Origin of the sequence: Arabiibacter massiliensis, from assembly GCF_902386925.1 — a bacterium.
GTDB lineage: Bacteria > Actinomycetota > Coriobacteriia > Coriobacteriales > Eggerthellaceae > Arabiibacter > Arabiibacter massiliensis.
The window spans coordinates 3135438-3193108 of record NZ_LR698996.1 but is presented as its reverse complement, the minus strand read 5'-3'; the positions used below and the strand labels follow the sequence as shown (position 1 = coordinate 3193108).

45 protein-coding genes (2 of these 45 cut by a window edge) are annotated in these 57671 nt (G+C 66.1%); 11 read left to right on the top strand and 34 right to left on the bottom strand.

The annotated features are described in order from the left end of the window. A protein-coding gene (locus FX134_RS13655; protein ID WP_080803120.1) for an ABC transporter substrate-binding protein crosses the window boundary here: on the bottom strand, positions 1-907 show its 5' portion. 719 nt of this gene lie to the left of the window's left edge; only the first 907 of its 1626 coding nucleotides appear in the window; the start codon lies at positions 905-907; its stop codon lies beyond the left edge, outside the window. A gap of 510 nt (positions 908-1417) precedes the next feature. Between FX134_RS13655 and FX134_RS13650 the strand changes: the two genes are divergently transcribed. The 3 genes from FX134_RS13650 to FX134_RS13640 are packed head-to-tail and all read left to right on the top strand — an operon-like array spanning position 1418 to position 5263. Continuing rightward, complete coding sequence (locus FX134_RS13650) at positions 1418-2374, top strand: ABC transporter permease (protein WP_080803117.1); 957 nt, start codon at positions 1418-1420, stop codon at positions 2372-2374. A 1-nt stretch (position 2375) separates the two neighbouring features. Beyond that, positions 2376-4400: a dipeptide/oligopeptide/nickel ABC transporter permease/ATP-binding protein gene (locus FX134_RS13645; RefSeq protein WP_080803114.1), complete on the top strand. Its 2025-nt coding sequence runs from the start codon at positions 2376-2378 to the stop codon at positions 4398-4400. Beyond that, the gene (locus FX134_RS13640) at positions 4397-5263 is read left to right on the top strand and encodes an ABC transporter ATP-binding protein (RefSeq protein WP_080803111.1); all 867 of its coding nucleotides are present in this window, start codon (positions 4397-4399) and stop codon (positions 5261-5263) included. The genes FX134_RS13645 and FX134_RS13640 overlap by 4 nt, the downstream gene beginning before the upstream one ends. Positions 5264-5347: 84 nt before the next feature. Here the strand turns inward: FX134_RS13640 and FX134_RS15065 are convergent, their stop codons facing one another. Continuing rightward, the gene (locus tag FX134_RS15065; RefSeq protein WP_407641855.1) at positions 5348-5551 is read right to left on the bottom strand and encodes a helix-turn-helix domain-containing protein; all 204 of its coding nucleotides are present in this window, start codon (positions 5549-5551) and stop codon (positions 5348-5350) included. Between the two features lie 110 nt (positions 5552-5661). On the opposite strand from FX134_RS15065, the gene FX134_RS13630 reads away from it, so the two are divergent. The 4 genes from FX134_RS13630 (at position 5662) to FX134_RS13615 (ending at position 10261) form a co-directional block, all read left to right on the top strand. Continuing rightward, positions 5662-6504 carry a hypothetical protein gene (locus FX134_RS13630; RefSeq protein ID WP_143412209.1) on the top strand — a complete coding sequence of 281 codons (843 nt, stop codon included), beginning with the start codon at positions 5662-5664 and terminating at the stop codon, positions 6502-6504. A 170-nt stretch (positions 6505-6674) separates the two neighbouring features. Continuing rightward, complete coding sequence (locus FX134_RS13625) at positions 6675-7658, top strand: dihydrodipicolinate synthase family protein (RefSeq protein WP_080803105.1); 984 nt, start codon at positions 6675-6677, stop codon at positions 7656-7658. Between the two features lie 10 nt (positions 7659-7668). Next, positions 7669-8883 carry an AGE family epimerase/isomerase gene (locus tag FX134_RS13620; protein ID WP_080803102.1) on the top strand — a complete coding sequence of 405 codons (1215 nt, stop codon included), beginning with the start codon at positions 7669-7671 and terminating at the stop codon, positions 8881-8883. A 4-nt stretch (positions 8884-8887) separates the two neighbouring features. Continuing rightward, positions 8888-10261, top strand: coding sequence for an ROK family protein (locus tag FX134_RS13615; protein WP_080803099.1), 1374 nt, complete (start codon positions 8888-8890; stop codon positions 10259-10261). 178 nt (positions 10262-10439) lie between these two features. On the opposite strand, the gene FX134_RS13610 is transcribed toward FX134_RS13615, so the two are convergent. The 4 genes from FX134_RS13610 to nagA all read right to left on the bottom strand — a co-directional run bounded on the left by FX134_RS13610 (position 10440) and on the right by nagA (position 17569). Beyond that, on the bottom strand, positions 10440-11579 hold the full coding sequence (locus tag FX134_RS13610) for a GGDEF domain-containing protein (RefSeq protein WP_080803096.1): 1140 nt from the start codon (positions 11577-11579) through the stop codon (positions 10440-10442). Between the two features lie 132 nt (positions 11580-11711). Continuing rightward, positions 11712-14903, bottom strand: a complete 3192-nt coding sequence (locus FX134_RS13605; protein WP_080803094.1) for an InlB B-repeat-containing protein — start codon at positions 14901-14903, stop codon at positions 11712-11714. A gap of 345 nt (positions 14904-15248) precedes the next feature. Continuing rightward, complete coding sequence (locus FX134_RS14650) at positions 15249-16436, bottom strand: helix-turn-helix domain-containing protein (protein ID WP_172623497.1); 1188 nt, start codon at positions 16434-16436, stop codon at positions 15249-15251. Between the two features lie 2 nt (positions 16437-16438). Then, positions 16439-17569, bottom strand: coding sequence for an N-acetylglucosamine-6-phosphate deacetylase (gene nagA / locus FX134_RS13595; RefSeq protein WP_080803091.1), 1131 nt, complete (start codon positions 17567-17569; stop codon positions 16439-16441). A 429-nt stretch (positions 17570-17998) separates the two neighbouring features. Here nagA and FX134_RS13590 point away from each other — a divergent pair, with 429 nt between their 5' ends. Both FX134_RS13590 and FX134_RS13585 read left to right on the top strand, forming a co-directional pair. Next, the gene (locus tag FX134_RS13590; RefSeq protein WP_080803088.1) at positions 17999-19390 is read left to right on the top strand and encodes a response regulator transcription factor; all 1392 of its coding nucleotides are present in this window, start codon (positions 17999-18001) and stop codon (positions 19388-19390) included. A gap of 138 nt (positions 19391-19528) precedes the next feature. Beyond that, a complete protein-coding gene (locus FX134_RS13585) occupies positions 19529-21784 on the top strand; it encodes an oxidoreductase (protein ID WP_080803085.1) in 2256 nt (751 codons plus the stop codon). Between the two features lie 342 nt (positions 21785-22126). Here the strand turns inward: FX134_RS13585 and FX134_RS13580 are convergent, their stop codons facing one another. The 23 genes from FX134_RS13580 to rplB form a co-directional block, all read right to left on the bottom strand. After that, the gene (locus FX134_RS13580; RefSeq protein WP_080803082.1) at positions 22127-23623 is read right to left on the bottom strand and encodes a YfcC family protein; all 1497 of its coding nucleotides are present in this window, start codon (positions 23621-23623) and stop codon (positions 22127-22129) included. Positions 23624-23801: 178 nt separating this feature from the next. After that, positions 23802-24539 carry a glucosamine-6-phosphate deaminase gene (gene nagB / locus FX134_RS13575; RefSeq protein ID WP_080803080.1) on the bottom strand — a complete coding sequence of 246 codons (738 nt, stop codon included), beginning with the start codon at positions 24537-24539 and terminating at the stop codon, positions 23802-23804. Positions 24540-24568: 29 nt separating this feature from the next. Further along, positions 24569-26701, bottom strand: a complete 2133-nt coding sequence (locus FX134_RS13570; RefSeq protein ID WP_232050964.1) for a cytochrome C oxidase Cbb3 — start codon at positions 26699-26701, stop codon at positions 24569-24571. A 136-nt stretch (positions 26702-26837) separates the two neighbouring features. Beyond that, entirely contained in the window at positions 26838-27464 is a 627-nt protein-coding gene (locus FX134_RS13565) for an adenylate kinase (RefSeq protein ID WP_080803073.1), read from the bottom strand. Positions 27465-27868: 404 nt separating this feature from the next. After that, positions 27869-36157: an InlB B-repeat-containing protein gene (locus FX134_RS13560; protein ID WP_172623496.1), complete on the bottom strand. Its 8289-nt coding sequence runs from the start codon at positions 36155-36157 to the stop codon at positions 27869-27871. A 190-nt stretch (positions 36158-36347) separates the two neighbouring features. After that, positions 36348-37631: a preprotein translocase subunit SecY gene (secY, locus tag FX134_RS13555; RefSeq protein ID WP_080803066.1), complete on the bottom strand. Its 1284-nt coding sequence runs from the start codon at positions 37629-37631 to the stop codon at positions 36348-36350. Then, entirely contained in the window at positions 37625-38074 is a 450-nt protein-coding gene (gene rplO / locus FX134_RS13550; protein ID WP_080803063.1) for a 50S ribosomal protein L15, read from the bottom strand. Before rplO ends, secY begins: the two co-directional genes overlap by 7 nt. A gap of 145 nt (positions 38075-38219) precedes the next feature. Then, positions 38220-38411, bottom strand: coding sequence for a 50S ribosomal protein L30 (rpmD, locus tag FX134_RS13545; protein WP_080803060.1), 192 nt, complete (start codon positions 38409-38411; stop codon positions 38220-38222). Next, positions 38411-38941 (bottom strand): 30S ribosomal protein S5, encoded by a 531-nt coding sequence (gene rpsE / locus FX134_RS13540; protein ID WP_080803058.1) that lies wholly within the window; start codon positions 38939-38941, stop codon positions 38411-38413. Before rpsE ends, rpmD begins: the two co-directional genes overlap by 1 nt. Positions 38942-38956: 15 nt before the next feature. After that, positions 38957-39325: a 50S ribosomal protein L18 gene (rplR, locus tag FX134_RS13535; RefSeq protein WP_080803055.1), complete on the bottom strand. Its 369-nt coding sequence runs from the start codon at positions 39323-39325 to the stop codon at positions 38957-38959. 37 nt (positions 39326-39362) lie between these two features. Beyond that, positions 39363-39902: a 50S ribosomal protein L6 gene (rplF, locus tag FX134_RS13530; RefSeq protein ID WP_080803052.1), complete on the bottom strand. Its 540-nt coding sequence runs from the start codon at positions 39900-39902 to the stop codon at positions 39363-39365. A 16-nt stretch (positions 39903-39918) separates the two neighbouring features. Then, on the bottom strand, positions 39919-40317 hold the full coding sequence (rpsH, locus tag FX134_RS13525) for a 30S ribosomal protein S8 (RefSeq protein WP_080803049.1): 399 nt from the start codon (positions 40315-40317) through the stop codon (positions 39919-39921). 106 nt (positions 40318-40423) lie between these two features. After that, positions 40424-40609, bottom strand: coding sequence for a type Z 30S ribosomal protein S14 (locus FX134_RS13520; protein WP_041239446.1), 186 nt, complete (start codon positions 40607-40609; stop codon positions 40424-40426). A gap of 111 nt (positions 40610-40720) precedes the next feature. After that, a complete protein-coding gene (rplE, locus tag FX134_RS13515; protein ID WP_080803046.1) occupies positions 40721-41278 on the bottom strand; it encodes a 50S ribosomal protein L5 in 558 nt (185 codons plus the stop codon). Positions 41279-41547: 269 nt separating this feature from the next. Continuing rightward, a complete protein-coding gene (rplX, locus tag FX134_RS13510) occupies positions 41548-41868 on the bottom strand; it encodes a 50S ribosomal protein L24 (protein ID WP_080803042.1) in 321 nt (106 codons plus the stop codon). Positions 41869-41881: 13 nt separating this feature from the next. Beyond that, on the bottom strand, positions 41882-42250 hold the full coding sequence (rplN, locus tag FX134_RS13505; protein WP_080803039.1) for a 50S ribosomal protein L14: 369 nt from the start codon (positions 42248-42250) through the stop codon (positions 41882-41884). Between the two features lie 50 nt (positions 42251-42300). Next, a complete protein-coding gene (rpsQ, locus tag FX134_RS13500) occupies positions 42301-42561 on the bottom strand; it encodes a 30S ribosomal protein S17 (RefSeq protein WP_080803037.1) in 261 nt (86 codons plus the stop codon). A gap of 30 nt (positions 42562-42591) precedes the next feature. Continuing rightward, on the bottom strand, positions 42592-42786 hold the full coding sequence (gene rpmC / locus FX134_RS13495; RefSeq protein WP_080803034.1) for a 50S ribosomal protein L29: 195 nt from the start codon (positions 42784-42786) through the stop codon (positions 42592-42594). Beyond that, positions 42787-43209: a 50S ribosomal protein L16 gene (gene rplP / locus FX134_RS13490; protein ID WP_080803031.1), complete on the bottom strand. Its 423-nt coding sequence runs from the start codon at positions 43207-43209 to the stop codon at positions 42787-42789. Next, the gene (rpsC, locus tag FX134_RS13485) at positions 43210-43923 is read right to left on the bottom strand and encodes a 30S ribosomal protein S3 (RefSeq protein ID WP_080803028.1); all 714 of its coding nucleotides are present in this window, start codon (positions 43921-43923) and stop codon (positions 43210-43212) included. A 5-nt stretch (positions 43924-43928) separates the two neighbouring features. Next, positions 43929-44270, bottom strand: coding sequence for a 50S ribosomal protein L22 (gene rplV / locus FX134_RS13480; RefSeq protein WP_080803025.1), 342 nt, complete (start codon positions 44268-44270; stop codon positions 43929-43931). A gap of 13 nt (positions 44271-44283) precedes the next feature. Further along, a complete protein-coding gene (gene rpsS, locus FX134_RS13475) occupies positions 44284-44559 on the bottom strand; it encodes a 30S ribosomal protein S19 (protein WP_080803022.1) in 276 nt (91 codons plus the stop codon). A 23-nt stretch (positions 44560-44582) separates the two neighbouring features. Next, positions 44583-45413 (bottom strand): 50S ribosomal protein L2, encoded by an 831-nt coding sequence (rplB, locus tag FX134_RS13470; RefSeq protein WP_080803019.1) that lies wholly within the window; start codon positions 45411-45413, stop codon positions 44583-44585. Positions 45414-45694: 281 nt separating this feature from the next. On the opposite strand from rplB, the gene FX134_RS13465 reads away from it, so the two are divergent. Beyond that, positions 45695-47743 carry a putative bifunctional diguanylate cyclase/phosphodiesterase gene (locus FX134_RS13465; RefSeq protein WP_172623495.1) on the top strand — a complete coding sequence of 683 codons (2049 nt, stop codon included), beginning with the start codon at positions 45695-45697 and terminating at the stop codon, positions 47741-47743. 16 nt (positions 47744-47759) lie between these two features. On the opposite strand, the gene FX134_RS13460 is transcribed toward FX134_RS13465, so the two are convergent. From FX134_RS13460 to FX134_RS13440, 5 genes are all read right to left on the bottom strand, one after another. Beyond that, positions 47760-49055 (bottom strand): trigger factor, encoded by a 1296-nt coding sequence (locus tag FX134_RS13460; protein ID WP_080803013.1) that lies wholly within the window; start codon positions 49053-49055, stop codon positions 47760-47762. A gap of 588 nt (positions 49056-49643) precedes the next feature. Beyond that, positions 49644-53174, bottom strand: a complete 3531-nt coding sequence (locus FX134_RS13455) for an ABC transporter permease (RefSeq protein ID WP_080803010.1) — start codon at positions 53172-53174, stop codon at positions 49644-49646. A gap of 10 nt (positions 53175-53184) precedes the next feature. After that, positions 53185-53886, bottom strand: coding sequence for an ABC transporter ATP-binding protein (locus FX134_RS13450; RefSeq protein ID WP_080803007.1), 702 nt, complete (start codon positions 53884-53886; stop codon positions 53185-53187). Positions 53887-54010: 124 nt separating this feature from the next. Next, positions 54011-54667: a cytochrome c-type protein Cgr1 gene (gene cgr1 / locus FX134_RS13445; RefSeq protein ID WP_080803004.1), complete on the bottom strand. Its 657-nt coding sequence runs from the start codon at positions 54665-54667 to the stop codon at positions 54011-54013. Beyond that, positions 54660-56393, bottom strand: a complete 1734-nt coding sequence (locus FX134_RS13440; RefSeq protein WP_080803001.1) for an FAD-binding protein — start codon at positions 56391-56393, stop codon at positions 54660-54662. The genes cgr1 and FX134_RS13440 overlap by 8 nt, the downstream gene beginning before the upstream one ends. Before the next feature lie 249 nt (positions 56394-56642). On the opposite strand from FX134_RS13440, the gene FX134_RS13435 reads away from it, so the two are divergent. After that, positions 56643-57671, top strand: partial view of a LuxR C-terminal-related transcriptional regulator gene (locus tag FX134_RS13435; RefSeq protein ID WP_172623494.1) — the 5' portion only. The gene runs 408 nt beyond the window's last position; 1029 of the gene's 1437 nt are visible here — the first part of the coding sequence; the start codon lies at positions 56643-56645; its stop codon lies off the right edge, out of view.

Sequence of the window (57671 nt, the reverse complement as noted above, 5' to 3'; positions counted from 1 at the left end):
GCGTGTTGAACATGAGGAACGCCTGGTTGAAGCCCTGCAGGTAGTCGACCGACGCGCCGGAGGCGATCAGCTGGTCGGCGTTGGCGTCGGGCACGCTCTCCATGACCTGGACCGAGGCCTCCTGCAGCGCGGTGGTGCGGGCCGTGGAGTCGAGCACGATGTTCCACTCCATGGAGTCGGCCGTGGGGGTCATCGAGCCGGCGTAGTTCGGGTTCGGCACGAACTTGATGGTGCCGCCGTCGTCGCCGTTGATGCTGTCGTACATCCAGGGGCCGGAGCCGATGGGCTTGGTCTTCAGCTGGTCGTCGGTGAGCGAGGCGGGGTACACCTTCACCACGGACAGACGGCCCTTGAGCAGGGCGTCGAAGGGGTACTTCAGCTTGATGGACACGGTCTTGTCATCCTTGGCGGACACGCCGTCGATGAACGACAGGAACGCGCCGCAGGTGGCGTCGGCCATGTTCACCTCGAAGGCGTTCACCACGTCGGCCGTGGTCACGTCCGAGCCGTCGGAGAACTTGGCGCCGTCGCGCAGCGCCACCTCGTACTCGGTGTCGGACACCTTCGTGGGCTCGCCGGCCGCGAGCGCGTTGTACGTCTTGTACGTGTGCAGGTCGAGGTCGTAGAGGCCCTCGAACACGTGCCACGTGGCCGCCAGCATGAGGGCGGAGCCGCCGTTCAGGCCGCGCGGGTCGACGTTCGTGCTCGTGTAGGCGCACGCGCCCGTCAGGGTGCCGCCCGACGCGGGGGCCGCGGTGGAGCCGCCCTCGGGAGCGGGAGTGGAGCCGCCCTCGGTGCTGCCCCCGCCGCCGCATCCGGCGAGCGTGAGGCCGGCCGCCGCAGCGGCCACGGCGCTGCCCGCCAAGAACGTACGACGGGTCAAAGCTGCTTTGTTCTGCTGTTCCATAGGTTTCCCTCCATTTCGGTTCCGGGGCGCGAGGGCCCCGAGGTATGTGCGTGTTTGAGCACGCGCACAACAGCGGTACCCATTATCGGGGAAAACCCGGAAAAAATAAAGAACCCTTGTGAAGTACTTAGCGATGATTGAGGCTCTAAGCGAACGCATGATCTGGAAAAACCGTGCTCGCATGCGTCGCAGGCCGCAAAAGAAACATATCGTCAACGAAATGCCAACGGCGGCGTACGCGCCGCAGACGTTGCGCGCGCCCCTCTGCGCGCCGGCGCCGCGGACACCGGTGCCGGCCGCAGCGCAGCCCGCGCGAAGCCCCCGGCCCCGAAATCGATTGCGGCCCGCAGGGCCAAACCGACCGACCCGCTAATTCCCGCCGATAATCTGCGCGTTCTCATATAGAATACAGAGTGGCTGCCCGTCTTGCCGTCCATGGGGACATGCGCGCCAAGACGGACAGCCGGCACTGTTGTCGACGAGAGCCTTGATAGCGGAAAGGGGGAACCGGTGAGCAACCTGTTACGCCTGATCGGCCGACGCCTCATAGCGCTGCCCATCATGATATTCGGTGTCACCATCCTCGTGTTCTTCATCATGTCGCTCTCCCCCATCGACCAAGCGTATTCGGTCCTGGGAGAGAACGCCACGGAAGAACAGGCCCAGCAGTACCGCGAGGAGCACGGTCTGAACGACCCCGTCCTCGTGCAGTACGGCAACTTCATGGTTGGGCTTGCCAAGGGAGACCTGGGGACGTACGGCGCCAACAGCGCCTCGGTGGCCGATCGCATCGGCGAAGCGCTGCCCGTCACGCTGCAGCTGACGTTCTTCGGACTCATCATAGGCGTGGTGGTGGCCGTCATCTTGGGCGTGATCTCGGCCCTGTACCGAGATCGATGGCCCGACCAGATCATCCGCGTGTTCTCCATCGCCTGCATCGCCACGCCCTCGTTCTGGCTCGCGGTGCTCATGATCCTCTTGTTCTCCTCCATGCTGCACGTGCTGCCCGCCTCCGGGCCCCTGCCGGCGTTCACCGACGACCCGAGCGGCTGGCTCCTTCGCATGGCCATGCCGGCGATCGCCCTGGGCGTGCCGGTGTCCGGCCAGCTCACGCGCGTGATCCGCACGTCCATGGTGGAGGAGCTCGACCGCGACTACGTGCGCACCGCGCTCGGCGCCGGCATCCCGAAGAGCGTCGTGGTGGCCCGCAACGTGCTGCGCAACGCGCTCATCACGCCGGTCACGGTGCTCGGCCTGCGCATCGGCTACCTCATCGGCGGCGCCGTGGTCATCGAGGTCATCTTCAACCTGCCCGGCATGGGCATGGCCATCCTCTCGGGCATCCAGTCCAGCTACACGATGCTCGTGCAGGGCGTCGTGCTGGTGGTGGCCGTCACGTTCATCATCATCAACATCATCGTGGATATGCTCTATATCCTGATCGATCCGCGCATCAGGACGGTGTGACATGGTCAAGCTACGAGAAAACACAACCGCGAAGCTCGAGAACCCCGGCAAGGTGCACTTCCGCCGCTGGAAAGCCATGTCCATCGGCTCGCGCATCTCCCTCATCGTGCTCATCCTGGTGGTGATGATCGCGGTGCTCGCCAACGTCATCGCGCCGCACGACCCCTACCAGATCTTCACGGCGCGCCAGGCGCCTGACGCGCAGTTCCTGTTCGGCACCGACGACAAGGGCCGCGACGTGCTCTCGCGCATGATGTACGGCGCGCGCTACTCGCTCGTCATCGGCCTGGGCGCCACGGCGTTCGCGCTTATCACCGGCTCCATCATCGGCGCCATCGCCGCGGTGTCGCGCAAGTGGGTGTCGGAAGTCATCATGCGCATCCTGGACGTCGTCATGTCCTTCCCCGGCATCGCCCTGGCCGCCACGTTCGTGCTGGTGTTCGGCAACTCGGTGCCCTCGCTCATCTTCGCCATCGGCTTCCTGTACATCCCGCAGATCGCCCGCATCGTGCGCGCGAACGTGGTGAGCGAGTACAACCAGGACTACGTGCGCGCCGTCGTCGTCTCCGGCGCCCGCGCCCCGTGGATCCTGTGGAAGCACGTCATCCGCAACTGCATCGCGCCGGTCATGGTGTTCACCATCGTGCTGGTGGCCGACGCCATCGTGTTCGAAGCGTCGCTGTCCTTCATCTCCGCCGGCATCCCCGAGCCTACGCCCACCTGGGGCAACATCCTCTCGGACGCCCGCGGCGGCGTGCTTTCCGGCCGCTGGTGGCAGGCGCTGTTCCCGGGCCTGGCCATCATGATCACGGTGCTGTGCCTGAACATCCTGTCCGAGGGCATCACCGACGCCATGGCCGCCGCCCCGAAGGCCCCGGTCAAGGCCGATGACGCCGCCGTGCGCGCCAACCGCGAGGCCGACCGCATGGTTGCCGACCCGACGCTGGCCTACGCCGCCCAGGCCGAGATGCTCGAGAAGCGCCTGTCCGATCTGCGCGCCATGGAGAACAAGCGCAACGACCGCTTCGAGGCGCGCACCGACGTGCCGCCCATCCTGGAGGTCAAGGACCTCTGCATCAAGTTCCCCCGCCACGGCGACGTGAACGTGGTCGACCACGTGAGCTTCGTCGTGCGCCCGCGCCAGACCATGGGCCTCGTGGGCGAGTCGGGCTGCGGCAAGTCCATCACGTCGCTCACCATCATGGGCCTGCTCGACCCGAAGGCCACGGTCGCCGGCGAGGTGCTCTACGACGGGCAGAACCTGCTGGATCTGAGCCAGAAGCAGCTCAACGACCTGCGCGGCCGCGAGATCGCCATGATCTACCAGGACGCGCTCTCCTCGCTCAACCCCTCCATGCTCATCAAGTCGCAGATGAAGCAGCTCACCAAGCGCGGCGGCACCCGCAGCGCCGAGGAGCTTCTGGAGCTGGTGGGCCTCGACCCGAAGCGCACGCTGGGATCCTACCCGCACGAGCTGTCGGGCGGCCAGCGCCAGCGCGTGCTCATCGCCATGGCGCTCACGCGCGACCCGAAGCTCATCATCGCCGACGAGCCCACCACGGCCCTCGACGTGACCGTGCAGAAGCAGGTCATCGACCTGTTGAACAAGCTGCAGAAGGAGCTGGGCTTCGCCATGGTGTTCGTGAGCCATGACCTGGCGCTGGTGGCCGAGGTGGCCAACTCCATCACGGTCATGTACGCCGGCCAGGTGGTGGAGCAGGGCCCGGTCACGGACATCCTGTGCCACCCGGTGCACGAGTACACGCGCGGCCTGCTGGGCTCGGTGCTGTCCATCGAGGCCGGCGGCGACCGCCTGCACCAGGTTCCCGGAAGCGTGCCCTCGCCGAAGGACTTCCCCGCCGGCGACCGCTTCACGCCGCGCTCGAGCCACCCCGACAAGGTGTCGCAGCTGCGCCCCGTGCTCAAGCGCGTGGCCGACTCCGACCACTATTACGCCGAGCTGCCTGACAGCGAGCTCAAGCGCCTCGGCATCAAGCCGTACGTTCCAGGAGGTGCCATCATATGAGCCAGAATGAAACGGTGAGGGAGGCGTCGGCCGGCACCGCCGTCGCGGCGGCCGGCGAGCCCACCCCCATCATCTTCCTCGACGATATCAGCGTGACGTTCAAGACGCGCACGGGATCGATCCTGCACCCCAACAAGGTGCAGGCGGTGCGCGGGCTCACCTTGAAGCTCATGCCGGGCGAGACGCTGGGCATCGTGGGCGAGTCCGGCTGCGGCAAGTCCACCACGGCCAACGTGATGTGCGGGCTGCAGGCCCCCACCACGGGCAAGGTGTACTTCAAGGGCCAGGACGTGACGAAGCGCACGGCCGACATGCGCCGCGTGATCGGGCGCGTGATCTCGGTGGTGTTCCAGGATCCGGCGACGGCCCTGAACGCCCGCATGAGCGTGCACGACCAGCTGCTCGACCCGCTCAAGGTGCACAAGGTGGGCGACAAGACCACCCGCGAGCAGCGCGTGCTCGAGCTCATCGAGATGGTGGGCCTGCCCGAGTCCGTGCTCGAGGCGCTGCCCGGGCAGCTCTCCGGCGGCCAGCGCCAGCGCGTGGCCATCGCCCGCGCGCTCTCGCTCAAGCCCGACGCCATCATCGCCGACGAGCCCACGAGCGCGCTCGACGTGTCGGTGCGCGCGCAGATTTTGAACCTGCTCATGGACCTGAAGCGCGACCTGGGGCTATCGATGGTGTTCATCAGCCACGACATCCAGACGGTGCGCTACATCTCCGACCGCATCATCGTGATGAACGCGGGCCAGGCGGTGGAGCGCGGCGCGTCCAAGGACGTGTTCGAGAGCCCGAAGGACGACTACACGCGGCTCCTCCTCGGCGCCGCCCCGTCGCTGCTCCATCCCGACCTGGGGAAGTAACTCATTGTTTAACACACAATCCACTGCAAAAAGCCACCGGTTTATTATCCGGTGGCTTTTTGCAGTAGGGATCTTCTAGCTAAACTAAAAAAGATCCTTGATCGAGACGCCGAGTCCATTTGCGATTTTGTACAAGGAATCAACTGTGGCATTAGCGCGACCATTTTCGACTGCACTAATATACGAGTAGTCCATTTCGATCATGAGTGCGAATTTTCGCACGGAAAGTCCTTGGGCAACACGCAACTTCTGAATGGTCGAGCCCAGCTCTACCCTGCTTTTTAACATTTCACATCTGATGGGACTTTCTTCCATAGGTGAAGCCTATGTGATACTATTTCTACTGTGTTGGGTTATAATCCAACAATTAGTAAGAGTATGCATATAAAGGAGGGGTAATGGCAGGAACAAAGCGTATGGCGATAATTGTTGCATTCGTAATTCTTTGTGGCTTGAGCGGATGCTCCACGGTATCAGATCAAAACAGCGTCAAATCGCCTTCGCCCGAAGCAAACGGAACTCAAAGTGAAAGCCAACCGACAGACTCCAACCGGCAAGCAGATTCAGACTACCTCACCTACAAACTCGATGAGCTTGGCAAGACCAAAGGCATGTTTTTTGTAGAGAGAGATGGAGTATGCACGACACTTTTGGGCTCCTACTCAATAAAGTTTAATGCGGACGATTGGACTTCCGCAGACGGTTCAATCATTGCAGATACCTTCACTACCATGTATTCAGGAGAGAGTGGAACCGAACACGCGCTACTGGTCAATCGCGACGAGGGCGATCGGCTGCTCACAACCAGTGAACCATCGTCGGAGGGATACGGCTTAGACCCTATCCGTGAAGCAGGTTATTGGCCAGGTTTTGAATTAAACGGCTACGAGATTGAAGAGATTGACGGACAGCCATCTTCTCCTTCGGATCATGGGATTACCGTATTCAACATGCATGCAGACGGACAAGTACTTGGTCCAAATAATTATTACCTATCAAACGTGTGGACCACCGCCGAAAAAAGCAGTTTTCAATTGGGATATTACGAAGACACTCTATGGGTTGAAAAAACTCTGAATATAGACACTTCCTATTATATTTCCGACAATGACGGCAATTGGATAAACATTCCTTTCGAGAAAACAAAGGACGGATATTTTATACTTGATATTTCCGACGTCCCGGCAGGATTGTATAACGCACATGGCTCTGAGAGCTATTACCTTCTTAATATAGTTTAAACCTCAAGCCAAATATAAAAATCGCAGTCAATCACTACTACCGCTCCCGATTCACTCTTTGACCGGGGGCGCTTTTTATGTGATGACCAGCGTGGTTTCGTTGACGTAGTAACCTGGTGATACTACCCTTTTACCGTTTGTACACAGACTTGAAAAGAGGCTGCATCCCCATGACAGATTCACCGTTTCGCGGCGTCATCCCCCCGGTCGTCATCCCGCTGACCGAGAAGCGCCAGCTCGACCTGGAGGCGCTCGAGCGCACCATCAACCGCATGATCGACGCCGGCGTCGACGGCCTGTTCTTCCTGGGCTCGTCGGGAGAGGTGGCCTTCCTCACCGACGCGCAGCGCTACCACGTGCTGCAGGAGGCCATCGCCATGGTGCACGGCCGCGTGCCGGTGATGGTGGGCATCATCGACATGGAGACGATGCGCGTCATCGACCAGGCCAAACGCGCCACCGGCTACGGCGTGGACGCGCTCGTGGCCACGGCTCCCTTCTACGCGCTCGGCGGCCCGAAGGAGGTGGAGCGCCACTTCCGCGCCATCCGCGAGAACACCGACCTGCCGCTGTTCGCCTACGACCTGCCGGCCTGCGTGCACACGAAGCTCGATCCCACGATGCTCGTGCGCCTTGGCGTCGACGGCGTGCTGCAGGGCGTGAAGGACTCCTCGGGCGACGACGTGAGCTTCCGCTGGCTCATGCTGCAGAACGAGGACGCGGGGCACCCGCTGCAGCTGCTCACCGGCCACGAGGTGGTGGTGGACGGCGCGTACCTGGGCGGCGCGGACGGCTCGGTGCCGGGGCTCGCGAACATCGACCCGGCCAGCTACGTGGAGCAGTGGCGCGCGGCGCAGGCCGGCGACTGGGCGCGCGTGAGCGAGATCCAGAACCACCTGGCCCGCCTCATGTTCGTGACGCGCGAGGTGAAGGCCACCGTGGGCTTCGGCGCGGGCGTGGGCGCGTTCAAGACGGCGCTGTGGCAGATGGGCGTGTTCAACACGAACCAGATGCGCGAGCCCGTGTGCGCGCTCGAGGGCGAGGACGTGGAGCACATCGTGACCGTGCTCAAGCGCGAGGGCCTTATGGACGCCGACGCGCCGATGCGCGAGTCGACGTGGGAGGCCTGCCCCATCGTCGGCTGCTCGAACTAAGGGGGCGCGCATGACCGACGACACCTTGCAGAAGCTCGTCTCCGCGCGCGACTGGTGCCGCGAGGAGCTTGACGCGTGCACGGCCTTCTGGCTCGAGCACGGCATGGACCGCGAGAACGGCGGCGTGTACACCTGCCTCGACCGCACGGGCGAGATCTACTCCACCGACAAGAGCGTATGGATGCAGGGCCGCTGCGCCTGGACGTTCTCGCACCTGTGCCGCCTGTACGGCGAGCGCCCGGAATGGATGGCGGCTGCGAAGAGCTGCCTGGACTTCTTGGAGGAGCACTGCGTGAACCGCGAGGCGGGCGGCCGTTTGTACTTCACGGTGACGGCGGAGGGCGCGCCCCTGCGCCAGAGGCGCTACTGCTTCTCCGAGGGCTTCTACGCCATCGCGAACGCCGAGTATTACGGGCTGACGGGCGAGACCGAGCACCTGGAGCGCGCCCGGCGGGCGTATGAGATGATCTACAACCTGAACAACGGCCTGATCGAGGACCCCACAGGCCTCGGGCCGAAGACCATCCCCGAGACGCGCGCGGGCCGGGCGCTGGGAGATCCGATGATCTTCCTCAACATCATCGGCATCATGCGCCGCGTCGATCCCGCGAACACGGAGGAGTACGACCGCCATGCGCGCGAGTGCACCGACCGCATCGTGAACGAGCACTACCGCCCGGAGCTGGGCTGCACGCTGGAGAGCGTGAATCAGGAGGGGCAGCCGGAGCTCTGGTACACGGCCGGGCGCGTGGTGAACCCGGGGCACGACATCGAGTGCAGCTGGTTCATGATGGACGAGGCCAACTACCGCGGCGATGCGGAGTTGCACGCCACCGCCCGCGAGATTTTCCGCCTGGCCATCGAGGCCGGCTGGGACAAGGAGTACGAGGGCCTGCTGTACTTTATCGACGCCGAGGGCAAGCCCACCGAGGCCTACGAGCACGACATGAAGCTGTGGTGGCCGCACAACGAGATCATGATCGCCGCGTCGAAGGCCTACCGCGACACGGGCGATGCGTACTTCCTGGACTGGCTGCTGCGCACGATCGACTACTGCAAGGAGCACTTCGCCGACCCCGAGTACGGCGAATGGTACGGCTATCTGCGTCGCGACGGCAAGCCCACCATGCCGCCCACGAAGGGCTCCACGTTCAAGGGCCCCTTCCACGTGCCCCGCGCCCTGTCCATGACCGAACGAGTTTTGACCGAGTTGATTGGAGACTGACGACATGAACTACCTGGGTATCGAGTACGACGTTAAGAACATGCCCGTGCTGGACGAGGGGTTCATCCCGTTCGGCGTGTGGATGAAGGCCTACCTTGAGGGCGCCACCCGTCCCATCGCCGTGGCGGTGGAGCGCGAGGACGGGCTCATCTCCGTGCGCGAGAGCGCGATCCGCGGCGGCGAGTTCGCCGAGGCCGATCTGCGCTACGTGGAGCGCCTGGTGAAGTTCGTGCTGTGGAGCACGGGCGGGTTCCGCGTGTACCTGCGCGGCTGCGACGACATCGCGGAGAAGCTGGCCCAGGCGTACTCTCCGCAAGGCGAGCGCGCGTTCGATTACGGCTTCTTCGACGACGTGTACGAGAAGCCGCTCGAGGTGATCGCCTGCACGGAGGCCGACTTCCCCGCCGCCAACGAGGCCGCGAAGAAGATCGGCGGCCACATGGAGGGCTGCCGCATCGGCTTCGACGCCGGCGGGTCGGACCGCAAGGTGTCGGCCGTCATCGACGGCGAGTCGGTGTACTCCGAGGAAGTGGTGTGGTTCCCCAAGGTCACGGAGGATCCGGAGTACCACTTCAACGAGATCGTGACCGCGTTCAAGACGGCCGCGTCCAAGATGCCGCGCGTGGATGCCATCGGCGTGTCGTCGGCCGGCACGTTCGTGGGCAACAGCCCCATGGTGGCGAGCCTGTTCATCAAGGTGCCGCGCGAGCGGCGCGACGAGGTGAAGAGCATCTACGACCGCGCGGGCAAGGAGATCGGCGACGTGCCCCTGGTGGTGGCCAACGACGGCGACGTGACCGCGCTCGCCGGCTTCATGAGCACGGGCGCGGGCGACATCCTCGGCATCGCGATGGGCACGTCCGAAGCCGTGGGCTACGTGAACGACGAGGGCAACGTGCTCGGGTGGATCAACGAGCTGGCCTTCGCGCCGGTGGACCTGTCGCCTGACGCCATGCAGGACGAGTGGTCGACCGACTACGGCGTGGGCTGCAAGTACTTCAGCCAGGACGCCGTGATCAAGCTCTCGCCGGCCGCCGGCATCGAGCTGGACCCCTCGCTCTCCCCCGCCGAGAAGCTCAAGGTGGTACAGGGCCTGGCCAACGAGGGGCATGAGGGCGCACTCGACATCTTCCGCTCCATCGGCGTGTATCTGGCGCATACGCTCGTGCTGTACAGCTCGTTCTACGAGATCAAGACGCTCTTGGTGCTGGGCCGCGTGGCCTCCGGCGTGGGCGGCGACCTGGTCATCAGCGAGTGCAACCGCGTGCTGGCCGAGGAGTACCCCGAGCTCGCCGCGCAGATCAACGTGACGCTGCCCGACGAGATGATGCGCCGCGTCGGCCAGTCCGTCGCCGCCGCCTCCCTCCCCGAAGCGTAAAATGGCATAAAAGGGGACAGTCCCCTTTTATGCCAAAAAGGCCCGCGTCACATGGCGCGGGCCTTTCAATGTCCCAAATGGGGACAGTCCCTATTTGGGACATGTACACTTTTGCTATTCAATTCTCCATCATTTTGTACACATTTGGAATGCAGCCGGCGTGAGCCGCGACGCTGCCTTACCTGCGTTGCGCGGCTTTCGCGCGGTAGAGATCCTTGTCGGCTTTGTGGAGGAAGTCCTGCAGCGTGAGGATGCCCTCGTCGAAGGCTGCGCCGCCTGCGCTCACGTGCAGCTCATAGGGCGCTTCGGCGGCCGCATCGAGGGCGGCGAGCTCCGCGTTCAGCCGATCTGCCAGCGCGCCCGCGTCGCACGGCTCCGCAGAATCCCTCACCACCACGAACTCGTCGCCGCCGTAGCGCGCCACGAAGTCCGAGCTCCCCGCGCAGCAGCGGCGCAGGGCGTCGGCCACGCGCACGAGCGCCCGGTCGCCCTCCACGTGACCGTGCACGTCGTTGATGCGCTTGAACGAGTCCACGTCGACGATGAACAGGCACAGCGTCTGCCCCGCGTCGCGGTGCTTCATGCGCTGCGCCACGTGGCGCGCCAGCTGGCCGCGGTTGTTCAGCTGCGTGAGCGGGTCGAGCGAGATCTTCTGCTCCTGCATATCCAGGTACACCCACAGAAGCGCCACGGCCACGCCCACGCAGGTGAGCGGCACGTTGGGCGCGAACGCCTGCAGCGTGATGAACAGAAGCGGCAGCACGGCGAAGTACGTGAGCGCCAGATACTGCGAGCGCATGGCGAAGTTCTGCTTCTTGAGCGCGTACATGAGCGCGTGCGCGGCCGTGAACAGGCCGTATCCGTACACGATGGAGAACTGCACGAAGTACAGGCTGCCGCGATGGTAGCCGCCCTCCGCGTCGATGAAGAGCGCCCATCCGGTCCAATACGAGGATGCCACCAGCGCAAACGACACCATGAGCGGGATTGCGCACAGCACGAGCCGTCCGCGCGAGGCCACGAGGCGCGAACCCTGCACGCGCTCGGAGTAGACGAACCAGCAATAGCTGCCAAGCGACGCCATGGCGTAGTACGCCGCGTTGATGAGGAAGCTGCCGAGGGGCGCCGTGCGCAGGGTGCCCACGCTCACGAGCATCCACAGCATGTCGAGCGCCGAGGCGAGGATGCTCGCCGCCAGCACGCCCGAGAACCAGAACTGCCGGCTGCGCAGGTCGTCGCCGCGCAGCGTCTTCACGAGGACGAGTGCCAGAATGAGCAGGCACAGCAGGTTCACTTCGATGTAGATCAGCGATTGCATGCCCTCCGCCCCCCCCCTTCGCCTGAATCGCCTCGTCGCGCCGTAAAGTATACTCTAACGGTTCGGTTTTGGAAGAGGAAGGGCCCCGATCGCATGCGGTCGGGGCCCTTCGAGCGGTCGGCGATGCGGAGGCTAGCCGCAGCGCGCCTTGCGCCTGGCTGCCAGTGTCGCCGTCGCGGCGAGGGCTGCAAGGGCGAGGAGCGCGAACGGGAGCGTGCTGTCGCCGGTGGGAGCGAGGGCCGAACCCGCTCCCGTTCCGGTCGCGCCGCCCGCTTCGCTGCCGGTCTGCGTGTCGGAGCCGGGTGTCTGCCCGGGGTCGGTCGCGGGCACAGCCTTCCAAGCGGCGGAGATCATGTACGATTTGCCCACATCCGACTCGGTCATGCGCCGGGCGAAGTCGTAGGGCTGGCCTCCCAGGGTCCAGCCCGCCAGCGTGTGCCCGTCGCGCGCGACGTTCGCCGGCTCGGTCACCACGTCGCCGGGAAGCACGTTCTGCTGCGGCGCATCGCCCGTGCCGCCGGCCAGGTCGAACGTCACCTTCGCGCCGTTCTTGTAAAGCGTCTTCTGGTAGGTCTTGCCCGGCTCGCGCACGTAGCTGTTCTGGTAGCGCGTGCCGTTCGCGATCACGCTCACCACCGCGGGAGCCGCCGCGGGAGCCGGCGCAGCCGCAGGGGCCGGCGCGGCCAAGGCAGCGGGCGTCGCGACGGCAGGGGCGGCCGCGAACAAGGCGCGCGCCGGCGTCGGCGCGGTGGCGCTTCGCAGCACGGGCGCGGGGTTTCCGGAAGTCGCCGGCAGGAAGACCGTCGTCGAGCCCTTCTCGTCGGTGCGCCCTCCCGTGAAGTCGTACGAGCCGCCTTCGATCGCGCCGCCGTCCAGCTCCAACGATTGCCCGGTGCCTTCCAGGACGAACGTGTTCGGGTACACCTTCTGGCCTTGGCCGTTCACCATCTGCGTGTCGGAAAGCGCCTCCCCACCCGCGAGGTTATAGGTTCCACCATTCACGATCACGCCGTTTGCCAGCCGGGTTCCGAACAGGTAGGCGGACTTCGCCGCCTCGGTCGACAAGTTTGCCTCGAGCGTGCCGCTTTCGAACTGGATGGGCCCGTTGAACCCCGCTCCTCCGAAGATCGCGTAGGTCGCATTGTGCGAGGCCTTCGACTTGTCCAAGCCGATCGTGCTGTTCTGGACCGAGATGCGCTGCCCGCCGAGGCTCATGTTCTGCTGCACCGGCGCGGCCGATCCTATGAGGGCGACCGCGTTCGTATGCCATCCGCTCAGCGGGGCGGACGCGATGCTCGCGTTCGATATTTTTATCGTGTTCGCCTGCCCGTACTCCCCGCCGCCGAGGGAGGTCGCGTTGACGCCCGGGGTCAGATGGTAGGTGCCGCCGTTGAGTGCGATGTCTCCCCCGTTGCCGAAGCGGAACTCGCCGTTCAAGATGACGGAGCCCCCGCCGCCGACGGCAGCCGCGCGCTCTCCTCCCTTGGCCTCGATGCTTACATTGCCTTCGAAGTGGATGTTTCCTCCTGCAAAGCCTCGTGAACCGCCGATGCCGGCCCCGCGCTCCCCTCCCTTGGCGACGATGCCGGCGTTGCCTCCAAAGAAGATGTTCCCTCCCGGATTGCCGGACGAGCCGCCGATACCGGCCGAGTAGACGTTGCCTTCGGCGTAGACCTGGGCGTTGTCCGAGACGCTGATGGAGTTCCTGGCTCCATCCCCGCTGCCGCCCTCGATGCTTGGACCCGATCCTATGGCAGTCGCGAATGCGCCGCCATAGGCGAAGACGCGAGCCTGCTCCTTGATGGCGATGCTGCCGGCGGCCGAGCCCAGCCCGCCGCCAAGCCCGGCACCTCCTTCTCCGCCCGTCGTCTTGACGTACGCGTGTCCGCCGATGGTTATCTCGCCGCCGTCGCGCACGCCCGCGGTCACGCCGGTGTCGGCGAAGGTGCTGCTGCCTATGCCCGCCGAATGTCGACCGCCTTGGATGTTCTCGAAGTGGGCGTTGCCGCCAATGTACACCCTGCCGCCCGACGCGGCCGCTCCGCCGCCGATAGCCGCGCCGAACACGCCGCCGACCACTTCGGGGAACGTTCCGCCGCCGATCTCGACGCGGGGCGCGTGGTAGGCCCCGCCGCCGATGGCCGCTCCGCGGAAACCGCCGTAGGCGGAGATGACGCCGTGCTTGATAGCGACGATTCCCCCGTCCTCGTCGGTCTTGGGCTGCGGCGCGCCGAACCGGTTGATGCACGCCCCGCTTCCGATGCCCGCGCCGCCGAAATACTCCGCTTGATTGCTGTAGGGGAAGAACAGGCTCTTCTGGCCTCCGCGCGCTATCAAGGTGACTTCGTCGGTGCTCTGCTGCGAGTCGCGCATGAAGCTCATCTTCCCGTTCGTCTGGCCGAACGCGCCCCCGATGCCCGCGGCGCCCTCGCCACCTTGAACGCTCACCGTTCCCCGACCGGAATCCATGAGGAACCGGGCCTCCGCGCCGTTCGGCACCTCGATGCCCGCATGATCGACGCCGCCCGTGAACGAGCAATCGCCGACGAAGCCGAATCGGGGCAACGCGCCCGGCTCGAGGGCCACGGGAGCGGCCGCGCGCTCGCTCAGGTCGATCTGCACCCCTTGCAGCGTGACGTTCGCCTCCACGTACGCCTTGACGACGATGCCGTCGGTCTTCGTCGTGGCTCCGGGTTGTTTCATGCGTATGGTAAGAGGCGTTGACGTGAGCACGGTGAGCGCGCGGATGCCCCCGTTTTGCTGAACGTCCTTCGGATACGTGTAATCGACGCCTTCCGTGCCGCCCTGCACGACGAAGGCGCGCCCATCGATCACGGGCCCTTGGTACTGCTCCGGCAGCACGGTGGCGGACTTTTCGGTGGAGAAGCCAGGGAGGCTCTGGTTTCCCACGAGGGCGAAATCGTAGCGGCCCTCTTCTCCCGATGGGTTGTCGGCCGTGCCTTCGACGGGATCCTTCCACCCGTCGGGCCTATCCAGCACCAGCAGATTCCCCGTGTCCACGCCCACGCCGTTCAAATCGTCGGCGATGCCCTGGAGCCATGCGTTCCTAACCCATGCGGCGGTGGCTTCTGCGCTGTAATCGACCGCGACCGCGTCGACTTCGCACGGGGCGTTTTCGATGATCTGGTACGCCGCGCTGTAATCGAAAGCGGCCGCCGGCGCAACGCCGCTCTCCGTCGCTGGATTGTCCGCGACGAGCGGATCGTCGGCGAAGGCCGCGGCGGGCAGCAACGGCGCGAAGGCGAGCGTCAGCGCCAGAAGCGCGCCGAGGACGGTCTTCGCAGGTCGGTCGAAAGCTTTCATGGCAATCCTTCCGAAAAATCTTATCTCCGACGCGGATCCTTCTTCCCTACCCGCGTCCCCTGAGCCGCGCGAGAGCGAGGGACGCGGCGGCGGCCGGCATCGTCATGCGCCGCCCCTCCCATCCGTCCGCGCCCTTCGCGAACGTGTTTTTCTGCTCAGCATATTATCCAGCATCGGGAGGTCTTACCCCCTACATGAAACGGAGGCAAATCATGTACTGTCTTGAGGAATTCTTCACGTGACCTATAAGCGTTTCATCAGGTGTTTCGATCACATGATTGCGAAAAGGAGCCCGTTGGCGAAACGAAACGGCCCTCCGCGCGGCCGCTGCGGCGGGACGGGGCGCTACCAGAGCATGTAGGCGTGCAGCTCTTCCTTCGTCTTGATGCCCAGCTTGCGGTACACGCTGGACAGGTACTTCCCCACGGTGTTGGACGACAGCCCCATGTGATCGGCGATCTGCTGGTAGCTCCATCCGCGATCGGCCAGCATGGCGGCGGTGAACTCCGTGGTGGTGAGGTCGTCGGCCACCGGGTGCCCGGTGTCGGGGTTGTGCACCTTCCTCCAGCCGCTGCTGAAGCGGTAGGTAATGGCGATGACGCGCTCGTAGTCCTCAGGGCTGCGGGTGCGCAGCTCGGCCTCGATCAGCCCCTGCAGCAGGCCGTGGTGCTCGCCGAACGCCTCGATCAGGTCGTCCGGCCCCGCTATCCCCCACGCTCGCCAGAAGTGCTCGCGGGCCTCTTCCGTCCGCTTCGCGTTCATGGCGCAGACGGCGGCCATCACGTGCAGGTAGACCGCCGGGATGGGGTACAGCCTGTCGCACCACGCCAGCGCGGTTTCGACGGACCCCAGCGCGCGCTCGTAGTCTTTCTCCAGGTAGGCTTGGTGGGCCAGGATGTAGCAGGCGTACTGCTTCAGGCCGTCGGGCAGGCAGCGCAGGCTGTCGCGCAGCGGCGGGATGTCCTGGTAGGGCAGGTGGAGCAGCACGCTCGCCATCGCGGCGGCGAAGACGCAGGCGGCTTTCGTGGAGCCCTCCATCTCCCGGCTCTTGAGGGGCTCGAGCGTCTCGCGGATGCCCTCAAAGGCAAACCGCGCCGAGTTGATGCGGCCCAGGCTCAGGTTGGCGAACCCGTACACGATGGCGGCGGTCAGCCTCTTCTTGAGGCCGCCGCGCCGCAGGTACGGCTCCGCGGCCTCCGCCGCCTCCTCCGCCCGGCCGCTGAAGTAGTAGAACTCCGCCCAGGCGAGGGGCTGGCTCGCCTCGGGGAGGCGCGCGATGAACTCCTCGCAGCGCCCCAGGGGGAAGGCGCTCGCGGTCAGCGGCATGAAGGGCTCCGCTTCGACGAGGGGCCGCAAGGCCTCCGCGCCCTCCGACGCCTCGGGCCTCTCCGCGTCGGCGGGGATGAGCCACGACCGACCCTCGCGCCGCGCCGTCGGCACCTGGCCCTCCCGGCACAGCTGCTGCACGCGGCGCGCTGTCATACCCCACTTCCGCGCCGCCTCCTTGGTTGAAAGGTAGGTCGCGTCCTCCATCGCTATTCCTGCAACACCTTGCCGCGCAGGACGACGGCGCGCACGTCGAGCGTCTCCTTGTCCAGCAGGACGGCGTCGGCCACCTTGCCGGGTTCGAGGCTGCCGCGCTCGGCGTCCAGGCCGAGGGCGCGGGCGGGGTTCGCGGAGGCGGCCTTCACGGCGCTCGCCAGCGGGATGCCCATGTCGCGCACGGCCACGGTCAGGCAGCGCATGAGGTCGCTCACCGAGCCCGCGAGCGCGCCGTTGTCGATGGTGGCCACAGGGCCGCGCACCGTGACGTCCTGGCCGCCCAGGTCGTAGGTGCCGTCCTTAAGGCCGGCGGCGCGCAGCGTGTCGCTGATGAGGATCATGCGGTCGTCGCCGAACAGCTGGAAGGCCAGGCGCACCATGGCGGGATGGATGTGCACGCCGTCGGCGATGATCTCGGCCGTCACCTCACCGTGCTCGACGGCGGCGGGGATGGGACCGGGCTTGCGGTGGTGCATGGGGTCCATGGCGTTGTACAGGTGCGTGAGCTGGCGCGCGCCCAGCTCGAAGGCGCGAGCGGCCGTGTCGTAGTCGGTGCAGGTGTGCGCGAGCGAGATGCGCACCTCGCTCGCCATCTCGCGGATGAACTCCTCGGCGCCCGGCTCCTCCGGCGCGATGTCCACGAGCTTGAACAGGCCGCCGGCGGCCTTTTGCAGGCGGCGGAACTCCTCGGCGGAGGGGTTGCGCACGTAGTCGGGGTTCTGCGCGCCCACCTTGCTCGGTGAGATGAAGGGGCCCTCCATGTTGATGCCCACGAGCGCCGCCTCGTTCGCGGCCGGCTCGTAGGCCGCCGCGGCCTGCGCCGCGCGCGTCAGGACGTCCTCGGGCAGCGTCATCGTGGCCGGACACATGGCCGTGACGCCGCGCGAGGCCTCGTAGGCGCCCATCTTGTGCAGACCGTCCAGGTCGCCGTCGCTGATGTCGGCGCCCGCGCTGCCGTGGAAGTGCAGGTCCACGAGGCCCGGAATCACATAGCAGCCGGCCGCATCGATCGCCTCGCCGCCCTCCACGCGCGCGGCTTCCTCCACGAAGCGGCCGTCCGCCGCGTACACATCGCGCTCGACGAACCCTTCGCCGTCGAACACGCTTCCGTTGACGATGCGCATAAGTCGCTCTCCTTCCGAACTGCCTCAAGCAGGTGATTTTCGCAGGGACATTATAGCGCCTCATCGGCTTTCTTTCGCCGACTGCTGCGGAAGGTTGGCGACGATTCGTCCCTTCTTCGCGAAATCGAGGGTCGAACTGCACGGAAATCGCCGCCCTGAAGCTCTGAAGGAGCCTGCGAGGCCCTTTAAAGCGACCCAGCATCACCACTTGATGCGTTTGCCCAGGTCGCGAAACGCAATGTTCGTCCACGCCGGCCCTGCGAGCTTCAGGGCGGCGATTTCCGTGCATCCGAGGAGCGAAATCCTTGAAGGACACCAGGTACACCGAGGCGCGCCCGCCGCAATCCGGCCCCTTGCCGTCAGCGGCATTTCGCCCTCGGTTGCGGTATCATCCTCGGTGACCATGCTTCGAAGGGGACGGGGAAGGCTGTGGGAGGAAAACGCAAAAGCTCGTATACCTGGACGTCGTTCGGATTCATCGTGCTCGTACTCGTATACCAGCGCGTCTACAGCTTCTACACCACCATCTCGATGGATTACCAGGTGATCATCGGCTTCGCCTCCGCCGCCGCCTGGATCGTGCTGCTCGCTCTCAGCCGACTCGGAAGAGAACGGCCCGGGCTCTACTTCATCTGCTCGCTTGCTTTGCTCGTGGCGGCGTTCGGCACGCAGGAGGCGTACGTGGTGCTGTTCGATCAGGGAGTGGAGAACGATGTCCTCCTACTGCTTTCTTCCGCGTTGTTCTCATGCGGGTTTGCTCTATACTGCCGGCTGTGGCTGCTTGTCTACCAGGGGAAGTCCCTGCAGAGCACACTCATCTACCTTTCTGGTTCCTCCGCCCTTTCAGCTGTCGTCGCCTGTCTGCCGCCGCTCGTGCTCGGGTCTTCCTCGGCGGGCGGCGCTACCGCGTTTGCCATTCGCCTTGCCGTGGTGGCCGCATCGTTTTGGTGCCTGAGGAAAGAGCTCCACGCGGGCGCTGCGGAAGAGGATGCGCTATCCGAGTCTGCGGCGGCGCCCGCACGCGAGGTCTGGAGCGCCGTCAAGCTGGTGGTCATCGCCGCGTTCGCCGCCCGCTTTGTACAGGGACTGCTCGTCATGAATGAAGTCGGCTACCGCGACTACGGCGCCTACGCGCTCCTCATCGCCTCGCCGCTCGTGTCCGCAGCCGTGATCGTGCTCGCCCGAAGGCTCGGCTCGCGCTCCGGTTTCATCTCGTCGCTCTATTGGGTGCTCGCCACCTGCTCGATCGTCGTGCTGCTCGTGGTGGCCGCCGTATCCGACAGCTCCATCAGCTTTCTCTGGGTGCTGCTGTTCGCCGTGTACGCCCAGATCGATGTGGCCTTCATGGGCATCCTCGCCTCGGTGCGCTCGGTGTTCGGCTCTTCGTTCATCGGCCTGACATGCGTCCTCTTTTGCGCGAAGGACTTCGTGTTCGCCCTCGGACGCATGATGCGCGATGCCGTCGACGTGCCCACCGGATGCCTGATCTGCGTCATCGTGCTGTTGGCCGTGACGGTGTTCGAGTTTGTGGTCTACCTGCTGCAAACCCTCAAGAACTCCCACGAAAGCGATGAGCCCTCCTCCATCCCCGCAGCCCTCTGCGCCTCTATCGCCGCCCGCTACGACCTCACCCCGCGTGAGAGCGAGGTGCTTTACGCGCTTTTGCAGGGCCGCAGCTACACGAACATCGGGCATCGGCTCTTCATCTCGAAGTCAACCGTGAAGACGCACGCGAACCACATCTACGCCAAGATGGGCGTGGGCACCCGCGACGAGCTTATCGACCTTCTCGAACCCCGTCCCGCTGAACTGGGACGATAACAATATCAACCTTTTGAGCGACCCTTCGCAGGAGCAAATCGAGCCATTGAGCAATGGCGGATCCCCTTCTTTCGTCCTACGGTGGCCCCAGGTGCCGCACGAGGTGCCGACAAGGAGAACGGAAGAAGGGAGATAGTCATGACCGCATCGAACGCAGGTTTGACGAGAAGGGGATTTCTCACCGGAGCCGCCGCAACCGCCGCGAGCGGGCTTCTGGCAGGAGGAATGCTGACTGGATGCGCCCCGCAGGAGAAGGCGCCCGTCGAGCAGGGAGGCGGCTCGAGCGCCGCGCCCGCAGCCGACGAGTCGATCGAGATCCGCCAAGCGCCGGCGAAGCTGAACCCCCAGGACGAGGGCTTCCGCGACAACACCACCGATTTCGCCACCCTGTTCTCGCCCGTGAAGATCGGGTCGCTCGAGCTTTCCAACCGCATGGTGAAATCGGCCGCCGGCTCCGACACGCAGAACAACGAGGAGGAGATCGTCGCCTACTACCGCAGCTTCGCGCAGGGCGGCATCGACCTGGTGTGGATGGAGGATTGCGCCGACAAGTACGAGCACTTCCCCAACGCGCGCGCCCGCTCCGTCGACGAGATCCCGTTCCAGCGCATCGCCGACGCCATCCACGAGGAGGGCGCCTACGTGGGCTACCAGATCTCGTGCATGGGCATCGCATTCAGCGGCACGCAGAAGGACGGGTCGGGCCAGTTCGCCTCGGCCGTGGCAGGCGACTTGACGCGCGAGGAGATCGACCTCGTCATCGCCGACACCGTGGCGGCCGCCAAGATGCTGAAGGAGCGGGGCTTCGATGCCGTGGAGATCAACGCGGCCGGCAACAACCTGGGGCAGTCGTTCTTCTCGCGCATGCGCAATCACCGCGACGACGAGTATGGCCCGCAGTCGTTCGAGAACCGCGCCCGCCTCGTCTGCGACATGATTGAAGGCATCAAGAAGGAGTGCGGCACCGATTTCGTCGTGCAGGTGCTCATCAACGGCATCGAGGAGAACGACCAGACGCTCGGCGACAGCTCGCTCATGACCACCGTCGAGGAGAACCTTGAGATCGCGAAGATGCTGGAAGCCGCCGGCGCGGACGCCCTGCACGTACGCCTCGGGCCGCTAGGAATGCACGTCTGCCAGTTCGCGTCGGATCTGTACTTCACCGGCTACGGCATCGACGGCACCACCGCCTACGGCACCCAGTTCGACTTCTCGCGTCATTGGGAAGGCAAGCTGATCAGCGACCATTCCGGCTGCGGCATGATGCTCGACGTGGCGCGCGAGTTCAAGGAGGCCGTGTCCATCCCCATCGGCACCGTCACGTATATGGACCCTGCGCACGCCCCCGATTACTTCGAGGCCGCGCTCGACGAGGGCAAGGTGGACTTCCTGCTGATGAACCGCCCGCTCACCGTGGATCCGCAGTATCCGGTCAAGCTCAAGGAAGGCCGCCTCGACGAGATCGCGCCGTGCACGCGCTGCCTGCACTGCCACTTCGACTACGGCGAGGACGGCAAGACCTACGAGCACTGCCGCGTCAACGCCTGCACGCAGCGCGCCTTCCGCGACGCCATGCCCGAAGGATTCGACCTCCCGCCTGCGAGCGGCTCGAAGAACGTCATGGTGATCGGCGGCGGCCCCGCCGGCATGGAGGCCGCCCGCATCGCGGCGCTGCGCGGACATGCGGTCACGCTGTACGAGAAGAGCGGCGCCGTGGGCGGGCTGCTCGACTTCGCGCACGCCGTGAAGGGCCCGCACGAGAACCTGGACGACCTGCGCGCCTACCTCGCGCGCCAGCTAGAGCTGACCGGTGTGAACGTGGTCACCGGCAAAGAGGTGGACGCGGCGTTCATTTCCGAGCAGAAGCCCGACGCGGTGGTGGTGGCCGTGGGTGGCCTGCGCGACACGCTCGGACTGACCGAGACGGCCGGCACGAAGGTGGTCGCGCTGCCCGACTTCCTCACCGCCGACATCGGCGACAAGGTGGCCATCGTCGGATCGAACGCGCAGGCGGTGGACACCGCGCTGTACCTGATGGCCCAGGGCAAGCACGTGACCATGATCACGCCCGATGCCATGGAGGCCTTCGACAAAGGCCAGTCGAACTGGGTGAAGACCTTCGTGAAGCCCGCCCTCCTCGCCCGCGGCATGCGCGTGTGGCCGCAGGCGAAGATTGCCTCGGTGGGCGACGGCGAGATCACGTTCACCGGCGAGACGGGCGCGGAGATTACCATCGCATGCGACACCGTCATCGAGGCCATGGACATGCTGCCGAACGCCTCGCTCGCCGACGGGTTGTCCGGCATCGAGGCGCACGTAGTGGGCGACGCCGCCAAGCCGTGGAACATCGCCGAAGCCATCGCCGCCGGCAACCTGGCGGGCCGCGCGCTCTGACGAATCAGGGAGGGGACCGCAAGACGTGACCCCCTCCCCCCGGGTTGCGCATGGGGCGGCATCTTTTACCAAGATGCCGCCCTGCTTTTCGCTCGAGGCAGTCCCGTGCGCCTCATTCGCCGATTTCTGGGCAAAAATTGCGGTAAAGGGACGCCGCAGGCTATCCCGAAAGGGCTTTCGGCACCTGAGCGCGAACCCTTGGAATTCGACTCCTCGCCGACCAGCGGAAACGCCGACGCTGCTTTCCAGACATGCGGCAAAGCGGAACTTTACCGCAAATTCTGCTCAAAAAACGGCGATTCCGTCGCACCGGCCCTTAGCGAAGGGCCGGTGCCGTCGTCCTTACAGCATCACCATGGCCGCGGTGAGCACGACCACGCTCGCTAGGCCGATGACGATGATGGGCTTCACGGCCCACTTCAGCCAGGTGCCGTACTCCACCTTGGCCATCATCAGGCCGGGCAGGAACGCCGCCGTGGGGCTGAACAGGTTCGCAAGGCCGTTCGCCGCTACGAAGATCATCACCATGACGTCGGGCGAGAACCCGAGCGACGTGGCGAGCGAGCCCATGATGGGCATGGAAAGCGTCGCCAGCGCCGAGGTGGACGTGATGATGAACGAGAGCCCCAGGAAGATGAGGTAGCACACCGGCGCGAACACGAAGGCGCTCGAGCCCGCGAGCAGATGCGAGGCGTTGTCGAGGATCATGACGTCGAGGTGCGTCGCGGCCATGAGGATGGAGATGGCGCGCGCGAGGCCCACGACCAGCGCCACGCCCACCATGTCGGCGGCGCCGTCGATCCACGCGTCCACGATCTGGCGCTCGGACATGCGCGCCACCACGCCGATGACGATGGACATGACGAGGAACCACACCGACGCGTCCTTGAAGTACCACTCGCCCAGAGGCGCGCCCGTCACCCATGCGCTCCACGGCAGCACCGTCCACGCCTCGGCGGCCTCGTCGTACACGCCGCCCAGCGTGAAGATATCCACGCCGAAGCTCTGCCACGGGATGAACCCGATGATCATGATCAAAAACGACAGGCCGAACAGCGCGAGCGCGACGGCCTGCGTGCGCGTCATGGCCGGCGTCGATTCGCCCTCCTGGGCCTTCTCGCCCTTCTGCGCCTCGGTGCCGAACGCCTGCTGCATGGCTTTCTGCTCCTGCAGCGACAGGATGGTGGAGCCCTTCTCCGCCTTCACCTTGCGCGCGTAGCGCATGACGAAGAACACCGCCAGCGCGTAGGAGGCCGCCAGAAGCACGAGGCCCAGCACGATGCTGACGCCCGGGTTGGCCTCGATGCCCACGCCCTTGAGCGTGTCGATGGCCACGCCGTTGGCGAACGGGTTCACCGTGGAGCCGAGGCAGCCCACGCCGGCGCCCAAGAGCACGGTGGCCACGGCCACCATCGTGTCGAAGCCGGCCGCCACCATGGTGAGCGAGAGCAGCGCGTAGAACGGCACGGCCTCCTCGCAGAAGCCGTACGAGCTGCCGAGCAGCGCGAAGATGGCCATGATGATGGGGATGAGCAGCAGCTCGTGGCCGTGCATCTTGCGCACGAGCGCCGTGATGCCGGCGTCGAGCGCGCCGATCTTCGTGACCATCCCCAAGCAGCCGCCGAGGATGAGCAGGAAGAACGAGATCTCGGCCGCATCGATCAGGCCCTCCACCGACGAATCGAGGATCTCGGGCAGCGTGGCGGCCGTCACCTGCGGCGTGATGAACGAGCACACCACGGTGGCCAAGCCCACGATGATGATGATGATGAACAGGATGCTGTAGGAGGACAGCGGCTCGCGCTGCTTCTTCTCCTTCTTGACCGCTTCGTCAGGCATTGGATCCCCCTTCTCCCAGGAAAAGGCCGCGCGGGATGAAAGATCCCCGGCCAGGAGAAAGTATAGAACAGGGCGCGCGGACACCGGAGCATGCAGCGCTCATTGAATCACCCGTTGAACCCCCAGTCGCCGGCCGCGCCGGCCCTCCCCCGGCGCGGCCGCTCCTTCGCGGCGCGCTTTACGCCAGGTCGCGGCAGAGCTCGCCGGCGGCAGGGTCCACGATGACGGTGGCGTTGGGATGGAACTGCAGGATGGAGGCCGGCACCTGCGGGGTGACCGGGCCGAAGAACGCCTTCTTCACGATGTCGGCCTTGTGGGCGCCCTCCACCACCACGAGCACGCTGCGTGCGGCCATGATGGTGCCGATGCCCATGGTGTAGGCCTGGCGCGGCACGTCCTCGACGCGGTCGAACAGGCGGCTGTTGGCCTGGATGGTGCTCTCGGTGAGGTCGACGCAGTGCGTGGCCGCAGGGAACGTGTCCTCCGGCTCGTTGAAGCCGATGTGGCCGTTCGGCCCGAGGCCCAGAAGCTGCAGGTCGATGCCGCCCGCACGCTCGATGGCCTCCTCGTAGGCCGCGCACACGGCGTCGGCATCCGGGTTGAACCCTTCGGGCACGTGCGTGCGCGCTTGGTCGATGTCAACGTGGTCGAACAGGTGCTTCTTCATGAAGTAACGGTAGCTCTGGTCGTGCTCGGGCGCGAGGCCGCGGTACTCGTCCAGGTTGAACGTGGTCACGTCGGCGAAGCTGATCTTGCCGGCCGCGCAGTCCTCCACGAGGCACGCGTACAGGCCGATGGGCGTCGTGCCCGTGGCCAGGCCCAGCACGCAGGACGGGTCGGCCTCAACCTGCATGGCGATGCGGTCGGCAGCCTTGCGGCTCATGTCCTCCGCGCTCTCGGCGATGATGAATTCCATGGGACCTCTCTTCTCTTTCGGCTTACAGTCTATGTCCAGAATTGGGCGGTCTCAAGGATGTCTTGATACGCCCAAGAGTACACGTCGGAGTACCAGCCCGTCTCGGGCACGAAGCACAGCAGCACGCTGTACAGCACCGAGACGGCCACCAGCGCGAGCAGCACCTTCATCAGCAGCGTCTGCGTCGTGGAGCCGGGAGCGAGGTTCTCGTTCACGACGAACGCGAGCAGCACCACGGCCGCCAGGAACATGAAGCTGAAGTCGGCGAAGTAGCGCTGCAGGATGCCCGCCATCTCCGCGTCGGCGAGCGCCACTATCACGCCGCCGATCAGCAGCACGATGATGACGCCGGCGATGGTGCGGGTGGAGCGCTGGCTGAACCGCAGCTTCAGGATGCGCTTGGCGAACGGGAGGATCCACAGCACCGGCAGGCACGCGAGGATGCCGCCGAACGTGGCCTCCTTGATGGTCTGCCCCATGTAGGTGGTGTCGAACGGCGCCGCCTGCAGAAAGGGGAACACGCCGGTGGCGCTCGGCGGCTGGAGGAAGTACGCGAACAGCGCCGGCGCGAGGCGGCCGACGTTCCAGCCGCGCTTGGTCATGTCGTTCACCGTGAGGTTGTAGTTGGCCCCGAAGTCGGTGACCGAGCCGAAGCGCGCCTTGTTGTACCACATGAGCCCCGCAGCCACCACGAGGTAGGGCGCGGCGAGGCAGGCGAACTCGCGCGCGCCGCGCGGCGTGAGCAGGCGGCGCTTCGTGATGTAGACCCGCCAGAACAGCGGGAACGCCAGAAGCGAGAGCACCAGCAGCTGCGGGCGGCACCCCGCCACGAGCGCCATGCAGAGCGATCCCGCCAGATACCACTTCTCCGGGCGCGACGACGCGCGGCCCTTCATCCAGAAGTACAGCCCCCACACCGAGAACGCGAGCCCGAGCGCGATGGGCAGCGAGTAGAACGTGGGGAACTTCAGCAGGTAGAGCACCCCGCAGCACATGACGAGCGGTATCTGCAGAAGCAGGTAGAGCCCCAGGCTCACGCGTTTGAAGTGGTAGCGCGCGAACCGGTCGAGCAGCGCCGAGCACCCCAGCACGAACGCGAGCACGGAGAGCAGCACGCCGATGGCCGTGGGGAAGTTCGCCCCCGTGAGCAGGAAGAACGGCAGGTAGAATAGCAGCACCGGCACCACGCCGAAGTACACGTAGTAGTGCCCGTCGTGGTAGGCCACGTCGAAGAGGTAGGCCTCCCCCGTCTCCTTCTGCGCCTCGTCGCGCGCGCCCTTGTCGTAGGGGTCGGCCATGTCCTGGAGCCACTGCGGCGGCTCCTCCTCCAGGTAGAGCTGCCCGTGGGCCATCGCCTTGGCCAGCTCGGCGTACTGCTGGGCGTTGTCGCCGCCCACCTCGAAGGTGTTCACGATGCTCGAGCCGTCCCACGAGCCGTTGTTGTAGTCCTTCGTCGCCACGCCCACCAGGTTCGATCCCATGAACAGATACGAGCTGATCAGGCACATCTCGATAGCCACGGCCACGATGATGGCGGCCTTCGACTTGCGGGGCTCGTCCACGATGCCGATGCGGTAGATGGCCGAGCGCGGCCGGAACGCGAACACGAGCGCGAGCAGCCCGAGGGTGGCGGCGAAGCGCGTCATGTTGAAGTCGAACGGATGGTGCGCGTTCAGGGTGACGCTTTTGAGCTTGATGGGATAGCTCACGTCCTCGCCGGCGATGTCGATGCGCAGGCTGCCCACCAAACCGGCGGTGTTGAGGTTGATGTACTCGCTTTGGCCGGACATCGTGGACACGTTCACGTCGGGCACGCCGCGCGTGTACTCGGTGGAGTCGAAGTAGGTGTGGTGCGCCTCGTCGGTGAAGTGGATGTTGACGGTGAGTTCTTGGGCAGGCTGCTCATGGTCGAAGTCGAGGCGGACGTTGTGCACCTCGGTGTTGAGGTTGGAGAACTCGAGCGTGTGGTTGACGGCCGTGAGTTTGTACTGGCCGTCGGCCGTCTCCTGCAGGGTGAGCTTGTCGTTCAGGTTGATGGTGTTGTAGCCCGCCGACAGGAAGAAGTTCATGTTGAAGACGAACGCCTCCAGCAGAAGCGCGACGACGAGCAGGACGATCCCGCTCTTCACGAAGTGCCGCACCGCAGGCCGATGAGCCGCCATGAAGCGCCCGTAGACGTAGCTTATGTTGCTTCTTACGGTTGGCATAGTGGTTAAGGATTATAGAGGAAAAAGGGAAGGATGGGGCAGATCAGGCCCCATCCTTCGGCAACGCACAGGAAATGTTCGCGCCCTGCTCTTACAGGCCGAGCGCCTGCTTGACGTCGGCGTACACCACGTTCGGGTCGCGGTCGCCGTCGATGGAGACGAGCAGGTCGCAGCCGCGATAGTAGTCGATGAGCGGTGCCGTGGACTTCTCGTACACGTCGAGGCGGTTGCGCACTGTGGCCTCGTTGTCGTCATCGCGCTGGTACATCTCGCCGCCGCACTTCGGGCAGACGGCATCGGCGGCGCTGCCGATGTAGCCGCAGTCGCGGCACATGCGGCGCGACGTGAGGCGCTTGACGATGACCTCGGAGTCGACGTCGATCAGAAGCGCCGCGTCGAGCGGGCGGCCGAGCTTCGAGAGCTCCGCGTCGAGCGCCACGGCCTGGGCGGACGTGCGCGGGAAGCCGTCGAGGATGAAGCCCCTCTCCGTATCCGGATCCTGGAGGCGCTCGGTGACCAGTCCGATGATGACGCCGTCGGGCACGAGGTCGCCCGCGTCCATGTAGGACTTCGCCTTCTTGCCCAGCTCCGTTCCGGCCTTCACGGCGGCGCGCAGCATGTCGCCCGTCGAGATGTGCGGCGTGCCGAACTCCTCGACCAGCTTGTCCGCCTGCGTGCCCTTGCCCGCGCCCGGCGCCCCCAACAACACGATGTTCATGAGTGATTTCCTTTCGACATACTATCGATGCGGCGTATTGTACCAAAGCCCTGCCCCGCCCGCGCATATTTCAACAGAAAGACAGCCCCGACAGGCAGACGGTGCACAAGATTTGCGCTTGTGCGAGCTGTTTACTTCGGCTAACTCGCGAAAAGGGCCGATCGATTTCTACGACCAGGCACAATGCGCGCAAGATGCGCCGAAATGCAAGTTAGCCAAAACAAACAGCTCGCACAAACGTCAATTCCATGCAGAATGCGAAGCATCCCTTCGTCTGAGCGAAGCAAACGCAGTGAGCGCAGTGGAAGGACCCCGCGCGGCGTCAGCAGGAAGACATCCAGTTGGCACCGCAGGGGATCCTTCGGCTTCGGCCTCCGCTCAGACATGATGCACGGCCCGTCCGCTCAGGACGCGCGGCGCGCTTTTCCCAATCGACGGCGGCGGATGAGGGCGGCGGCAAGGGCGTAGAGGGCAGCACCCGCGGTGGCGGATGCCAGGGCTACAGCCCACCAGGCGCTCAAAAACGCATTCAGGCCGGTACGACCAAACGTCACCGCCAGCGTGTGGTCGCCCGTGGCGGGCAGCGCGTACACGCCGTTCTCGTTGGGTTCAGCGACCTGGCCGTCCACCATAAGGCCCGAGAATTCCCAGCCGCCCAGAGGCAGACCGAGGAAATCCCAGCCGGCGGGCTCGAACGTGACACCCAAGGCGCCGTCCGCACCTTCCATGAGCACCATGGTGCCGCCAGCCAACTTGAAGGCGAGCGTACGGCTTCCACCGTGAAGCGCCACGGGATTCTCTTCGACGTCCTCAGGCTCTTCCGGGACGGGCGTTTCGTCAGGCGCATCGGCGGGCACGTCTGACGCGACGGCGCCGTTCGACAGGTACACGTACTCCGTCACCGTGCCGCCGCCCGACGGCGGCTGCGGCGCGGGCGCGGGTGCGGGCGTCGGCTTCGCCTCGGGCTCCGGTTCAGGCTCAGGCTCCAACGCAGGAGCGGGCGTCACGCTCGCCGAGGCCTCGGTCTGCGCCTGCGCTACAGCGCCGTCCACATCGCGATACGACACGGTGATGGTGGCCGTGTAGTCACCTGCGGCAAGGCCGCTCGCAGGCCGCACGAGCCAGGTATCGATCGCGTCGCCCGCATCCACCACGGCCCCCTCGCCGAACACCGCGAACGCCTCCGAAGAACTCGCCACCGACAGGATGTCGGTAGGCAGCGTGCCCTCGTTCGCCACCACGAGAGGCTGCGCCTCCGGCCGCGCACCCTCTTGGAAGTCGCCGAACGCAGGGGCCTGCACCGACAGCGCATGCGTACCCACGCTCCACTTCGCTACCAGGCGCACGTCGCCCGTGTCGTCGGGCGCGATACCCTCCTTCGGCCGCGCTTCGTCTCCGTCCACGAACCAACCCTCAAACGTGCTGTCCGAGCGCGTGGGTACCGGGAACAAGAACTCGCCGCCTGCAGCGTAGTGCGCGGGCGCCGCTTCCGAGAACACGCCGCCGCCCAGGTCATACGCAATGGTGTAGCCCGCCGGCTCCCACACCGCAACAAGCTCCACAGTGGCCGCGAGCACCGGATACGACGCCCCAGCCGCGTACACCCCCTCGCCGTCGTTCCAGCCAGCGAACACCTGGCCCGCCAGCACGGGCGCGCCGGGCATCACCGCGTAGTCGCCGTACTTCACGGCGATATCCTCTGGCGCGGGCACGCCGCCCGCCGCATCGAAGCTCACCACGGCGTCGATGCCCTTCCACTGGGCCGTGACCACCGTGTTGCCCTCGGGCATGACGAACTCCTGCCCCGCCGCGTACAGCCGCCCATCGCCCGCAAGCCAGCCGAGGAACTCGTAGCCCTCCCGTTCCGGAGCCGCCGGGCACGCCTGGGTCGACCCCGCAGCGCCCGACACCTGCTGCACACCCGGGGCGCCGCCGTTGCCGCCGAACACCACCGTGTACGTGCCTATCTCGTTCCACACCGCCGTAAGCACCAGGTCGGCCGCCGGCATGGTGGCCGCGTCGCCCGGCTGGTACACGGCGCTGTCGGCCGAGCTGCGCCACCCGCCGAACGCGAACCCATCGCGCACGGGAGCCTGAGCGGCAATCGGCACCTGCTCGCCCGCGCGGTAGCGCGCGTTGTCGTGCGCGTCGCCCGTGCCACCAGCCAGGTCGTACGCCACGCCGAAGTCATCCGCCACCGACCACTGCGCCGTCAACGCCACCTGCGCGCCCTCCCCTTCCAGCGGCGGCACCGCGTACTCCTCCCCCGGCTGCCAAAGCGTGCCCTGCCCGTCCTGCCAGCCTAGGAACACGGCCGCCTTCCGCACGGGCGCCTCGGCGGGCAGCGCCACCGCAGCGCCGCTTTCCACCGGCCGGTCGCTGAAGTCCCCTTCGCCCGCCAGACCGCCATCCAGGTTGAAGCACAGCGTGCCGGCCAGCGCCTGCCATGTGGCCGCGAGCGTCACGTCGCGGGCGGGCATGGCAAACGTCGTGCTCACCGGCGTGTCGTCCAAGACCCATCCGCCAAACAGGTAGCCCTCGCGCGCCGGTTCCCCCGCAGCCACGGCCACGGCATCGCCCGCATGGTGAACGTCGTCGTCGCGCACGTCGCCCGTGCCCCCGGCCAGGTCGTACGCCACGCGGTAGTCCAGCACGCGCCACTGGGCCGTAAACGTTTCGTCCTGCGTGCCCACAACATAGGGCGACCCGTCCGCGAGCACCGCGCCGCTCTCCCCGCTCTTCCACCCCAAAAACTCGCGACCCTCCCACACCGGCGCGGCGGGAAGCTCCACTGCATCGCCCGCCTTGCCGACAATCGGCTGCGGCGCGGGCGAAGAGGGCGTCCCGTCCATGTCGAAGGCCAGGCGATACTCTTCGGCTTCCCACACGGCCGTCAAGCGCACATCGGTTGTGCCGATGGGCACGCTATCGCCTTCGCGGTACACCGTGCCCCCTTCGTCGGTCCAGCCGCCGAACGCGAAGCCCGGCCGCACGGGAACGCCCGCCGCTACCGGCGCGCGGTCGCCCACGCGGTAGGCCGTCGTATCCGCGAAGCTTCCCGTGCCGCCCGCCAGGTCGTACGCCACAAAGTAGCCCTTCGCCGTCCAGGTGCCGGTCAGCTCCACCGCGCGGCTCGGCATGGTGAACGTGCGCTGCTGCGGGTCGTAATCGGGCGGGTAGGAACCCTGCGGCAGCCAGCCGCTGAACGTGTAGCCATCGGCGGCCAGGTCGGGCTGCATGGTTACCACCTGGCCGAACGCGCTTTCCTGCACCCGGTTGAAGGCGGGTTCGTCGGCGGGCTTCGACGCGCCGCCCGCAGAGGCGGTGCCGTAGCGCACCTCGTAGAGCACAGGCCGGTAGTACAGCCTCACCTCCAGCGACCCGTCACCCGCGATGGCCAACGCGTCGGGCGAGGCATTCGGATGCGCGCTCGACGCATAGGTGGTAAGCGTTCGGTCGAGCGCAAGGCCCTCGAACGGATGCTCCGAGAACGCGGCGGTCGCCCCCGTCTCCCCCATGAGCGTGTCCGCTACCGCCTCCGTCCACCCGCCGCCATCGGCCGGCGTACAATGCACCACTCGGAACGCCACGTCGACAGCCTCGTAGCGCGCGTACACCGTGGCATCGGCCTTAAAGCCGAACGACTCCACCCGGATGCCGCCCGCGCCCGCGTCGTCGAACCAGCCCGTGAACCGGTAGCCCGGCTGCGGCGTGGGCGCGGCTACGTCGGCCAGCGCCAACGACGTGCCCCAGGCGCGCGTCTGCGCCGTGGGCCCGCCCGTACCCGCGCCCATCGCGAAGGCGAGCGTATGCTCCACCGTGTGATACGCGGCACGGAACACCGCATCGCCCGTGGGAATCTGCGCGGACACCGCGCTCCACTCGAGCGGTGCCACGGAGCCGACGCTCACCGCCAGCCACCCCGCAAACGTCTTCCCTTCGCACTCGGGCGCGTCGACGGGGCTGCCGAACACCGAGGCGATGGGCTGCCCGTAGGGCACGTTGCCTGCAGCCAGGGGTGCGCCCGCGTCATCCTGGAACGTCACGCGGTGCGTCTCATCGGACCACACGGCCCAGAGCACCCGGTTCTCCGTCACCGTGAGCACCGGGTTGCCGCTGGCCGTCACATCGGCTATACGTTGATCGGCCAGCGCCTGGGAGCTGGCCCATCCCACGAAGTTGAAGCCCAGCCGCCGGGGCTCGGATACCGTGGACACATCCACGGTGCTGCCCGCTTGCACCTCCAGCGTGCGTCCGCCCAGCCCGCCGTTCGCGTTGAACTCCACTGTCTTCATATCCGCGGCCCACTGCGCCAGATACACCGTATCCTCCACGATGGGCGTAGCCGCCACATCCTGCGGAGCCACCTCCCGGCCCGTGCTCACGTTCAGCCAACCTTCCAGCGTGTAGCCCACCCGCTTCGCCGTCACCGCGCGCGGGACGTCGCCATGCTCCACCATCTGCACGGCGTCGCCCGTCTCCAGCGTGCCGCCGTTCACCTCGAATGACACCGTGTAGGGGTCGTCCTCGAACTGGGCCTCAAACACCACGTCGCCCGTGAGCACCTTCTTGTTGGCGAACAGCTGAGCATCGGTGTACAGCGTATTCCGCGGGAAGTTGGGGTCGCCGCTTTCCGCCACGCGCCACGCGCTGAACTTCCTGCCCTCCGGCGACGTGACCACCGGATGCGCGATAGGCAGCATGGAAAGCTTGTCCACCTTCGGCACCGTGTAGGATGCCTGCGACCCCGCGCCGTCGAATTCCCTGAATGTGGTAACAACCGATTCGCCCTTCCAGATGGCCACGTAGGTGACATCGCCCGTCACCTGCTGGCGGCCCAGCTGCTCGGTGGACATAACGTCGAGCGCAGGCGCGTTCGCGTCGCTCCAGCCCTGGAACTCCAGCGGATCTAGCACAGGCTGGGCTATGGTGCGGCCCTGCGCGGCGATCTCTTGGCCGTAGGGGATGGTGAACTGCTGCGTCACCTGGCCGTTTGCCGTGCCGCCGTTATAGAACAGCGTCACCGTGTACTGGGCCTCCTTCCACACCGCCCAGTACGTCTTGCCGGCGGGCGCGTCGAACGCGAAGGAATCGGCCAGGCCGTCCCCGCCTTCGGGACGCCACACCACCTGGCCCGCGTCGGCCTGCTCCTTCGTTTCGGCCCAGCCGCCGAACACCGCACCCGCCTTCGCGGGCTTGGCTATCTTGGCGAAATCGATCGACGACAGGTAGGGCTGCGCGTAGCTGCGATGGCCCGTGCCGCCGCTGAAGGCGCCGCCGTTGCCATCGAACGTCACGTCCACATCGGCCGCACGCCACACCGCCGTGTAGGCGCGGTCGTCGCGCACCTCCTCCTCGCCGGCGCGCGCCGGCACGTACACGGCGCCCCCGCTTTCCCATCCGGCCAGCTCCCAGCCGGGCTTCACCGGCGCCGGCACGCCTCCGTGGTTGTCCGCCAGCTTGGTGTAGCGGTTCGCGTCGGGCCACACCACGTGGGCGCCGTCGCCGTTCACCTGCCCGCCTTCCAACTTGAAGGTGATGGCGTTGTGCTCGTAGACGATGTTGAGCCGCGCCCTCATAATGAACGCCTGGTCGGTGCCGCCGTCGCTGGCCGGGAAGCGGTAGTTGGGGTTCGCGGTGGTCACCCGCGCCTCCACGTCGTAGGCACCCACGTTCACAGGCGGATCGGCCGCGTTATAGACGGTGCCGTCCGCCCCGGTGTAGCGATAGGTCACCGACAACGCCGTGTCGATGCTCAGCAGCTGATAGGGGTCGCACGCCACCGCATGCGTCAGCCCGTCGTAGGAAGCCTCGGCGGTTGCAGGGAACGTTCCCCTGAGCGCGTCGGCCGCGTACACAGCATGGTTAACGGCGAAGGTGAGCGGAATAGAGCCCTCGTAGTTGCCCTTGAATGCCACGCGTGCCTGCGCCGTGCCCACGTTCATGTTGCCCAGGTACTCCACGTCGAAATCCACGCCCGCCGTCAGCTCCGTCAGCCCGTCGAGGGCGCGCACGTCCGGGGTGAGCGCCGAACCCGTGTAGACGAGCCCCCGCGAGCCCACGAAGGGATCACGCCAGTCGGCAGTGAGGCCTGCGGCCTTCCTCCGGATGACGAAGGGCACGGCGTCGCTCTCCAAGGCGTTGTACTGTTCCTGGCCGGAGCCGGGCGCGAACGTTGCCTTCACATAGTACGTGCCCGCATGGGCTGGCGGGGTGCCTATCCCCAGCGCGCCCTGAGCCTCCGTGGTCTTCTGCAGACACGCGGCGTCCACGTAGTACGTGTAGGCCACGTTCGCCTCGCGCTCGCCGTTGAGCACCACGCTGGTGGCGTAGGGATCGGTGAACGTGACCAGCGGGCGGCCGTTCGCGGCGAGCGCCTGCTGCGGCCGGCCGTTGTAGACGACCGCCTGCGCGTCGCCGTACACGATGGCAGGCACGAGGCCCGTGATATCGGCTCTGAGCACTGGCGCCGAAGAAGGCGGCAGGTAGTTGTTCGAGCGCTCGCCCGAGAGCCCGGCGGCCGACACGTCCACCTCCACCGGCTTGTCCGTGCCGCAGGCAGCGCTCTCGAACTGCCCGCGCGACACGTCGGCGTTCAGCACGTCCACCTGTGTGGCATCGGCCTCTATCACCCCGTCGAGCGCCAGCGCGCCGCTCACCGCGGCGTCGGTAGTGCCGTCGTATTCCCTGCTTTGCGCGGAGAGCGCCTGGGCGTCCCATGCCAGCCGCCGCTGCCGCACGGATAAGGGCTTGCTGATGGGCACCGTGGCGCCGTTCTCCACCAACCGCAGCGTGATGGCGGCCTCGTAGTCGCCGGCATCCACGGGCGGCTCTTCGGTGGGCACATCGGAGGAGCCCAAGCGCGAGTACGCGATGCGCTCCACCTCCACGCCCTCGATACCGTCGGGCACCAGGTAGGGTTTCGGCTGGCCGTCGTAAGTGAACGACTGGCTGTACATATCGGGCAGCACCACTACGCGGTTCTCCAAGTGGATATCGCCCACCTCGTGGCTGGGCACGGTGAACGTGAACGTGCGCGCCTCGTCCACCGCGCCGCCGCGCACCGTCTGCACGGTGTACGATTCCGCCAGCGAAAGATCCGCGCTGCTCACCGACACGATATGCACCCCGCTTGCGGCCGCTGTGCCCTTCAGCGTAACGCGCATCGTCACCGTTGTGCAGAAGGGAGCGGGACTCGGTGGATCGTAGGCAACCGACGCCTCAAGGCCATTCGCCGTTGCGGGAGGGGGCGTGTTGTAGGCGTAGGAAAGCTGCCCCCACACCGCGTACAGCACAACCGTGGCCCCCTCGACTTTCGTGAGGTTCTTCACCGTTTGGGCGTCGGCGTACTGGGCCGTCGCGGCCGAAGGCGACGTGCTCCATCCCAAAAACTCATACCCCTCGCGCGTGAACCGGTTCGGAGAGAGAGCCTGCTCGGCATCGTAGATGAACGCCTGGTCGGCCATCGTGCCGCCCTCGGCGCCGTTGCCGTCGAAGCGCACGGTAGAGGGATTCGGCTCCCATACGGCATAGCGGTTGACGGTGGCGTTGAGGGTGGAGGTCAGATTGCGGTACGTCTCCCCCACCTTCCACTTCGCCGAGGTTCCACCGCGGACGTCAGTCCATCCGGCAAGGCGGTAGCCTTCCTTCGCCATGCCGTAGTCCCTGGCGCTGGGGTAGGCGTAGTCCGTCCCGTAGTCGCGGGTGGCATTGCCCACGTTCCTGTTACCATCGTAGAACGTCACGTTGTAGGTGAGCCGCGCCGCGTTCACGATGTAATCGTAGTCACCATCTGCACCTTGCGTGGTGGTGTAGGTATTCGTCGAACCCGGCTTCAGCGTCCAACCCGGCACGTAGTAGCCCACCGAATCCGTTTCCGCCTCTATGACAGCCGTCGATCCGTAGTCATACCAGAATTCGCCGAACGAACCGTACGCAGGCATGAGATAGTCCTGGTATCCGATTTGGCTCACGTACGACCCCGCGCGAAGGCGAAAGATAAAGGAGTTCCTCAGATAGCCGATGGCGTTGTTCATGCCCCCGCCGACCCCCGACAGCTCGCCCCCGGAGGACTTATGTATGACCGTGCCGAATTTGGCACCGTTCAGCGCGTACGTCCCGTTGGAGTACAGCACCCCCGACACGTAGAGCTCTGCCGTATCCGAGCAGTACACCGCGTGGTGGTGCGCCCCGTAGTGGTCGATATGCACATTGCTGCCCACAAGCAGCGTCGAGTTCTTCCCCAGGTGGAGCGTCGAGGAATTGCCGTCCCATGATTTGTACGTGGTCTCGACACCAGTGCCGTTCGTGAAGGCGCGCGTCGTGTTGTCGGGCGCATGCCAGCCCACGTTCCCGTTCACGGCGCCGGCATCCAGGTCCTTGTTCGTCTGCTGCGCATGGATGCGCACGTAGGGATACGAGCTGTTATAGAAGTCGCGCACTTCGGAGAGACTCGTAACGTTTTCCTTCGAGTTGTGGGCCCAGAACGACTGGCCGTATAGGATGGTCCATCGCCCGGTGGTGCTGGCCGCATATGCCTTGTCGGCAGGGGCGGCAGCTGCGAACGCGCATGCGACCAAGAGCGCGGCGATGAACGGGAGGATGCGTTTCAGCAAGGAAGAGAAGGTTTTGGCTATGCGATGCCGTGCGGCGACAGCCGGCTGAGCGAGGTCTGCATACTCGATCTCCGCCATGACATCCTTCCTCATCTCGAATTTCACAGTATGCGAGCTGAAACACACCATTTCTGCATCAAACGAGCGTCGCAGCGCGTTTTCGAGGGGAAACCCCTATGCCGCGTTCTATCTGCGGCTGAACAGGTGAAGAGCGATGAAAAAGGGAGGCCCGCAGGCCCCCCTTCGATCGCGCGTATGTCAGGCTCTCCTACTTGAAGAAGCCGTCGTAGTTGTGCATCTTCAGCTGGCTCTCCACCTTGCTCATGGTGTCGAGGGCCACGCCGATCATGATGAGGATCGAGGTGCCGCCGAACGCCTGGATGAGCGTGTTGCCGGTGAAGTAGAAGATGATCGTCGGCACCACCGCGATGGCGGCGATGAAGATGCCGCCGGGCAGCGTGACGCGATGCAGCACGTTCTTGATGTAGGTGACCGTGGCCGTGCCCGGGCGCACGCCGGGAATGAAGCCGCCCTGCTTGCGCAGGTTGTCGGCCGTCTCCTCCGGGTTGAACACCATGGAGGTGTAGAAGTACGCGAAGAACACGATGAGCAGGACCGTGAGGATCCAGTTCACCCAGCCGGTGGAGATGGCATCGGCCACCGCCGTCAGCCAGCCCACGTTGAAGAGCGCCGCCAGCTGCGCCGGGAAGTAGATGAGGCAGCTCGCGAAGATGATGGGGATGACGCCCGCCGCATTCACCTTGAGGGGAATGTAGGTGGACTGGCCGCCCATCATCTTGCGACCCTGCACGCGCTTGGCGTAGTTCACCGGGATGCGGCGCTGGGCGCGCTCGACGAAGATGATCGCCGGGATGCACGCGAGCACCACGAGCAGCGTGACCACCGTGATGGCGATGCCCATGCCCGTGTCCGCCGTCAGGTTCAGCGACGAGAAGATGGCGTTCGGAACGCGCGACACGATGCTCACGAAGATGATGAGCGACATGCCGTTGCCCACGCCGCGCTGGGTGATGAGCTCGCCCATCCACATGATGAACGCCGTGCCCGCCACCAGCGTGAACACGACGAGGATGTCGGTCACGATCTCGGGGATGTCGGTGGTGAACACCACGCCGTACTGGGGCGACTTGAACAGCAGCAGGTAGCCCACCGCGTTGATGAGGCCCAGGCCCAGCGTGAGGTAGCGCGTCACCTGCGTGATCTTGCGGCGGCCCGTCTCGCCTTCCTTGGCCCAGCGGCCCACAGCCGGGATGACGCCCTGCATGAGCTGCATGATGATCGATGCCGTGATGTAGGGCATGATGCCGAGCGAGAACACCGAGAAGTTCGACAGCGCGCCGCCTGTGAACAGGTCGAGCATGGTCATCGACACGCCGCCGCTCTGGGTGAACTGGTTGGCGAACTCGTTGAACGGGATTCCCGGCACCGGCACGTACGCGCCGAACCGGTACAGCGCCAAGATCCCGAGCGTGAACAAGATCTTCTTGCGTAGCTCGGGAACCTTGAATGCAGCGATGATAGAGCTTAGCAAGGCTCTTCGACCTTTCCTCCGGCCGCCTCGATCTTCGCCTTGGCGGAAGCAGACACTTTGTCGACCTTGACCGTGAGCGCCTTGGTGATCTCGCCGTCGCCGAGCACCTTCACCAGCGCGTCGGCGTGCTTGATGACGCCCTTGGCCTTGAGGCTCTCGCCGTCCACCACGTCGCCGGCCTCGAAGACCTCCTCGAGACGCTTGACGTTGACGGGCAGGTACTCCACATGGTTGATGTTCTTGAAGCCGGGCAGCTTCGGCAGACGACGCGCGAGCGGGGTCTGGCCGCCCTCGAAACCGGCGCCCTTGCCGCCGCCGGCGCGGGACTTCTGGCCGTTCATGCCGCGGCCGGACGTCTTGCCCGTGCCGGAGCCGTTGCCGCGGCCGACGCGCTTGCGCGCCTTGCGGGAGCCTTCAGCCGGCTTGAGATCCTTGAGTTCCATAGTGATGCTTCTCCTTCTGTCGCTTCCGGGCCCTCTTCGCCCGGCGCTGGCAGCTCGCCGCCAGCAAACTTCCTTTACAACGAAGCGATTGCGCGCCGCTTGAGGGCACGCAATCGCTTAGTATAGCATTGTCTTCCCGCGAGGGTTAGATTTCCTCAACGGTCACAAGGTGCTTGACCTTGAAGATCATGCCGCGCACGGACTCGTTGTCCACGAGGTCCGACGTGCGGTTGATCTTGCCCAGGCCCAGCGCGCGCAGGGTCTTGCCCTGGTCGCCCGGGCAGCCGATGGCGCTCTTCACCTGGGTGACGCGCAGCGTCCTTTTAGCGTCAGCCATTACTTCTGCTCCTTCCAGCCGTAGATCTGGGCGACGGACATGCCGCGGCGCTCAGCCACCTGCTCGGGGCTCTGCATCTCCTTGAGGCCCTCGGCCGTGGCCTTGACCACGTTCATGACGTTGTCGGTGCCGAGCGACTTGGCGAAGCAGTCGGTGACGCCCGCGAGCTCCATGACGGCACGCGCCGCGCCGCCGGCGATAACGCCGGTACCGGGCGTGGCCGGCTTGATGAGCACGCGGCCGGCGCCGTACTCGCCGACGATCTCGTGCGGCAGCGTCTTCTCGGCCGTCAGCGGCACGGAGAACATGTTCTTCTTCGCGTCCTCCACGCCCTTCTTGATGGCGATGGGCACTTCCTGGGACTTGCCCATGCCCACGCCCACGCGGCCGTTGCGGTCGCCGACCACCACGAGCGCGGTGAGGGCGAAGCGACGGCCGCCCTTGACGACCTTCGACACGCGGTTGATGTAGACGACGCGCTCCTCGAGCTCGGGGACTGCGGCGTTGTCCTGCTTGTTGTTACGAGCCATAGACCTTAACCCCTTCTAGAATTTCAACCCGGCATCGCGGGCGGCGTCGGCGAGAGCCTTCACGCGGCCGTGATACAGGTTGCCGCCACGGTCGAACACGACTTCCGTGACACCGGACTCCTGCGCTTTCTTGCCCGCGATCTCGCCCAGGGCGGCAGCGCCCTCGACGGTCGCGCCGCTCTTGCCCGTGGCCTTGAACTCGGGGCCGAGCGTGGAGACGCCGCAGATGGTCTTGCCGGCGACGTCGTCGACGAACTGCACGTAGATGTTGGAGTTGCTGCGCGTGACGCACAGGCGAGGACGAGCCGGCGTGCCGGAGATCTTCCCGCGAACGCGACGATGGCGACGAGCCAACGCAGCTTGCTTTTTCTGAAGCTTGTTCATGATTATCCCTTCGATCTCAATCGTTCGCGGCTCGCGCCTAGTCCTTGCCAGCCTTGCCAACCTTGCGACGGACATGCTCGCCCTCGTAGCGGATGCCCTTGCCCTTGTAGGGCTCCGGCTTGCGCCACTTGCGGATGTTGGCCGCAACCTGGCCGACCTGCTCCTTGGAGATGCCGTTCACGATGATCTCCGTCTGGCTGGGAACCTCGAACGTGATGTTCTCGGGAGCCTCCACCAACACGGGGTGGGAGAAGCCGAGCTGCATCTCGAGGTCCTTGCCCTTGAGCGCGGCACGGTAGCCCACGCCCACGAGCTGCAGCTTCTTCGAGAAGCCGTTGGACACGCCCTCCACCATGTTGGCGATGAGCGTGCGCACCAGGCCGTGGTAGGCCTTGGCCTCGCGCGAATCGTCAGGACGCTCGACGATAACCTCGCCGCCCTCCTGCTTGATGGTCATGATCTCGGGGAACGTGCGGGTCAGCTCGCCCTTCGCACCCTTCACCGTCACGGTGGTGCCGTCGATGGTCACTTCGACGCCGGCAGGAACGGTGATGGGCAGTTTGCCGATACGAGACATATCAAACCTCCCTTTCCTACCAGATGTAGGCGATGACTTCGCCGCCGATGCCCTTTTTACGGGCATCGCGATCGGTCATGACGCCGTTGCTTGTCGAGATGATGGCCGTGCCGAGGCCGCCGAGCACGCGGGGCAGCTCGTCCTTGCCGGCGTAGATGCGCAGGCCGGGCTTCGAGATGCGCTTGATGCCGCGGATGGTCTTGGCCTTCTTGTCGCCGTACTTGAGCGTGATCTCGAGCGTCGCGCGGGGCTCGCCCTCGACGACGTCGTAGCCCTGCACGTAGCCCTCTTCCTGCATGATGCGGGCGATCTCGACAAGCTTCTTGCTCGACGGCATGGAAACCGTCGCCTTGCCGGCAGAGTGAGCGTTACGCACGCGCGTAAGCATGTCTGCGATGGGGTCGGTCATGGTCATGATTGTTTTCTCCTTTGGTCCGTGATGAGCCTGCAGGTCCGGTTCGTCGGCGCCCGTAACGCCTCCGCCTGAACCGTGGCACACCCGCGTGATTCGGTCGTGTGGCTTACCACGAAGACTTGGTCACGCCGGGCAGTTCGCCTTTGTTGGCCAACTCGCGCAAGCAGACGCGGCACAGGCCGAACTTGCGGTAGTAGGCGCGGGGACGTCCGCAACGCGTGCAGCGGTTGTGCTGGCGCGTCGAGAACTTCGGCTCGCGCTTGGCCTTGGCGATCATCGATTTCTTAGCCATGCAAATCCTTCTTTCTCGTATCCAACCCGCCGGGCTTTCTCCGGCGGGCTCGAGTGCACTTTCAGCGCAGGCCGCGCACGACGCGCGACCTTGGGCGGGCGTAGGTCGGGGCTAGTCCTTGTCCTTGTCCTTGAACGGGAAGCCCAGCGCGCTGAGCAGCGCGAAGGCGTCGTCGTTGTTCTCGGCCGTCGTCACGAACGTGATGTCCATGCCGCGCGTGCGATCGATCTTGTCGTAGTCGATCTCCGGGAAGATGAGCTGCTCGGTGATGCCGAGCGTGTAGTTGCCGCGGCCGTCGAAGCTGGTCGGCGAGATGCCGCGGAAGTCGCGCACGCGGGGCAGCGCCGTGGCCAGCAGGCGGTCGAGGAACTCCCACATGCGGTCGCCGCGCAGCGTGACCTTGCAGCCGATGGGCTGGCCCTCGCGCACATGGAAGCCCGCGATGGACTTCCGGGCGCGGGTGATAGCCGGCTGCTGGCCCGTGATGATGCGCAGGTCGGCCATGGCGGCGTCGAGCAGCTTGTGGTCGGCGGCGGCGGCGCCGACGCCCATGTTCACCACGATCTTCTCGATGCGCGGGACCTCGTTGACGTTCTTGACGCCCAGCTCCGACTCGAGCTTGGCGACGATCTCGCTGTTGTACTTTTCCTTCAGGCGAGGAGCAGTCATTCGCTTGTTTCCTTTCGATGAATTAAACGCAGGATTTCCGACCCTGCGTCCCTTACCGCCGAAGCGGCAGGGGTCATTATAGTGCATCGATCGCTGTTTCGCTGGTCGTTCGTAGAGTCAGCGAGGGCGGTTGCGGTGCCCCGAATTCGCGGGATCGCGAAGGCGAAGCGTACTTCGGTACGTGAGCCTTCGTGATCGTGCGAAGGCGGGGTGCCGCAGCCGGCCGCAGCGTCGACCCGTTCCGTCGGCCGTCAGGCCGACGGAACCAACTAATCGATATCCTTGCCGCACTTCTTGCAGACGCGGACCTTCTTGCCCTCGTCGTTGACGCGCTTGCTGACGCGGGAGGCCTGCTTGCACTCGGGGCACACCAGCATCACGTTGGACACGTGGATGGGAGCCTCCACCGACGAGATGCCGCCCTGCGGGTTCTGCTGGGTGGGGCGAAGGGCCTTCTTGACCACGTTCACCTTCTCGACGACGACGCGCTGCTTCTGCGGAAGGGCGCGCAGGACGATGCCCTCCTTGCCCTTGTCCTTGCCGGCAAGAACCTTGACCTTATCGCCCTTTTTGACATTCATGCTGTTCATTGCGCACACCCCCTTAGAGCGTCTCAGGTGCCAGGGACACGATCTTCATGTACTTCTTGTCGCGCAGCTCGCGGGCCACGGGCCCGAAGATGCGCGTGCCGCGCGGTGCGCCGTTGGCGTCGATGAGCACGGCGGCGTTCTGGTCGAACTTGATGTAGCTGCCGTCGGCGCGACGAACTTCCTTCTTCACGCGAACGACCACGCAGCGGACGACATCGCCCTTCTTCACGTTGGTGTTCGGCGCGGCTTCTTTAACGCTGCAGATGATGACATCGCCCAGTCCTGCGTAACGGCGCTTGGAGCCGCCGAGGACCTTGATGCACTGCACCTTGCGAGCGCCGGAGTTATCGGCCACTGCGAGCATGGTTTGCATCTGAATCATTGCTTCAACCCAACTTTCATCTCGGTAGTCTGAGCGGGATGCCCGTCAGGCTACTTGGCCTTCTCGACGATCTTCACCAAACGCCAGCGCTTCATCTTCGACAGCGGACGCGTCTCCATGATCTGGACGGTGTCGCCGACGCCGGCCTCGTTGTTCTCGTCGTGGGCGTGGAACTTCTTGCTGGTGGTCATCATCTTGCCGTACACCGGATGCGGCTTGCGCTCCTTGACTTGCACGACGCAGGTCTTGTCGTTGGCGGCGCTCACGACGACGCCCTGACGGACCTTGCGGGAGTTGCGATCTTCACTCATGTATATTCAACCTTCCTCGACCGTCAGGCCTTAAGCGTTCAGCTCGCGGGCGCGCATCTCGGTCTGGATGCGGGCGATGTCCTTTTTGACCTGCTTCACGCGGGCGGTGTTGTCAAGCTGGCTCGTGGCCATCTGGAAGCGCAGGTTGAAAAGCTCCGCGCGCGCTTCCTTGAGCTTCGCCTGCAAATCGTCGGCAGACAGCTCACGGATCTCTGCTGCTTTCATTTATTCCTGCCCTTCCGTTTCACGAGAAACAATCTTGCACTTGATGGGCAACTTGTTGATGGCGAGACGGAGCGCTTCCTTGGCGGTGGCTTCGTCGACGCCGTCGATCTCGAACATGATGCGGCCGGGCTTGACGACCGCGACCCATGCCTCGGGGTTGCCCTTGCCGGAACCCATGCGGGTCTCAGCCGGCTTCTGCGTGATCGGCTTGTCGGGGAAGATCGTGATCCACACCTTGCCGCCACGCTTCATGTGGCGGGTCATGGCGATACGAGCGGCCTCGATCTGGCGGTTGGTGATCCAGTGGGCTTCGAGCGCCTGGATGCCGTAGGAGCCGTGGTTCAGCCGGGTGCCGCCTTTGGCCTTGCCCTTCATGGAACCACGCTGCACCTTGCGGTGCTTGACGCGCTTAGGTACGAGCATTTACTTTGCCCTCCTATCGTTACGATCGTTGCGACGGGGACGGCTGGGGCGGGACGTGCCCTCGAGTGCCGGCTGGGGCGCCTTCTGGCCGGGGAGCACTTCGCCGTGGTACACCCACACCTGCACGCCGATGGAGCCCATCGTGGTGGCGGCGGTGGCGAAACCGTAGTCGATCTTCGCACGCAGCGTGTGCAGCGGCACGCGACCCTCGCGGTACCACTCGCGGCGGCTCATCTCCGCGCCGCCGAGGCGGCCGGAGCACTGGATGCGGATGCCCTTGGCGCCGCTCTTGCGGGCGGACTGGACCGCCTTGCGCATGGCGCGGCGGAAGGCCACGCGGCCCTCGAGCTGCTCGGCGACGGACTGCGCGATGAGCGCGGCGTCGAGCTCGGGGCGCTTGACCTCGATGACCTCGATGGACACCGGGCCGTTGGCCACCTTCTCCAGCTTCTTGCGCAGAGAGTCGATCTCGGCGCCCTTCTTGCCGATCACGACGCCCGGACGGGCCGTGGTGACGATGATCTTGATCTTGTCGCCGGCGCGCTCGATCTCGACCTTGGAGACGGCGGCACGGGCGAGCTGCTTGTCCAAAAACTTCCTGATGGCCAAGTCGTTTTCCAGGTTCTTGGCGTAATCTTTGTCGGCGTACCAGCGGCTGCGCCAATCCTCGGTGATGCCAAGGCGGAACCCGGTGGGGCTTACTTTCTGACCCATGCGGCTTATGCCTCCTCTCGCGGTGCAACGATGATCGTGATGTGGCTCGTGCGCTTGCGGATGCGCGACGCGGAGCCCTTGGCGCGCGGACGGATGCGCTTGAGCGTGGGGCCCTCATCGGCGAAGGCCGTCTTCACGACGAGCGTCTCCGGGCGCACGTGGTGCAGGTTCTCGGCGTTGGCCACGGCGGAGTTCAGCACCTTGGCCACCACCTCCGCGATGGCGCGGTCCGAGAACTGCAGGATCTCGCGAGCGGCGGGCACGGACTTGCCGCGGATCAGGTCGATGACGATGCGCGCCTTGCGGGGCGAAACGCGGACGTAGCGTGCGGTTGCTTTAGCTTCCATTGTTCACCCCTTCTTATCGCTTCTTGCCCTTATCGGCGGAATGTCCCTTGAACGTGCGGGTGGGGGCGAACTCGCCCAGCTTGTGGCCCACCATGGACTCGGTGACGTACACCGGCACGTGCTTGCGGCCATCATGCACGGCAATGGTGTGTCCCACCATGTCCGGGAAGATGGTGCTCGAGCGCGACCAGGTCTTGACGACGTTCTTCTCGCCCGCCGCGTTCATCTTCTCGATGCGATCAAGAAGGCGCGGTTCAACGAAAGGACCCTTCTTCAAACTTCTACTCACTATTACTCCTTATCGTGCTCGCGCTACTTCTTGCGACGGCGGATGATCAAGCGGCTCGAAGCCTTCTTGGGATTGCGGGTGCGATGGCCCTTCGTGGGAACGCCCCACGGAGTGACCGGGTGACGGCCGGCGGACTTGTTCTTGCCCTCGCCGCCGCCGTGCGGGTGGTCGACCGGGTTCATGACGGTGCCGCGGACGGAGGGGCGGATGCCCTTCCAGCGGTTGCGGCCGGCCTTGCCCACCTTGATGTTGGAGTGCTCGGCGTTGCCGACCTCGCCCACCGTGGCGCGGCACGTGACGAGCACGCGGCGCATCTCGGAGGACGGCATGCGCAGGATGGCGTAGTTGCCCTCCTTGCCCATGAGCTGGATGCTCGTGCCGGCGGAGCGGGCGATAGCGGCGCCCTTGCCCGGCTGGAGCTCCACGGCGTGGATGAGCGTGCCGACGGGGATGTTGGCCAGCGGCAGCGCGTTGCCCGCCTTGATGTCGGCCTCGGGGCCGCTCACGACGGTGTCGCCCACGCGCAGGCCCTTCGGATGAAGGATGTAGCGCTTCTCGCCGTCAGCGTAGTTCAGCAGGGCGATGCGGGCCGAGCGGTTCGGGTCGTACTCGATGGTGGCGACCTTCGCGGGGACGCCGTCCTTGTTGCGCTTGAAGTCGATGATGCGGTAACGGCGCTTGTTGCCGCCGCCCTGGTGGCGGGTGGTGATGCGGCCGTTGTTGTTGCGCCCTGCCTTGTTCGACAGCGGCGCAAGCAGGGACTTCTCCGGCTTGTCCGTCGTGATCTCGGAGAAGTCCGAGACCGTCTGGAAGCGTCGGCCGGGGCTGGTCGGCTTGTACTGCTTGACTCCCATGTTCTTCCTTTCTTCGGGTTCCCGCTCGCACGCCTCTCCGTACCCCGGAAACCCTTCGTCTCTTCGTGGCGCCGATTGCCGCTTGGAACCCTGGGGAGGCTTGGCCCCTGCGACTCCGGCTTGCCACGCGTCCGGGTGTATCCATCAATGACCAGACGCAACCGAGAATTATAGACAGAAATCACGAGGGGTTCAAGAAGAATTTCCTGATGGCCGTTCGTGACACAACCTGCACACAAGCTCGGCCGCTCAGCCCTGCGCGGAGGCGGGAGTGCGTTACAATGGACGCGATGCTGCCGCGCCGGGGGCGCGGCGCGTTCGACGGGCAGGATCGCGAGACGGGCGGGTTCGGCATGAAGTGGAACGTTTCTGCGGAGGTCATCGCCTTCATCATCGTATGCATCATCATGGTGTACTCGCGCAAGAGCCACGCCGTTCCCTCGCGCAAGAACCGGCTGTTCAGGATCTGCCTCGTCACCACCATCTGCGCCATCGGCGCGAATCTGGCCTCCACGCTGATGATAGCCTACGCGCCTGCGCAGCTCGTGCCCCTCACCTGGGTCGTCACGTGGGTGTACTTCGTGCTCACGCCGCTTCTGGGCGCCGCGTACTTCTACTACGCCGTGGCGGTGGTGAGCGAGGCGCGCCCCGTTGCGGCGTGGAGGATCGCGGTGAGCACCCTGCCCTGCGTCCTGTACCTGGTCTGCGCGCTCGTCGACATCCCCACCGGCTGCCTGTTCTCCTTCGATGCGGCGGGCGTCTACCAGCAGGGCCCGCTCGTGCTTACCACCTACCTCGTGTTCTACTTCTACTGCATCACCTGCTTCGTGCTGGTCGTGTTCACGCGGGTGCCCATCGATCCGAGCATCAAGCGCATCCTGGCCGTGTTCCCGCTCATCGCCGTGGCCGTGATCGCCGTGCAGCAGGCCTTCCCCACCTACCTGCTGTCGGGGTCGGCCGCGGCGTGCTCGCTGCTCATCATCTACCTGTACCTGCAGAACAAGCGCCTGTCGGTGGACCTGCTCACGGGCGTGCCGAACCGCCAGGAGTTCCTCTCGATGGTGTCGCTCATGCACGGCGCGCAGCAGCCCTTCACGGCGGCGCTCGTGTCGCTGTCGAGCTTCAAGTTCGTGAACGACCGCTTCGGCCACGAGAGCGGCGACCGGTTTTTGCGCGGGTTCGCCGGGTTCCTCGAGGGGCTCGGCGGCGGCGTGCGGGTCTTCCGCTACAGCGGCGACCAGTTCGCCCTCATCGTGGACGAGGCGCCCGCGCGCTCCGGGGAGACGGCGCGCGAGACGGCGGCCGACGTGCTCGAGACGCTGCGCGCGCGGCTCGATGAGGCGTGGCGCGTGGGAGGGACGTCCTACAACGTGTCGACGGCCATCGGCGTGGTGGCCTACCCCGCCATCGCGCGCACGCCCGACGAGGTGGTGGCGGCGCTCGAGTACACGACGGCGTGCTCGAAGGAGCTCGGCCCGAACGTGCCCTGCGCGTGCACGCCCGAGATGATGGACGCCATCCACCGGCGCAGCGACCTCACCGCCGTCGTGCGCGCCGCCGTGGCCGACGGGGGCCTCTCGGTGCATTTCCAGCCCATCTGGTCGGAGGAGGAGGGGCGCTTCGTCGCAGCCGAGGCGCTCTGCCGCCTCGCCGACGGGGAGATGGGGCCCGTCTCGCCCGAGGAGTTCATCCCCGTCGCAGAGAAGGAGGGGCTCATCACCGACCTCACCGCCTTCGTGCTCGACCGCTCCTGCGCGTTCGTGCGCGCCTACCGCGACGCGCATCCGGACACGGCGTTCCGCGGCGTGTCCGTGAACTTCTCGGCCGTGCAGTTCATGCAGGAGGATTTGGCCGACGAGGTGCTCGGCGTCGTCGAGCGCCACGGCATCCCGCCGTCGTGTCTGCGCATCGAGCTCACGGAGAGCGCCATCGTGGCGAACCCGGAGGCGGTGCACGCGTTCATGAGGCGGCTGCGCGAGCAGGGCGTGCGCTTCTACCTGGACGACTTCGGCACGGGGTTCTCCAACTTCTCCACCATCCTGAGCCTTCCGGTGGACATCGTGAAGCTGGACAAGAGCATATTGTGGTCGGCTTCGGCCGGTCAGGGGATGCAGGAGCTGCTGGGGATGCTCGAGCACCTCATCGCCGGCTTCTCGTGCCTCGGGACGAAGGTGCTCTGCGAGGGGGTGGAGACCGAGCGGCAGCGCGAGATGCTGGGCCGCTCCGGATGCGAGCTCATGCAGGGCTACCTGTTCTCGCGCCCGCTGCCGCCCGACGAGGCGGCGTCCGCCATCGCGCGGAGCGAGGCGGACGCCGAAGGGGCTCTCTGAGCGGAGGCGCGCGGGGCTACTTCGCGGGCGGCTCCTCCACGATGACCTCCGCGTGGTCGAGCAGCCACTGGTTGGCCTTGATGCGCTCGGCGGCCTCGCGCAGGGCGAAGCCGCGGCCGCTCTCCTCCATCTCGCGGCGGGCCGCCTTGGGGTTCTGCGGGTTCATGCCGCGGGCGGCCGCGTCGAGGTCCTCCTCGGTGACGGCCATCTTCTCGTGGCGGAACAGCGCGTCGAGCGCGTAGCCCTGCACGAGCATCTCGCGCGTCTGCATCATCATGAGCATGCCGAACTGCTGCTCGCCGCCCTGGCTCTGCACGAACTGCTCGAAGGGGATGCCCTGCTGGGCCAGCTGGCCGCGCAGGTTGGTGACGAGCGTCTTCTGCATGGCCTCGTAGACGGCGTCCTCGATGCGACCCTTGAAGCGCTTCCCCAGCTCGGCGGCGGCCATCTGCAGCTTGTAGGACTCGTACTGCGCCGTGCGCTCCGCGCCGAGGCGATCGGCGATGCCGCCGCGCAGGGCGGCCGCGTCGCGGTACATGGGCAGGTTCTTGGCCACCCACTCGTCGTCGATTTCGGGGACGACCTTCTTCTGCATCTCCTTGACGGTGACGGTGCAGTCGAACGTGCCGTCCGCGCCGTTCTCGCCGGCGCCGGGCACGTCGAACGAGAACGACTTGGTCTCGCCCACCTCCATGCCGATGAGCTGCTGCTCGAAGCTGTCGGGCATGAGGCCCATGCCGGTGAGGTAGGTGCGCCCCTCGGTGGACAGGTTGTCGAGCTTCTCTCCGTTCTGGGACGCCTCGAGCGCGAGCAGCATGCTGTCGCCGGCGCGCACCGGATGCGGCTCGTCGGAGACGAACTCGGCGTAGCTGTCGGCTATCTGCGCGAGCTGGGCCTCAACCTCGGCCTCTTCGATCTCGAGCGGCGGCACCGTGATGGTGACCGGGTCGTAGGAGGTCAGCTCGTAGTCGGGCTTGGGCGCGACGCGCAGCTCGAACGAGAACGTCTGACCGCGCTTGAGGGGCGCCGCGTGAGCGGGCGTGGGCGGGTAGGCCGGCACGATGTTGCGCTTGTCGATGGCGAACGGCGCGAGGTACTCCACGGCCTGCTGCGCCACGATGGCGTCGAGGTCCTTGATGCCCATCTGCGCCTCGGCGGCCTGGGCCACCGTCTGGCCGGGCATGACCTGGAGGTTCATCTGCTGCGCGAAGCCGTAGTGCGCCATCGTGAGCGCATGGCTCACCTCGGCGGTGGACGCGACGGCCTCGAGCAGGATACGGCCGTCGTCGAGCTTCTTCTCAGTCACTTTCATGGGGGTCCCCTATCTGTCTTCACTCATTGATGCGCTATTGTAGCGCACCGGGAACGCGCCGGGCCCCGCGGCGCGCGTTCGGCACACGGAATCAACTGCCGCAGCGGGCGGCGTCGCCCTTCGATATATAACTCGCAGCATCATGGACAAGATCGGCCTTCGGGACTGATTTTGAAGCAGAAACCTCTGGGACGAGATTCTGCCACCAGGGGTTTTGTCAGTTCACGGCGTCGAACCGCGCAGAATTTCAGTCCCGAAGGCCGATTTTGTCCACAACGTCCAAACACCACCACCCTCTTATGGACAGAATCGAAGGTTATGGGAACGACTGACGCGGCATGCGCGAACGCTCCGATAGCGAACTGGGGGAACAGTGCGTGCGAAGAGGTTGGGGCAGCTTCAAGGCCCGGTTTCGTTCCCACAACCTTCGATTCTGTCCATGATGCTCTGGCGCATATATCAACTGCTGGCGCCGCGCGGGATCCTTCGACTCCGCGCCTTCGGCGCTCCGCTCAGGATGACAAAGGAAGCCCCAGGTTGAACCCTTCTTTTTGCCGCCAAGGTGCGAGCGGCCCCGCCCCCCAGGCGTCACTCGTTCGACTTGAGGCTCTCCACCATGTCGATGCGGGCGAGTTTGCGGCGCATGGCCAGCATCACGAGCACGGTGAACAGCATCGTGAGCAGAAACGCGATCGCGAAGCTGGCCGGGTGGATGACGCGGCCGAACATGACCTGGTCCACCTCGGCGGTGACCACGACGAAGCCCTCCATCCACACGCCGAACACGAGCCCGACCAGGCTGCCGATGACGGAGAGCAGCGCCGTCTCGCGGTAGATGTAGGCGTCCACCTCGCGCGGCGTGAAGCCGAGCACCTTGAGGGTGGCGATCTCGCGCATGCGCTCGGTGATGTTGATGTTCGTGAGGTTGTACAGCACGATGAACGCGAGCGCGGCCGCGGCAACCACGAGCACCACCACGATCATGTTCACGCTGGAGAGCATGTCGCGGTAGGCCTCGATGGTCTCGTCGTTGTAGGCGACCGTCTTCACGCCCTCGATGGCGCCGAGCTTCTCGGTGAGCTGGGCGCGCGCGTCGGGGTCGGTGGTGGTGACGGCGAGGACGGTGGTGAACGGCGGGCGGGCGCCCATGAGCTCGTCGTAGCGGTCGGGCCCGATGAACACGTAGTTGTAGATGTAGTTCTCCATGATGCCGGTAGCCTCGGCCTCGTGCGGCGAGCCCGTCGCGTTGCCGATGGCGTCCTGCTCGGTGAGCCGCACGTCGCCGCCCACGGCCACGCCCAGCTGGTCGGCCAGCTTCTCGCTCAAGACGACGCCGGCGTTGCCGAGCTCGATGGGCTCGTGGCCTACGCGCGTGCGCATGAGCACGAACTCGTCCAGGCGCGAGGGTTCCTCGGGCACGATGACCTGCACGTGCACGTCGGCGTCATCGGGGCCGCTCGCCATCATGTTCAGGCGCTCGGCCCGCATGTGCGCGCTCACGTAGCGGGAATCGTCCAGAAGGTCGTCGAGCTCTTCCCGGGAGGCGCGCGGCAGGTCCTCCTCCACCGAGATCATGGCGTTGTACTTGGTGATGGTGCCGAACTGGTTATCGATGATGTCGTTGATGGCGTCGGAGAGCCCGAGCCCCGTGAGCAGAAGCGCCGTGCAGCCCGCGATGCCGATGACGGTCATCACGAAGCGCTTCTTGTAGCGGAAGAGGTTGCGGAACGTCACCTTCCACGAGAACGACAGGCGCCGCCACACGGGCCCCACGCGCTCAAGCAGGATGCGCTTGCCCGCCTTCGGCGCACGCGGCAGCATGAGCGTGGCCGGCCGCTCGCGCAGCGTAGCCCCGGCGGCCGCGGCCGTGGCCACGAGCGTCACGCCCACGCCGAGGCCGCCCGCCAGCGTTGCGAGCCCCCAGTCGATGGGCAGGGGCAGCGGTTGGGCGGGCACGAAGTAGATGATGGCGTAGGCCTTCATGATGACGGCGGGCAGCACCTGCGACAGGATGCCGATGCCCACCAGGCTGCCGGCCACGCTGGCCGCGGCCGCGTAGGCGAGGTACTTCGAGGCGATGCGCCGCCGGCTGTAGCCGAGCGCCTTGAACGTGCCGATGAGCAGACGTTCCTCCTCCACCATGCGCGTCATGGTGGTGAGCGCCACGAGCGCGGCCACGAGGAAGAAGATGAACGGGAACACGGCCGCGATGCTGTCCACGCGGTCGGCGTCGGCGTCGAAGCTGGCCACGCCGTAGTTGGCGGTGCGATCCATGACGTACCACTCGGGGTTCTCGATGCCGTCGATCTGGCGCTGCGCATCGTCGAGCTGGCGGGCGGCGTCGGCCAGCTGCTCGTCGGCGTCGGCCTTCTGCGCCTCGTATTCGGCCAGACCGCTCTCGTAGTCCGCCAGGCCGCTCTCGTAGTCGGCCTTGCCCTGCGCCAGCTGCTCGCGGCCGCTCGCGATCTGCGCGGCGGCGTCGTCGAGCTGCTGCTGCGCGGCCGCAAGCTGGGAGTCGGCCTGCGAGCGCGCGGCGGCGAGGTCGGCCTCACCCTGCTCAACCTGCGCGACGGCGGCATCGAAGGCCGCCTTCTTCTCGTTGAAGGCCATCTGCTGCGCATCGAGCTCCTGTTTGCCGGCGTCGAGCGCGGTTTGGGCCTCGTCGAGCTGCCGCTTGGCCTCCTCGAGGGCGGGGCGCTGCTGCTCGAGCGCGGCCAGCTGCCCCTCGAGCGCCTGCTTCTGCGCCGCGAGCTCGCCCTGCTGCCGGACGAGCTCGGCGATGAGGTCGGCGTCCGTCGCCGGATCGAGCTCGTCGATCTGCTTCTGCAGGGCCTCGATGCCCGCCTGCGCCTTCGCGATGCCGTCTTGCAGCTGCGCGACGCCCGCCTCGAACGCGTCGGAGTTCTGCTGCCATTCGGCCCGCGCCTGCGCGAGCGCATCGGCCTGGGCCTGCCACTCCGCCTGCGCGGCGGCCAGCTGCGAGGCGCCCTCCTCGATGGCGGGTCGCGCCGCGTCCACCTGCGCACGGCCGTCGGCCGCCTGCTGCTCGGCGGCGGCCAGCTGCTGCTGGGCATTCGCCCGCTGGGTCGCCAGCTGGGCCGCCCCGTCGTCGTACTGGGCCTGCGCGTCGGCGAGCTTCCGCTCGTTGTCGGCGATGGCGGCGGCCGCGTCGTCGAGCTGGGCCTTCGCGTCGTCGAGCTGCTGCAACGCAGCGGCCAGCTGCGATTCGGCATCGGCCTTCTGCTTCTCGTAGTCGGCGCGCGCGTCGTCGAGCTCGGCCTGGGCGTCGGCGCGCAGGCCGTCGGCGCGGGCTTTCTCGCGCTTGGGGGCGAGGGCCTCGATGCGGTCGGTCACCTCGGCCACGCGCTCGTCGTAGGCGGCGCTGCCCGCGCGCACGTCCGCCGCGCCCGTCACGGCGAGGAACGCCTCGGTGAAGGGCAGGTCGGCCGAGAAGTCGTCCTCGGGCACGTACATGTACTGCGTAATGGACCCGCTGCCGAGCGAGGTGGCGCCCAGGCTCGAGGATGTGGCGTAGTACGGCGCGCTCACGAAGCCGACGACCGTGTACTCGTCCGCGACCAGGGCGTCCTCCATACCCTCGGCCTCCTCGACGATGCGCACGGCATCGCCTACGCGCGCGTCCTGCGCCGCCACAAGGTCGGCCGAGAGCACGCATTCGCCCTCGCGCTCGGGCCAGGCGCCCTCCACGAGAAGGGGGCGGTTCAGATAGTCCGGATCGTCCGAGCGTGCATGGATGCCGTCGGAGGTGTCGGAGGCGCGCGCCGCGTCCGGCAGCGAGTGCACGCGCGTGGCGTACTGCTCGCCCGCCACCTCGATCATGACGTCGGCCTCGTAGGCGGGCATGACGGCTTGCACGCCCTCCACGTCGCGCAGCGCCGCGATGTCGGCGTCGGTGAGGCCGAGGGTGGAGAGGACGCGCACGTCCATGAGCGCGGTGCCGTCGTAGTACGCGTCGGCCGCGGTCTTCATGTCGGGCGCGGTCATGCGCAAGCCGGCGTAGAACCCGGTGCCGAGCGCCACGATGGCCGCGATGGCCAAAAAGCGCCCGAGCGAGTGGGTGATCGACCGGAGGAGCTCTTTGTTGAACGCGCCGCCCACAGGCCCTCGGTCACCATTCGAGCGTGTCGGCGGAGGCGGGCGCGTCGTTGACCTCGACGCTTGCCGCACGGCCCCCGCGGACGCGGACGACGCGGTCGGCAATGGCGGTGAAGGCGGAGTTGTGCGTGATGAGCACGACCGTCTTGCCGGTGTCGTAGCACGTGTCCTGCAGAAGCTTCAGGATGGCCTTGCCCGTCTGATCGTCGAGCGCGCCGGTGGGCTCGTCGCACAGGAGCAGCTTGGGGTTCTTCGCGAGCGCGCGGGCGATGGCCACGCGCTGCTGCTCGCCGCCGGAGAGCTGCGCCGGGAAGTTGTCGAGGCGGTGCCCCAGGCCCACCTGCCCCAGCACTTCGGCCGCGTCGAGGGGATCCTTGCAGATCTGGCTGGCCAGCTCCACGTTCTCGAGCGCCGTGAGGTTCTGCACGAGGTTGTAGAATTGGAAAACGAAGCCGATGTCGTAGCGGCGGTAGTAGGTGAGCTCCTTGCTGCCGAACGCGCTCACCTCGCGGCCGTCGAGCACGATGGAGCCCGACGAGCAGGAGTCCATGCCGCCGAGCATGTTGAGCAGCGTCGTCTTGCCCGCGCCCGAGGGGCCCACGACCACGACGAGCTCGCCGCGCTCGATGTCGAACGTCATGCCGTCGACGGCGGCCACCTCGACCTCGCCCATGCGGTATACCTTCCGCACGTCGCGAAACTCCACGAACGCCACGGGTCCGCCTCCTTCGCCTCTTCCTGATGTCTGCCGGCCTTTCCCTCATGATACACGAAAGCGCCCTCTTGAACAGGGCGCTTTCACAAAGGGTTACCTTGCCTGGCGCGAGACGGCCCCGCGCTCACCCCACGTCCGTGAGCTGGTTGGCCTCGTCGGCGGAGAGCCAGCCTTCGGGCACGACGGCAGATGCGTGGCACTGGCTGCAGTACATGACCGAGGCGCGATGGGCCTTGTGGCAGGTGCCGCATTCCAGCTCCTCGTGATGGGACAGATGCGGGTTGTACACGCCCATGTCGACCGTGCGCTCGACAAGGTCCTCGCGCGTGAGGTTGTGGCAGCTCTCGTTGAGGCAGAACCCGTCTGCGCTCTTGCTCGCCTCAGCCGCGAGCTGCCCCAGCGTGCGCTCGGCGAGCGGGAACTCGTAGCCCCCCGTGACCCAGCTTGCGCCCTCGCCCACCTGTTGCGCCAGCGTAGGCTCGTGGCAGTCGAGGCACGTCTTGCCGTATCCCGCGTGCGTCGAAGCCAGCATGGAGGACGCATCGGCCACCTCGTTGCCCCACTTGTCGGAGGCCGAACCCGACGAATCGGCCTCGTAAGTGGCAAGGTAGCCGTCCATCGGGGTGTGGCAGATGGCCCCGCAGAAGCCGGGCTGCTCGTGCCAGACCGCGAATCCCGCTCCGGCGGCTATCAACACTGCGGCCACGACGCCGATGGCGACCGCAACCTTGCGTCCGCGCCGCTTCGGGGCGCTCGCGCCCTCGTTTCGCTCATCATGCATGGGAAGCCTCCTTCTTCAGGTCGCCGGCCAGAAGGCGCGCCACATGGCGGCCCTCCGTGCACGTGCGCCCGCACGCGCACGCCACGATGTACTCGGGATAGTTGTCGGAGAAGAAGCATCCCGACACGTCGCCCGCTGCGTACAGGCCTTCGATCACGCGGTCGTTCGCGTCGAGCACCTGCATGTCGGCATTGATGCGCAAACCGTCGAGCGTGGTGAGCAGCGCCCCGCCGAACCAGCAGCCGTAGAACGGGGGCTTGGCGATGGAGGACAGTCGGTGCGGCTCCTTGCCGTAGTCGGCATCCTCGCCGGCCGCCGCCAGCTCGTTGTAGCGCTTGATGGTGTCCATGAGCCGCTGCGCGCCCTCGCCCTCGAAGCCCAGCTGCGCTGCCAGCTCCTCGAGCGAGTCGGCCCTGCACATAAGGCCCGTGCCGCCGTCCATGGCAAGGAAGTCGTCAAGCGGCATGCCCATCTGGATGAAGGCCGTGGTGTAGGCGGCGCATCCCGTGGTGCCGAAGCGCAGGATGTCCTCGGGCGCGTTGGCGTCGAAGATCTGGCACCACACGCCGCCCGGCTGGTAGCTTGCAGCGTTGCACAGGGTGTCGTAGGGCAGCGATTCGTTCACGAAGCGCTCGCCCTTGCGGTTCACCTTGAGGAAGGGCTGGCTTCCCACGTTGAGCTGGTACACCGTGCCCGGGAAGTGGCGATTGCCGTCGCGGTCGACCTTGTACCCGCAGTCGACGCCGGGCTTCACCGCGCCGCGGTCGAAGATGACGGGCGCGCCGTTCACGTCCTTGGCGCCTCCGGCCCACAGCCCCGCACGCAGGCCATAGCCGTCGCAGCGCGGGCTGTAGCTGGCCGCCGTGCAGCAGCGCTCGATAAGCGGCAGGTTGGCCTGCACCATCTCGGAATTCGCTGCGTAGCCGCCGGTGGCGAGCAGCGTGCCCTTGGTGGCCGTGATGCGCTTGAGGCCTGCGGGCGTCTGGAACAGCGCGCCGGTCACCTTGCCGTCGGCATGTTCGAGGCGCACGAGGTCGTGGAGGTAGGACACCTCGCGGCCCGCCTTCTGGATGCGCATCTCCAGGATGTCGTTACGCATGGGGTACTCGTAGGTGGGCAGGTAGAAGTGCTCGGTGGTGGGGGCCAGGTAGTACGTGCCGCCGGCGGGATGGTCGGGCTCCATCGGCGTGACGCCCAGCGTCTTGCCGGCCTCCTCCATGAGGGGAGTCAGCCATTCGACCAGCTCCTTGCCCTCCTCGAGCCACGTTTTGATGACGCGCTGGTCTACGCGACCCGAGGCGTAGCGCGTGAGCTCGTTCATCAGCTGCAGCTCGTCCACCGGCTCGGCGACCTCGAGGGAGTACTTCGTGTTCACCGCGCCCAGGTACTCGCGCGTGTCGCCCACGCATTCGCCCTTATCGGCCACGATGAAATCGAGCTCCAGGTCGCACGCCGTGGCGGCCGCCACCATGCCCGCGTTGCCCGCGCCGATGATGAGGAGCTCGGTGGTTTCCTCGATCGCGATGTCGCCCTCTGCGACGGCGGGCTCCTCGCCGAGCCAATACGTGCGCGCCTCCCGCACCTGCGCGTTTGCGTCGGGCGTCTCCGGTGCCTTCGGCGCGCAGCCTCCGAGCGCGCCTCCCACCAACGTCCCCGCCCCAGCCAGCATGCCGGCTTGCAGGAACCGCCGACGCGTCAGGCTCCCACCTGCTTTCGCCTGATTCATGTCTTCCTCCTTGCTCGCTTCGCTCTCGCATCTGAGACGGACCTGCGCGAGCAGCCGCCCAAGTCCGTCCGTTCACGAACCGCAGCATAGGGCGCGGGGCGGCGGCATGCCCCACATCGCGGATGCGGTTTATCGGGAATGCGGAAAATCGCGCAGCTGGGCGCCTCCCCACATCGAGCATGTGGGGAGGTTCGCCATCAGGGGCGTTATACTTGCAGAAGGCACTCAGCCGCACGAACGGAGGCGAGGATGGGCGAACAAGGTAAACGAGGCGGTCTGATCGTCCCCGTGCGCGCAGGGGCGGCACTCGCCTGCATGCTGCTGGTGTTCATCAACACGAACAGCGTCGTCTATCCCCAGATCGCGCTTATCTGGCCGCTCGCGCGCGAGGCGGCAACCTGGTTCGGCGTGGCGGTCATGGGGGCCATCGTCGCATGCGCCAACTACCGTCCCCGCCTGCTGGCGCGCCGCTGGTGGAACGCGGCGGCACTCGTCGCCACGGCGGGGTACGTCGCTTGCTGCCTGGCCGGGTTCGCCCTGCGAAGCCCCGCACTCGTGGTGGCGGGCGCGCTTTTGGACACGGTGGCCGAGGCGTGGCTCTTCGTACTGGTTTACGTCGCGCTCTCGCAAGTGGGAAAGGAACGACGCTCGCTCGTGGCCGCGGTAGGCTGCCTGGCCGCTTATCTAACGGAGCCCCTTGTGCAGCGCATGGATCCCTCTGCAGCGCTCGCGACGAACGCGCTGTGCCTGGCGGCCATCTTCCTGCTCACGCGCCCCCTTGTCGCCCGCCCGCTCGACGAGCTGGCAGCGGCGGCCCCGCAGGCCGAGCTCGCGGCCGCGAACCCGCTGTCGTTTCTGCCCGCCAACCATCTGCTGTACGTGACCATCCTGTTCTTCAGCACGGTGCAGGGCATCGCGCTCGCGCTTTCGAGCCTGGACGGAAGCGGGTTGGAGCCGAGCTTCGCCTTCGCTGCCCTCGCCATCGTCCTCGCGGCGCGCCTCATCCGCAAGCGCGAGCTGAACGCCGATGTGCTGTTCGGCGTCTTCGCGCTGCTCGTGTTGGCGGGGATGTTCCTCATACCGTCGAACCGCATGCTGCCCGGAGCGCTCATGCTGACCACCGAGTCGTTCCTCGACGCGGGATCGGCATGCTTCAACCTTTTGCTGGCGTTGCTCGTAGCCAACATCGCAGCGCGCAACGGCATAGCCGCCGTGCCGACCGCGGCCCTGGCGATCGGGCTCGCGTGGGCGGGCATCGGAGTGGGAACGCTGCTCGGC

Bases quoted from the DNA above. Each gene is read 5' to 3' on its own strand.
- FX134_RS13645 (WP_080803114.1), top strand. From the start codon at position 2,376: ATGGTCAAGCTACGAGAAAACACAACCGCGAAGCTCGAGAACCCCGGC.
- FX134_RS13640 (WP_080803111.1), top strand. From the start codon at position 4,397: ATGAGCCAGAATGAAACGGTGAGGGAGGCGTCGGCCGGCACCGCCGTC.
- FX134_RS15065 (WP_407641855.1), bottom strand. From the start codon at position 5,551: ATGTTAAAAAGCAGGGTAGAGCTGGGCTCGACCATTCAGAAGTTGCGT.
- FX134_RS13630 (WP_143412209.1), top strand. From the start codon at position 5,662: ATGGCAGGAACAAAGCGTATGGCGATAATTGTTGCATTCGTAATTCTT.
- FX134_RS13625 (WP_080803105.1), top strand. From the start codon at position 6,675: ATGACAGATTCACCGTTTCGCGGCGTCATCCCCCCGGTCGTCATCCCG.
- FX134_RS13620 (WP_080803102.1), top strand. From the start codon at position 7,669: ATGACCGACGACACCTTGCAGAAGCTCGTCTCCGCGCGCGACTGGTGC.
- FX134_RS13615 (WP_080803099.1), top strand. From the start codon at position 8,888: ATGAACTACCTGGGTATCGAGTACGACGTTAAGAACATGCCCGTGCTG.
- FX134_RS13610 (WP_080803096.1), bottom strand. From the start codon at position 11,579: ATGCAATCGCTGATCTACATCGAAGTGAACCTGCTGTGCCTGCTCATT.
- FX134_RS13605 (WP_080803094.1), bottom strand. From the start codon at position 14,903: ATGAAAGCTTTCGACCGACCTGCGAAGACCGTCCTCGGCGCGCTTCTG.
- FX134_RS14650 (WP_172623497.1), bottom strand. From the start codon at position 16,436: ATGGAGGACGCGACCTACCTTTCAACCAAGGAGGCGGCGCGGAAGTGG.
- nagA (WP_080803091.1), bottom strand. From the start codon at position 17,569: ATGCGCATCGTCAACGGAAGCGTGTTCGACGGCGAAGGGTTCGTCGAG.
- FX134_RS13585 (WP_080803085.1), top strand. From the start codon at position 19,529: ATGACCGCATCGAACGCAGGTTTGACGAGAAGGGGATTTCTCACCGGA.
- FX134_RS13580 (WP_080803082.1), bottom strand. From the start codon at position 23,623: ATGCCTGACGAAGCGGTCAAGAAGGAGAAGAAGCAGCGCGAGCCGCTG.
- nagB (WP_080803080.1), bottom strand. From the start codon at position 24,539: ATGGAATTCATCATCGCCGAGAGCGCGGAGGACATGAGCCGCAAGGCT.
- FX134_RS13570 (WP_232050964.1), bottom strand. From the start codon at position 26,701: ATGGCGGCTCATCGGCCTGCGGTGCGGCACTTCGTGAAGAGCGGGATC.
- FX134_RS13565 (WP_080803073.1), bottom strand. From the start codon at position 27,464: ATGAACATCGTGTTGTTGGGGGCGCCGGGCGCGGGCAAGGGCACGCAG.
- FX134_RS13560 (WP_172623496.1), bottom strand. From the start codon at position 36,157: ATGGCGGAGATCGAGTATGCAGACCTCGCTCAGCCGGCTGTCGCCGCA.
- rplO (WP_080803063.1), bottom strand. From the start codon at position 38,074: ATGGAACTCAAGGATCTCAAGCCGGCTGAAGGCTCCCGCAAGGCGCGC.
- rpmD (WP_080803060.1), bottom strand. From the start codon at position 38,411: ATGGCTGACGCTAAAAGGACGCTGCGCGTCACCCAGGTGAAGAGCGCC.
- rpsE (WP_080803058.1), bottom strand. From the start codon at position 38,941: ATGGCTCGTAACAACAAGCAGGACAACGCCGCAGTCCCCGAGCTCGAG.
- rplR (WP_080803055.1), bottom strand. From the start codon at position 39,325: ATGAACAAGCTTCAGAAAAAGCAAGCTGCGTTGGCTCGTCGCCATCGT.
- rplF (WP_080803052.1), bottom strand. From the start codon at position 39,902: ATGTCTCGTATCGGCAAACTGCCCATCACCGTTCCTGCCGGCGTCGAA.
- rpsH (WP_080803049.1), bottom strand. From the start codon at position 40,317: ATGACCATGACCGACCCCATCGCAGACATGCTTACGCGCGTGCGTAAC.
- FX134_RS13520 (WP_041239446.1), bottom strand. From the start codon at position 40,609: ATGGCTAAGAAATCGATGATCGCCAAGGCCAAGCGCGAGCCGAAGTTC.
- rplE (WP_080803046.1), bottom strand. From the start codon at position 41,278: ATGACTGCTCCTCGCCTGAAGGAAAAGTACAACAGCGAGATCGTCGCC.
- rplX (WP_080803042.1), bottom strand. From the start codon at position 41,868: ATGAACAGCATGAATGTCAAAAAGGGCGATAAGGTCAAGGTTCTTGCC.
- rplN (WP_080803039.1), bottom strand. From the start codon at position 42,250: ATGATTCAGATGCAAACCATGCTCGCAGTGGCCGATAACTCCGGCGCT.
- rpsQ (WP_080803037.1), bottom strand. From the start codon at position 42,561: ATGAGTGAAGATCGCAACTCCCGCAAGGTCCGTCAGGGCGTCGTCGTG.
- rpmC (WP_080803034.1), bottom strand. From the start codon at position 42,786: ATGAAAGCAGCAGAGATCCGTGAGCTGTCTGCCGACGATTTGCAGGCG.
- rplP (WP_080803031.1), bottom strand. From the start codon at position 43,209: ATGCTCGTACCTAAGCGCGTCAAGCACCGCAAGGTGCAGCGTGGTTCC.
- rpsC (WP_080803028.1), bottom strand. From the start codon at position 43,923: ATGGGTCAGAAAGTAAGCCCCACCGGGTTCCGCCTTGGCATCACCGAG.
- rplV (WP_080803025.1), bottom strand. From the start codon at position 44,270: ATGGAAGCTAAAGCAACCGCACGCTACGTCCGCGTTTCGCCCCGCAAG.
- rplB (WP_080803019.1), bottom strand. From the start codon at position 45,413: ATGGGAGTCAAGCAGTACAAGCCGACCAGCCCCGGCCGACGCTTCCAG.
- FX134_RS13465 (WP_172623495.1), top strand. From the start codon at position 45,695: ATGGACGCGATGCTGCCGCGCCGGGGGCGCGGCGCGTTCGACGGGCAG.
- FX134_RS13460 (WP_080803013.1), bottom strand. From the start codon at position 49,055: ATGAAAGTGACTGAGAAGAAGCTCGACGACGGCCGTATCCTGCTCGAG.
- cgr1 (WP_080803004.1), bottom strand. From the start codon at position 54,667: ATGCATGATGAGCGAAACGAGGGCGCGAGCGCCCCGAAGCGGCGCGGA.
- FX134_RS13440 (WP_080803001.1), bottom strand. From the start codon at position 56,393: ATGAATCAGGCGAAAGCAGGTGGGAGCCTGACGCGTCGGCGGTTCCTG.